General features: G+C 71.0%; 42 protein-coding genes and 4 tRNA genes (1 of these 46 only partly in view). 27 read left to right on the top strand and 19 right to left on the bottom strand.

Annotation, left to right across the window (positions count from 1 at the left end; genetic code table 11):
• Positions 1 to 57: 57 nt before the first annotated feature.
• The 8 genes from OV090_RS17240 to OV090_RS17205 form a co-directional block, all read right to left on the bottom strand.
• The gene (locus tag OV090_RS17240; RefSeq protein WP_267704785.1) at positions 58 to 603 is read right to left on the bottom strand and encodes a gamma-glutamylcyclotransferase; all 546 of its coding nucleotides are present in this window, start codon (positions 601 to 603) and stop codon (positions 58 to 60) included.
• A gap of 47 nt (positions 604 to 650) precedes the next feature.
• Positions 651 to 2,144, bottom strand: a complete 1,494-nt coding sequence (locus tag OV090_RS17235; RefSeq protein WP_267704784.1) for an amidase family protein — start codon at positions 2,142 to 2,144, stop codon at positions 651 to 653.
• A gap of 154 nt (positions 2,145 to 2,298) precedes the next feature.
• Complete coding sequence (locus tag OV090_RS17230) at positions 2,299 to 3,282, bottom strand: hypothetical protein (RefSeq protein WP_267704783.1); 984 nt, start codon at positions 3,280 to 3,282, stop codon at positions 2,299 to 2,301.
• Between the two features lie 154 nt (positions 3,283 to 3,436).
• On the bottom strand, positions 3,437 to 4,564 hold the full coding sequence (locus OV090_RS17225; protein ID WP_267704782.1) for a hypothetical protein: 1,128 nt from the start codon (positions 4,562 to 4,564) through the stop codon (positions 3,437 to 3,439).
• A gap of 217 nt (positions 4,565 to 4,781) precedes the next feature.
• Positions 4,782 to 6,386 (bottom strand): lamin tail domain-containing protein, encoded by a 1,605-nt coding sequence (locus OV090_RS17220; RefSeq protein ID WP_267704781.1) that lies wholly within the window; start codon positions 6,384 to 6,386, stop codon positions 4,782 to 4,784.
• A gap of 219 nt (positions 6,387 to 6,605) precedes the next feature.
• The gene (locus OV090_RS17215) at positions 6,606 to 8,318 is read right to left on the bottom strand and encodes an IgGFc-binding protein (RefSeq protein WP_267704780.1); all 1,713 of its coding nucleotides are present in this window, start codon (positions 8,316 to 8,318) and stop codon (positions 6,606 to 6,608) included.
• A gap of 113 nt (positions 8,319 to 8,431) precedes the next feature.
• Entirely contained in the window at positions 8,432 to 10,150 is a 1,719-nt protein-coding gene (locus OV090_RS17210; RefSeq protein WP_267704779.1) for an IgGFc-binding protein, read from the bottom strand.
• Between the two features lie 48 nt (positions 10,151 to 10,198).
• On the bottom strand, positions 10,199 to 11,557 hold the full coding sequence (locus tag OV090_RS17205) for a hypothetical protein (protein WP_267704778.1): 1,359 nt from the start codon (positions 11,555 to 11,557) through the stop codon (positions 10,199 to 10,201).
• A gap of 288 nt (positions 11,558 to 11,845) precedes the next feature.
• Here OV090_RS17205 and OV090_RS17200 point away from each other — a divergent pair, with 288 nt between their 5' ends.
• Together OV090_RS17200 and OV090_RS17195 are read left to right on the top strand one after the other, a co-directional pair.
• Entirely contained in the window at positions 11,846 to 12,355 is a 510-nt protein-coding gene (locus tag OV090_RS17200) for a hypothetical protein (protein ID WP_267704777.1), read from the top strand.
• A gap of 165 nt (positions 12,356 to 12,520) precedes the next feature.
• Entirely contained in the window at positions 12,521 to 14,251 is a 1,731-nt protein-coding gene (locus OV090_RS17195) for an OmpA family protein (protein ID WP_267704776.1), read from the top strand.
• 251 nt (positions 14,252 to 14,502) lie between these two features.
• On the opposite strand, the gene OV090_RS17190 is transcribed toward OV090_RS17195, so the two are convergent.
• Positions 14,503 to 14,865, bottom strand: a complete 363-nt coding sequence (locus OV090_RS17190; protein WP_267704775.1) for a cupin domain-containing protein — start codon at positions 14,863 to 14,865, stop codon at positions 14,503 to 14,505.
• A 112-nt stretch (positions 14,866 to 14,977) separates the two neighbouring features.
• Between OV090_RS17190 and OV090_RS17185 the strand changes: the two genes are divergently transcribed.
• The gene (locus tag OV090_RS17185; RefSeq protein ID WP_267704774.1) at positions 14,978 to 15,850 is read left to right on the top strand and encodes a CAP domain-containing protein; all 873 of its coding nucleotides are present in this window, start codon (positions 14,978 to 14,980) and stop codon (positions 15,848 to 15,850) included.
• 65 nt (positions 15,851 to 15,915) lie between these two features.
• Positions 15,916 to 18,177, top strand: coding sequence for a response regulator (locus OV090_RS17180; RefSeq protein WP_267704773.1), 2,262 nt, complete (start codon positions 15,916 to 15,918; stop codon positions 18,175 to 18,177).
• 69 nt (positions 18,178 to 18,246) lie between these two features.
• On the opposite strand, the gene OV090_RS50715 is transcribed toward OV090_RS17180, so the two are convergent.
• Positions 18,247 to 20,019, bottom strand: coding sequence for a hypothetical protein (locus OV090_RS50715; RefSeq protein ID WP_267704772.1), 1,773 nt, complete (start codon positions 20,017 to 20,019; stop codon positions 18,247 to 18,249).
• A gap of 492 nt (positions 20,020 to 20,511) precedes the next feature.
• On the opposite strand from OV090_RS50715, the gene OV090_RS17170 reads away from it, so the two are divergent.
• From OV090_RS17170 to OV090_RS17155, 4 genes are all read left to right on the top strand, one after another.
• Positions 20,512 to 20,582 (top strand) — tRNA-Cys (locus OV090_RS17170).
• A 21-nt stretch (positions 20,583 to 20,603) separates the two neighbouring features.
• Positions 20,604 to 20,674, top strand: a tRNA-Cys gene (locus OV090_RS17165).
• A 21-nt stretch (positions 20,675 to 20,695) separates the two neighbouring features.
• Positions 20,696 to 20,766 (top strand) — tRNA-Cys (locus tag OV090_RS17160).
• 19 nt (positions 20,767 to 20,785) lie between these two features.
• Positions 20,786 to 20,856, top strand: a tRNA-Cys gene (locus OV090_RS17155).
• A 368-nt stretch (positions 20,857 to 21,224) separates the two neighbouring features.
• Here the strand turns inward: OV090_RS17155 and OV090_RS17150 are convergent.
• The 3 genes from OV090_RS17150 to OV090_RS17140 all read right to left on the bottom strand — a co-directional run bounded on the left by OV090_RS17150 (position 21,225) and on the right by OV090_RS17140 (position 27,831).
• Positions 21,225 to 24,266 (bottom strand): serine/threonine-protein kinase, encoded by a 3,042-nt coding sequence (locus tag OV090_RS17150; protein ID WP_267704771.1) that lies wholly within the window; start codon positions 24,264 to 24,266, stop codon positions 21,225 to 21,227.
• Positions 24,267 to 24,440: 174 nt separating this feature from the next.
• The gene (locus OV090_RS17145) at positions 24,441 to 25,727 is read right to left on the bottom strand and encodes a dicarboxylate/amino acid:cation symporter (protein ID WP_267704770.1); all 1,287 of its coding nucleotides are present in this window, start codon (positions 25,725 to 25,727) and stop codon (positions 24,441 to 24,443) included.
• 124 nt (positions 25,728 to 25,851) lie between these two features.
• Positions 25,852 to 27,831, bottom strand: a complete 1,980-nt coding sequence (locus OV090_RS17140) for an IgGFc-binding protein (protein WP_267704769.1) — start codon at positions 27,829 to 27,831, stop codon at positions 25,852 to 25,854.
• 137 nt (positions 27,832 to 27,968) lie between these two features.
• On the opposite strand from OV090_RS17140, the gene OV090_RS17135 reads away from it, so the two are divergent.
• The 7 genes from OV090_RS17135 (at position 27,969) to OV090_RS17105 (ending at position 34,140) form a co-directional block, all read left to right on the top strand.
• Positions 27,969 to 28,685, top strand: coding sequence for a hypothetical protein (locus OV090_RS17135; protein ID WP_267704768.1), 717 nt, complete (start codon positions 27,969 to 27,971; stop codon positions 28,683 to 28,685).
• Positions 28,686 to 28,741: 56 nt separating this feature from the next.
• The gene (locus OV090_RS17130; protein ID WP_267704767.1) at positions 28,742 to 29,530 is read left to right on the top strand and encodes a VOC family protein; all 789 of its coding nucleotides are present in this window, start codon (positions 28,742 to 28,744) and stop codon (positions 29,528 to 29,530) included.
• Between the two features lie 45 nt (positions 29,531 to 29,575).
• On the top strand, positions 29,576 to 30,295 hold the full coding sequence (locus OV090_RS17125; protein WP_267704766.1) for an ABC transporter ATP-binding protein: 720 nt from the start codon (positions 29,576 to 29,578) through the stop codon (positions 30,293 to 30,295).
• A complete protein-coding gene (locus tag OV090_RS50710) occupies positions 30,292 to 31,668 on the top strand; it encodes an FtsX-like permease family protein (RefSeq protein ID WP_267704765.1) in 1,377 nt (458 codons plus the stop codon). The genes OV090_RS17125 and OV090_RS50710 overlap by 4 nt, the downstream gene beginning before the upstream one ends.
• Before the next feature lie 128 nt (positions 31,669 to 31,796).
• On the top strand, positions 31,797 to 32,807 hold the full coding sequence (locus OV090_RS17115) for a hypothetical protein (RefSeq protein ID WP_267704764.1): 1,011 nt from the start codon (positions 31,797 to 31,799) through the stop codon (positions 32,805 to 32,807).
• A gap of 108 nt (positions 32,808 to 32,915) precedes the next feature.
• Positions 32,916 to 33,893 carry a hypothetical protein gene (locus OV090_RS17110; protein ID WP_267704763.1) on the top strand — a complete coding sequence of 326 codons (978 nt, stop codon included), beginning with the start codon at positions 32,916 to 32,918 and terminating at the stop codon, positions 33,891 to 33,893.
• 1 nt (position 33,894) lies between these two features.
• Entirely contained in the window at positions 33,895 to 34,140 is a 246-nt protein-coding gene (locus tag OV090_RS17105) for a hypothetical protein (RefSeq protein ID WP_267704762.1), read from the top strand.
• A gap of 149 nt (positions 34,141 to 34,289) precedes the next feature.
• On the opposite strand, the gene OV090_RS17100 is transcribed toward OV090_RS17105, so the two are convergent.
• Entirely contained in the window at positions 34,290 to 35,831 is a 1,542-nt protein-coding gene (locus OV090_RS17100) for a glycerol-3-phosphate dehydrogenase/oxidase (RefSeq protein WP_267704761.1), read from the bottom strand.
• Positions 35,832 to 36,035: 204 nt separating this feature from the next.
• Here OV090_RS17100 and OV090_RS17095 point away from each other — a divergent pair, with 204 nt between their 5' ends.
• The 7 genes from OV090_RS17095 to OV090_RS17065 all read left to right on the top strand — a co-directional run bounded on the left by OV090_RS17095 (position 36,036) and on the right by OV090_RS17065 (position 45,687).
• The gene (locus OV090_RS17095) at positions 36,036 to 37,613 is read left to right on the top strand and encodes an FHA domain-containing protein (protein WP_267704760.1); all 1,578 of its coding nucleotides are present in this window, start codon (positions 36,036 to 36,038) and stop codon (positions 37,611 to 37,613) included.
• A 207-nt stretch (positions 37,614 to 37,820) separates the two neighbouring features.
• A complete protein-coding gene (locus OV090_RS17090) occupies positions 37,821 to 40,118 on the top strand; it encodes a transketolase C-terminal domain-containing protein (protein ID WP_267704759.1) in 2,298 nt (765 codons plus the stop codon).
• Positions 40,118 to 40,972, top strand: coding sequence for an MBL fold metallo-hydrolase (locus tag OV090_RS17085; RefSeq protein WP_267704758.1), 855 nt, complete (start codon positions 40,118 to 40,120; stop codon positions 40,970 to 40,972). Before OV090_RS17090 ends, OV090_RS17085 begins: the two co-directional genes overlap by 1 nt.
• A gap of 24 nt (positions 40,973 to 40,996) precedes the next feature.
• Positions 40,997 to 42,283 (top strand): FAD-dependent oxidoreductase, encoded by a 1,287-nt coding sequence (locus OV090_RS17080; RefSeq protein WP_267704757.1) that lies wholly within the window; start codon positions 40,997 to 40,999, stop codon positions 42,281 to 42,283.
• A gap of 131 nt (positions 42,284 to 42,414) precedes the next feature.
• Positions 42,415 to 43,197 carry a hypothetical protein gene (locus tag OV090_RS17075; protein WP_267704756.1) on the top strand — a complete coding sequence of 261 codons (783 nt, stop codon included), beginning with the start codon at positions 42,415 to 42,417 and terminating at the stop codon, positions 43,195 to 43,197.
• A gap of 394 nt (positions 43,198 to 43,591) precedes the next feature.
• Positions 43,592 to 44,767, top strand: a complete 1,176-nt coding sequence (locus tag OV090_RS17070) for an alpha/beta fold hydrolase (protein WP_267704755.1) — start codon at positions 43,592 to 43,594, stop codon at positions 44,765 to 44,767.
• A 122-nt stretch (positions 44,768 to 44,889) separates the two neighbouring features.
• Positions 44,890 to 45,687 (top strand): hypothetical protein, encoded by a 798-nt coding sequence (locus OV090_RS17065; protein ID WP_267704754.1) that lies wholly within the window; start codon positions 44,890 to 44,892, stop codon positions 45,685 to 45,687.
• An 84-nt stretch (positions 45,688 to 45,771) separates the two neighbouring features.
• Here the strand turns inward: OV090_RS17065 and OV090_RS17060 are convergent, their stop codons facing one another.
• The 4 genes from OV090_RS17060 to OV090_RS17045 form a co-directional block, all read right to left on the bottom strand.
• Entirely contained in the window at positions 45,772 to 47,085 is a 1,314-nt protein-coding gene (locus OV090_RS17060) for a TldD/PmbA family protein (RefSeq protein WP_267704753.1), read from the bottom strand.
• Complete coding sequence (locus OV090_RS17055; RefSeq protein WP_267704752.1) at positions 47,078 to 48,631, bottom strand: metallopeptidase TldD-related protein; 1,554 nt, start codon at positions 48,629 to 48,631, stop codon at positions 47,078 to 47,080. Before OV090_RS17055 ends, OV090_RS17060 begins: the two co-directional genes overlap by 8 nt.
• A 90-nt stretch (positions 48,632 to 48,721) precedes the next feature.
• Positions 48,722 to 50,338, bottom strand: a complete 1,617-nt coding sequence (locus OV090_RS50705) for a DNA polymerase (RefSeq protein WP_267704751.1) — start codon at positions 50,336 to 50,338, stop codon at positions 48,722 to 48,724.
• Positions 50,339 to 50,731: 393 nt separating this feature from the next.
• On the bottom strand, positions 50,732 to 51,760 hold the full coding sequence (locus tag OV090_RS17045; RefSeq protein ID WP_267704750.1) for a protocatechuate 3,4-dioxygenase: 1,029 nt from the start codon (positions 51,758 to 51,760) through the stop codon (positions 50,732 to 50,734).
• A 144-nt stretch (positions 51,761 to 51,904) separates the two neighbouring features.
• Here OV090_RS17045 and OV090_RS17040 point away from each other — a divergent pair, with 144 nt between their 5' ends.
• The 5 genes from OV090_RS17040 to OV090_RS17020 all read left to right on the top strand — a co-directional run bounded on the left by OV090_RS17040 (position 51,905) and on the right by OV090_RS17020 (position 57,444).
• Positions 51,905 to 52,576, top strand: coding sequence for a response regulator transcription factor (locus tag OV090_RS17040; protein ID WP_267704749.1), 672 nt, complete (start codon positions 51,905 to 51,907; stop codon positions 52,574 to 52,576).
• A complete protein-coding gene (locus tag OV090_RS17035) occupies positions 52,573 to 54,120 on the top strand; it encodes a HAMP domain-containing sensor histidine kinase (RefSeq protein WP_267704748.1) in 1,548 nt (515 codons plus the stop codon). The genes OV090_RS17040 and OV090_RS17035 overlap by 4 nt, the downstream gene beginning before the upstream one ends.
• Before the next feature lie 171 nt (positions 54,121 to 54,291).
• Entirely contained in the window at positions 54,292 to 55,701 is a 1,410-nt protein-coding gene (locus tag OV090_RS17030) for a KamA family radical SAM protein (RefSeq protein ID WP_267704747.1), read from the top strand.
• Positions 55,702 to 56,159: 458 nt separating this feature from the next.
• Positions 56,160 to 56,477, top strand: a complete 318-nt coding sequence (locus OV090_RS17025) for a hypothetical protein (RefSeq protein ID WP_267704746.1) — start codon at positions 56,160 to 56,162, stop codon at positions 56,475 to 56,477.
• A 331-nt stretch (positions 56,478 to 56,808) separates the two neighbouring features.
• Positions 56,809 to 57,444: an RNA polymerase sigma factor gene (locus OV090_RS17020; RefSeq protein ID WP_267704745.1), complete on the top strand. Its 636-nt coding sequence runs from the start codon at positions 56,809 to 56,811 to the stop codon at positions 57,442 to 57,444.
• 37 nt (positions 57,445 to 57,481) lie between these two features.
• On the opposite strand, the gene OV090_RS17015 is transcribed toward OV090_RS17020, so the two are convergent.
• Positions 57,482 to 57,671, bottom strand: partial view of a serine/threonine-protein kinase gene (locus OV090_RS17015; RefSeq protein ID WP_267704744.1) — the final stretch only. The gene runs 3,488 nt beyond the window's last position; the window shows 190 of its 3,678 coding nt (coding positions 3,489-3,678); its start codon lies beyond the right edge, outside the window — the gene reads right to left on this strand; it ends in the stop codon at positions 57,482 to 57,484.

Raw genomic sequence — 57,671 nt, 5'->3', positions numbered from 1 at the left:
CGACCTGCATGTTTTAAAGGACATGACCGATCGGACACGTTGGTGCGCGGAGCCGTTTCAGAGCTCTTCGTGGCCGTGGACCTCGCGCTCGAGGTCGAAGACGTGGGGGTCGTCGACGGCGAGCTCGCGCAGGGCGGCGGCGAGGCGGACCAGGTACTCGCGGTTCATCCCGCTGGGGCCGCGGCTGCGGGCAATTTGCAGGGCGATCGCGGCGACCGAGGCCGGGCCGAGCCAGTTGGGGTTGTCGGGCGCGGCGACGTAGGTGAGGGCATGGACTTCGCGCGGCGCCTCGCCCAGCACCTGCACCGGCAGCTCGAGGCGCGTGTAGCCGCCCTGCTCGCGGACGTCGAGGGTGTGCAGCACTGCGGCGACGTCGGGCGGCGCGACGCGGTAGGCGACCCCGCCGCAGAAGGCCGCGGCGCTGGGGATGAGGGTGACGACCCGACCGGGCGCCTCGGGGACGCCGCGGTGGTCGGTCGAGCCCTGGTAGAAGCGGCGCTCGTAGCCGGCGGCGCGGGCCGGCAGCCGCTCGGCGTAGGGGATCGCCGGCCGCCAGATCAGCGAGCCGTAGCCGAACAACCACAGGGATGTCTGATCGGTCATGTCGCAGAGGTCAGGTTCTCGAGGACAGTTTATTTTATCGAGGCGGGTCAGGCGGCGAGGCGCGGAGGGCGGCGGCCGGCCCACGGGCGGGCGCGCTCGAGCTCGCCGGCGAGGCGGAACAGGGTCGCCTCGTCGCCCCAGCGGCCGACGAATTGGACGCCGATCGGCAGGCCCTCTGGGCTCCAGTGCAGCGGCACCGACATGGCCGGTTGACCGGTGACATTGAACACGGGGGTCCACGGCAGGTAGGCGTAGACCTGGTCGGCGCTGGGGTCGTGGGCCATGAGGTGGCGCAGCAGGCCGCCGGCGCGGGCGCGGCCCAGCAGCTTCATCATCGAGGCGGACAGGCCCTGCGGGCCGAGGGTGCCGAGCGGCGCCGGCGGCTGGGCCAGGGTCGGCGTGACGAGCACGTCGTAGTCGGCGAAGAACGGCCCGATCTTCAGCGCCGCCTGCTGCAGCTGGCGCTTGGCGGTCACGAAGTCGGCGGCCGGGAGGGCGCGACCGATCTGGCTCAAGGTCCAGGTCACGAACTCGAACTCGCTCGCCCGCGGGCGGCGTCCGGTCAGGCGCGCGGCCTCGTCGATGTCGGCCGCGACCTCGCCGCAGAGGATGGCGAAGAAGGCGCGCGAGAAGGCCGGGCCGTCGACCTCGGGCGCGGCCTCGTCGACCTGGTGGCCGAGGTCCTGCAACAGAGCGGCGGCGGAGGTGAGGGCCGCGACGCATTCGGGGTGGACCTGGCCGCCGAGCATCGGCCGGGTGGTGACTGCGATCCGCAGCTTGCCCGGCGGGGTCGAGACCTCGGCCAGGTAGGCGCGCGCCGGCGGGGGCGGGTAGTACGCAGCGCCCTGTTCCGGAGAACATGTCGCATCGAGCAGGGCGGCGCTGTCGCGGACCGAGCGGGTCAGGGCGTGGAGGGCGGCGAAGCCCTGCCAGGCCTCGGCGCGCTCGGGGCCGAGCGGGGTGCGGCCGCGCGTGGGCTTGAGGCCGAACAGGCCGCAGCAGGAGGCGGGGATCCGGATCGAGCCGCCGCCGTCGCTGCCGCTGGCGAGGGGGACGATGCGCGCGGCCACGGCGGCGCCCGAGCCGCCGCTGCTGCCGCCGGCCGAGCGCGACAGGTCCCACGGGTTTTTGCACGGGCCGTGGGCCAGGGTCTCGACCGTCGGCACGATGCCGAACTCCGAGGTCGCCGACTTCGCCACCGGGATCAGCCCCGCCGCCCGGTAGCGGCGCACGATCTCCGAGTCGGCGGTCGACACGTGGCCGCGCAAGAACCGGCTGCCCGACTGCAGCGGCGCGCCCTCGGCCCCCGACACCAGGTCCTTGAGCAGCGTCGGCACGCCGCGGAACGGTCCTTCGGGCAATGTCCCTCGGGCCAGGTCGCGGGCGCGCTCGTACATCGGCGCAACCACTGCGCCGAGCGGGACGCCGTCGGCCTCGCAGCGGCGGATGGCCTCGTCGACCAGCTCGAGCGGCGAGACCTCGCCCGCGCGCACGAGGGCGGCGAGGGCGAGGCCGTCGAGGTCTTCGTACCCGGCGATCATGCGCCGAGCATAGCGGGGTTCAGGGGGCGTTGGCAGCGCCGGGGGTCGGGGTGCTGAGGTCAGCCCAAAGGGCCGTTCGGAGTGGGAGACGCGCCCGGAATTGGCACCGAGTCCCGCTCGGCAAAAGGCGAGATGCCGCGAAAGCTTGCATTGATTACGGTGCCCCCGAGTGCTGGAACTCCAAAACTAATTCTGCATCGCCCTCGAGCGCCGCGGTGGGAGGAAAATATATTGTCAACATGTTGCGGCCCGCTGCCAACGTGCCTTCGTGAGGAGCACTCTGTTCGGCGACGAGTATTTCGAACGGAATCGCTGGACAGCTCTGAATGGAAGCGGCTAACAGGCCTGGGGCTGTAGCATCTGTCCCGTTGACCGTGAGGCGATAGTATCCGCTGACTTCTACATCGATCACGTAGTGTTTGATGAAGCCGAAAGAATCGGGGACGGAGCCGGGCCCTGCAAAATGGGGATCGCCACACTCTCCATGGACCGTCGTCCGGAGCACACCTTCTCCGGTCCACTCGAGGACCTCCGCGTCCGAGCCCTCAAGGCATGGCCATGGCACAAATTGACCGGTGACAGCGAGAGAGCTCATGTCCAGGAGACCGTCGAGGAGGTCTTCGTGAAACACATTCTGATAGGCTGCTTCAAACTCTTGTGGACTCGAGTCTCTGTCCAAGGCAGCATAAAATTCTTTGTACAACGATATGCCATGGCGCTCGATGATCGACCCCACGAAATGCATGCAGAGTACGTATTCTGCGGGTGAGTGAGGTTTCCCTGTCGAAGATAGCAACTGCATGAATCGGTCCGTGAAATCGGTCACGAAGGCCTCTGTGGACCTACCGGTGCCAAAGAACTCGGCCAGCCCTTCCCGGAGAATGGGATGGCCCCCCCCAAGGCCGGAAAAGTCGACCGCGTGAACGATTTCATGCATGTTCTCAAAATCGTCGACGAAGATTCCCTGCTGAAATCCTGTGAAGCACCCCCGGCGCGGGTCAGAGCAACCCCAGCGTTCTGCCGACCAGAATTGCTCAGGGACCCAGGTATATCGAATTTTCGACGACGGTGGGGAGATCTCCAGAGTACTGGAGATCTCCTCGATGAAAGCGTCCCACTGACGCAGGCGCTCATTCATGCATAGCGTGGACGTGTCGGCCCATGTTCCGTATGCAATGTAATCGCTGCTTGCGACAACCTTCGGGAGGACTACTTCTTGCTCTGTGCATGAACAGAGGGCAAGTAGCAAGACGACCGGGGCTCGCATGCAGCTGATCTCCGGCTCATCGAAGCTATTCTTCGACGAAGACCCCCATGATCTCCAAATCACCGAGAATACTTTCACCAGTGGTGCCGAGGGTGAGAGTGCCGAAAGCACCAAAGGCACCGAAGACGTGGCCAGAGATCGAATAGTCGAAGTCGTAACTGCCGTTCTCGCCGTAGGAATTGGTCGCCCCGCTGACAGTCGCGGTAACACGGAACGTGAGCGAGTGGGGGGGGAAGATCAGATCGTCACTGTCAGGGAGATTGATGCCAAGCGTCGGGCGAACCAAGCTAATCGAGAAATCGTTGATCGTCTTAATCAAAGTGGACGTACCATCGAGGCTCAGGACGATGGTGAACGGCGAGGTTGCTTCGAGATCGTACTGCGCCAGGTAGAAGGGGCAAGCGTCGGCGCCGCAAGAGGTCCGACTGTATGCCGCTTCTCCAACGAGCAACTTGGGAATTGGCGTCGTCTGTCCCGCTCCGAGGAATTCCAATCCCGAACCACCAGCGGGATCTGTGATCATGATAATGTCTGCGCTCGAGCGCGCGTCCTCCGTGCTGAGCGACATCGTCATGCCGTCAACCTCCGGGGGATCGAGGTAATCGAGGCAGTCATCCCACAAGTCGCACGGCAAGTCCTCGGCGTCGGTAGCAGCAGCAGAGCCGAGGACATCCTCGATGTGGTCGAAATTGAGCAGGAGGGACGGAGCTGAGCATTGTTGGTACTCACATTCTTGTCCGACCAGTCCGGTGACCTTGACATCTGACCAATTCCCATTTTCGCAAACATGTCCTGTCAGCTGTCGAGAATTTCTAATGCACCTCTCCGTGCACATCGACTTCACCACATCTCTCCACCCATCGGTGGGATCGGCGGGGTCGACCAATTCGCAACCTTGGACATCACCGCAGATGTCTTCGTTGAAATGACCCTTCCAACAGTTGTCAGTGTCATTCTCGCAGGTGAAGTGGTAGATGCCCTCAGGCTTGTCCGAGAATTGGCATGGATCAGTGTCACTCTCTGCAGGTTCATCGTCGGTGCTTCCCATCTTGACGTCGTCTCCGCAAGCGGCGAGCAACCAATTCGTCAAGGCCAGGGCGGATACGGTGAGTCCACGGATGAGAGAGACGGCGAGATGATTCGTGCTACGCATGAGGTTTCCTTGAGGGCACAGCCATTACGATGGCCAGCATTCAAGACGATATTCTATGCAGACGTCTTCGTCAAGACGCAAAGAGACTGGGGCGAATCCCGAGTGAGCTCGGCTTCGCACCGAGCCCCTCGGGGAACGCCTCTATAGGCAATCAGACGAGCCTTTCCAGAATAATCTGGACAGACGAGTCCGCGCTACGCGTAGACTACATGAGCTCTCACGGCACGTTGGCAGCGCCGGGGGTCGGGGACTTCGACAGCTTCCAGTCGGTGGCGGCGTTATTGGTGTCGTTGCCGTTGGGCAGGCGCGACAGCGAGGCCTCCACGTCGTTCACGTCGGCGACGTTCATCGGCAGGACGGTGCCCTCGACCAGGCTGACGGCGCCGACCATCTGGATGGTGACGGTCGTGATCGCGCCCTCGTAGGACAGCGCGTCGATCAGGGTGCCGTTGCCGACGTTGACCAGGGCGAGGCCGTCGGGCGCGCCGTTCTGGATCTGGTCGGTCTTGCCGGGGGTGTTGACCTTGAGGACGCCCGGCGGGACGACGAAGGCCGCGGGCGCGACGACGAGGTACTGGCCGGGGTTGATGGTGCCGGCGGCGTCGAGCTTGATCGTGGCGTAGGGGACGTTGCCGTTGCCGTTGACGAGCACCAGCGAGTGGTTGGCGAGGCTGATCGGCGCCGCGGTGGTGTTGAGGATCTCGACGAACTCCTTGTCGGTGTCGGCGTCGACGGCGTCGTAGTCGACCTCGTTGATCATGAGGCCGGGCATCGGGCACGCGCCGCAGTCGGGGCCGCCGCAGTCGATGCCGGTCTCCTGGCCGTTCTGGATGCCGTCCTGGCACGAGATGCCGACGCAGGCGTTGTTGACGCACTGGTTGTCGGCGCAGTCGTCGTTGGTCTCGCAGGCGAGGCCGTCGCCGCACGGATCGCAGTCGGGGCCGCCGCAGTCGACGTCGGTCTCGCCGGCGTTCTTGGTGTTGTCCTCGCAGGTGGCGGGCGAGCACACGCTGTTCTCGCACACGCCGCTCTCGCAGTCGTTGCCGCTGTTGCAGGTGTCGCCGTCGAGGCACTTGTCGCAAGTGAGGCCGCCGCAGTCGACGTCGGACTCCTCGCCGTTGACGACCTGGTCCTCGCAGGTGGCGGCGACGCAGACCTCGTCGGTGCAGACCTTGGAGAGGCAGTCGTCGGCCACGGCGCAGGTCAGGTCGTCGGCGCAGGCGGGACACTCGGAGCCGCCGCAGTCGACGTCGGTCTCCTCGTTGTTCTGCAGGCCGTCGAGGCAGCCCACGGGCGGCAGGCCGCAGACGCCCTCGTTGCAGAAGCCGCTGGCGCAGTCGGTGTCCTCGACGCAGACGCCGCCGTCCTGGCAGGGCGAGCAGGTCGGGCCGCCGCAGTCGATGTCGGTCTCGCCGCCGTTCAACTCGCCGTCGGCGCAGGGGTCCGGAGCCTCGGTGGTCGAGGTCGTCTCGGTCGTGCCCTCGGTGGTGGTGTCGGTGGTGGTGTCGGTGGTGGTATCGGTGGTCGAGGTCGTCGACGTGTCGGTGGTCGCCGTCGTCTCGGTCGTATCGGTGGTGGAGGTCGTCGTCGACGTCGACGTCACCGCCTCGGTGGTGGTCGGCTCGAGGGTCGTGGAGTCGGTCGTGCCCTCGGTGGTCGAGGTGGTCGGCGGCTGGGTGGTCGGACCGACGGTGGTGGTGTCGTCGGTGGTCGACGTGCTGGTCGACGTGTCGGTATTACTGTCAGTGTCGGCCGGGGCCGGATTGCTGCACGCAGGCAGGACGAGGAGCGCGAATCCAAGACGATACGAGAGCTTCGACATGCGCGGGAGGGTAGCGGAAAGCCGCGCGCGGCGGCACGGCCCCGACGGCGCGACGAGGCGAGCTTTCTCCGCCTCACAGCCCCGCAAGGTCGAGCCCGTGGGGTCACGCGGACGATCGACCGTCGTGGCCCCAGGCAAGAGGTCCGTCGCAAGTCCGTGACGACGGCGACGGCGAGCGCCCGGGCCCGCTGCGGGGCCCGCTGCGGGGCCCGCTGCAGTTCATGGCACGAACAGCTTCTCGAGCCGCATCCCGCCGGGATAGGCGTAGGCCGAGGTCTCTTTGCCGGGGCCGGCGGGGTTGTAGCCGACCACGTCGATGCCGAACGGCTCGGCCGAGTCCGCCACGTAGGTGGCCGCCTCGCCGCCGCTCGCCAGCGGGACGTCGGCGATCTGGTAATTGTCGGCGCCCTCGAAGTTGGCCAGCTTCCAGCCGCCCACGACCTGGCCGTCGATCGTGACATCGGCGCCGCCGGTGCGACGAATGACCTGGACGAAGTTGGCCTCGTAGTCGGCGCCCGTGACGAACACGTAGCGCTCGCGCCACTGCTCGGCGGCGATCATCTGCACCATCGCGGGGTCGCCGATTCCGCCCGCGGCCTGGTTGCCGGCCAGGTATTGCACCGGGAGGATCGGCGCCTCGTTGAGGCCGACGAACAGGAGGGTGACGCCGAAGTCGGCCTCGAACTCGCGGAAATCGCCGCGCTCGGCGATCGTCTCGAACTCGATGTCGCCGGGGTGGGCGGTGCTGTAGATGGCGATCGTGACGTCGTCGTCACCGGCGTAGACGCGCCAGTACTGCTTCTCGCTGCCGGAGCGCGGCGGCGAGGGCGGGGCGACGTAGGTGCTGCCCCAGTACTCGAGCGGGATCATCTGCTCCTGGAGGTGGTTGCACCACCCCGAGCCGAACGGGACGTAGGCGCAGTTGGTCGCGCCCATGACCCAGATGTTCTTGTCGGCGCTGACGAGGGTGCCCGACACGTCGTGGTGGACGTAGTCGGTGTCGCCCGGCGGCGAGGAGGCGGCGACCTGCAGCACGTCGAAGCGCCGCATCGTCTTGGTGCCGGTGCCGCCCGGCTCGACCGGGTCGAACTGGCCGCCGAGGCCGGCGGTGCGCCGGCGCGGCTTCCAGGTGACGGTGGTGTCGTCCTCGAGGGCGATGACGGTGAAGTAGCTGGGGCGGCCGTTGACGGTGTCGGGCTCGTCGGCGTCGACGAACGCCGGCCACGAGGCGACCACGTAGTCCTTGCGCAGCCAGCGGACCGGCAGCAGCATCGACGCGTCGTTGCTGGCCTCGTTGGCGAGCGGCGAGTGCAAGTAGGCGGCCACCGGGCGGTCGCTGACGAGGCGGAACACGCCGCCGTTGCGGAAGTTGGTGAAGGCGAGCGGGTCGACGGTGATGTCGAACACGTGCGACTCGCCGGGCGCGAGGATCACGGGGTCGAGGACCGCCTGCTCAATGAATTCGTTGGCCGGGGTGAACCAGAGCTGGACCGCGGCGAGCTCGACCGGGTCGGTGTTGCCGACGATCAGCGCGTCGGTGTCGTCGGGGCCGTTGAAGCTGGCCATGCGGATGGCCAGGAACTCGCAGCCGATCGAGGTCGGGTCGTCGTCGCTGTCGCACGGGCCGGCGCAGGCCGCCGAGTCGATGTCCTCGACGCACTCGTGGGCGCACGCGGCGGACTCCCACGCGGCGCCGGTGTCCTTGCAGGTCTGCAGCACGTTCGGCTGCTCGGGGTCGCAGCGCGTCTGCCCGGGCAGGCACAGCGGCACGAAGCCGGTCGTCGGGTCGGGCGTCGCGGTGGTCGTGGTCGCCGGCTCGCCGGTGGCCGGCGCGGTCGTGCCGGCGCTGTCGGTGTCGGCGGGCAGCAGGTCAGGGCAGGCCGCGAGCAGCACGAGCGCGCCGAGGCACGCGGGACGGAGGCGCTGAGACATGGGATAATCCAATCATAAGAATGAGACCTGGCCCGAGGACCAGGTGCAAAGGGCCAGGCGCAAAAAGACGGGGCGAAGAGACGACAGCCGCGGCCGGCGGGCCGCGGCCCGGCTCAGGGGACGTTGAGCTTCTTCAGGTTCATGCCGCCGGGGTAGGCGTAGGCGGAGCTCGGGATGCCGGGCTGGTAGCCGAGGACGACGATGTTGAAGGGATCGGTCGACTCGGCGACGTAGCTGCGGGCCTCGGCGCCGTCCATCAGCTGGTAGTCGGCGACCTCCCACTGGTTGTCGGCGCCGGTGCCGTTGATCAGGTACCAGCCGGTGACCGTCTGGCCGTTGATCGTGACGTCGGCGGAGCCCTTCTTGCGCATCACCTGGGCGTAGTTGAGCTCGTAGCCGATGCCGGTGACGACGACGTAGCGGTTCAGCCACTGCTCGACGGCGATCATCTGGTACATCGCAGGGTCGCCGATGTTGTCGGCCGCCTTGCCGCCGGTCAGGTACTGCACCGGCAAGATCGGCCCGGTCGCGGTGAAGATCAGGCTGGCGTCGTGCGGGACCTCGATCTCCTTCCAGTCGCCGCGCTTGACCAGGGTGAGCGGCGGGATCTTCACGCCCGCGTCGTTGGACTCGATGGTGACCGTGACGCCGTCCTTGCCGGCGTAGATCCGCCAGTAGTGCTTCTCCATCGCGCGCGACGGCGAGTGCGGACCGACGTACTTCTTGCCCCAGTACTCGAGCGGGATCATCTGCTCCTGCAAGTGGTTGCAGTAGCCGACGTCGAACGGCACGAAGGCGCACTCGGTCGCGCCCATGACCCAGATCGGCTTGTCGGCGGTGACGACCGTGCCCGACAGGTCGTGGGTGATCATGTCCATGTTGGTGGCCGACGACGAGCCGATCTGCAGCACGTCGAAGCGGTTGAGGGTGATCGTGCCCTTCTCGCCGGCCGGGACCGCGGGGATGAGGACGCCCTGGGCGGCGGTGTCGCGCGGGGCGACCCACTCGACGGTGGTGTCGTCATCGACGGCGATGACGTTGAAGTAGCTCGGGCGGCCGTTGACCTCGTCCGGCTTCATCGGGTCGGCGAAGCCGGGGTACGAGGCGATGACGTAGTCCTGGCGCAGGGTCTTCGTCGGCAGCAGCATCGACGAGTCGTTGCTTGCGGTGTTGGCGAGCGCCGAGTGGAGGTAGGCGGTGACCGGGACGTCGCTCTCGACGCGGAACACGCCGCCGGTGCGGAAGGCGGTGTAGCCCTTGAGCGTCTCGTTGACGACGTCGAAGATGTGCGACTCGCCGGGCCCGAGCAGCACCGGCTCGAACAGCGGCTCCTCGGTGAAGCTGTTGTTCGGCGTGAACCAGAGCTGGATCTCGGCGGTGCGCGTCGTGTCGGTGTTGCCGACGATGAGGACGTCCTTGTCGGTGTCCGCGAAGTTGAAGCTGTTCATGCGGATGGCGAGGAACTCGCACCCGACCGAGGTCTGGTTGCTGAGCTTCTCGCACGGGCCGACGCACGAGGCGACGCCCTCGCCCTCCTCGACGCACTCCTCCAGCCCGAGGCAGGGCAGCGAGTCCCACGCGAGGCCGGTGTCCTTGCACTCCTGGACCATGCCCGGGTTTTGCGGGTCGCAGCGCTGGGTGCCCGGGTAGCACTCGAGCATGAAGCCGGTGGTGGTGAGGTCCGGGTTGGTGGTCGGCGGCGGGCCGTCGGTGGTCGTCGTCGTCGTGTCGCCTTCGGCGCTGGCGGTCGTGTTGCCCAGGAGGCCCGGGCAGCCGGTCAGAAGGAGCGGGACGAGGACCGCGGCGAGGGGGGCTTTGTGGAGGTGTCGCATCGCTTACGTTCAGGGGGAGGAGAAGACAAGCACACCGCGCGCGGCGGGTCAGCCGCCCTCGGCGGCGAGCACCAGGAAGTCGAGCAGGATGTCGATCTTCTTGTCGGTGACGACGAGGCCGGTGGCGTCGAAGACGATGTTCTGGCCGTCGACCGCGAGCTCGTTGTAGTTGACGGTGATGCCGATCTGGTCGGCCAGGCTGCTCTTGAAGTGGTCGACGAGGCCCTTGTTCTCCTCGACCAGGTCCTGGTTGTTCTCGTAGAGCTCGCCGACGCCCTGGCCGCCCTCGAGCACGCGCAGCTCGTCGGTCGGGGTGACGGTGATGCGGTCCTGGATGCCGTCCGAGTCCTCGAGGCCGAGGCGCAGCACGCTGACGGCGTTGGCGTAGCCGCAGTAGTCGCCCTTGGTGCGCCACACGCGGAAGGTGACGTCGAGGTCGTTGGCGCCGAGGGCGTTCTTGCCGAGGCCGGTGAGCGTGATGCCCTGCGCGCCGTCGGGGTCGGGCTCGCCCTCGTCGTCGTAGCGGCGCGGGATGACGCCCTCGGCGAGCATCCGCTCGGCCATGCCGAGCAGCAGGCCGGGGTGCATCTGCACCGCCATCATCGCGTCGCCGTCGAGCGCCTGGCCGACCTCGAGCGCGACGGCCTTGGGCAGGTCGAGGTTGGTCTGCATGCCCAGCGAGATGACGCCGGCCTCGGGGAAGATGGCGAACTGCTTGGCCGCGACCTTGACCGAGTTGGTGCCGATCGACCACGGCTCGAACTTCATCAGCTGGACCGGCTCGGACTGCTCGCGGATGAGCTCGGTCATCTTGATCTCGAGCGCCTTCTCGAACTCGGGGTACTCGGCGGTGATGAAGCCCATCGCCGACATGGTGAGGTCGAGGATCGTCAGCTGGTCGTAGGCGGCCACCAGCGCGCTGGTGTCGCCCGCGAGCTGCTCGAGCCGCAGCGGGATGCTGATCTTCGACTTGCCGGTGCCGGCGAGCTGCGAGGTGCCGCCGTCGGTGACGGCCTGGACCGCGAAGTCGACGGCGAAGATGACGCAGCGGCTGCACTTGTCGAGCTCGCTGGTCAGCTCGACCTCGGTCTTCTTGGGGACGATCTGCAGGTTGAGGCCGAACAGGGTGAGGTTGCCGCCGGCCACCGGGTTGGTGTCGCTGGTGATGCCCTTGAGCAGCTCGGCGATGCCGTTCTCGGAGATCACGAGCGCCATCGGGAAGCTGGCCTTCTCCGGGATCGCGTCGAGCAGGACGCCCTCGCGCGCGACGGTGGCCTCGAAGCCGCCCTGGTGATCGCTGCAGTCGAGCTCTTGCTGCTCCCCGCGCACGCACGACTCGAGGTCGCAGGCGGCGCACATGGCGAGGACGTAAGCGAGGCCGGTGGAGGCGAAGCGTCGATGGCTCATGGCAGAAGTTCCTTAAGGCAGGCGGGCTCGGGAGGCGAGTTTTGCCCGTGCGCGTGGGGGGAGGCGGTGCGTGCAGGCGTCGGCGCAGCGGGCGTATGGCCCCAGGAGGCCCTGGGCTCCTCGATTTTGGCACCTTTTCGCCGCGAGTGACAAGCGAGGCGAGTCCGCGCGCATTCGCAGTCTACGGCCGAGGCCCATGACATTGGTGTCAGATCGGGTGTGGTCCGGCCAACACAGGCCGCACAGGAACATTTGGTCGCCATGGCCGCCGCTGGTATGGTGCCGGAGATGACCCGGGCGCACCCCCCCCTGCACCTCTCGGTTCGGGCCCTCGCGTGGGCTGCGGCCGCGGCGCTCGCCGGAGCGGCCTGCAACTCGGACGACCGCGAGCAGTTCCCCGGCTCGACGTCGGGGACGACCGAGGTCGACCCGACGGTGGTGCCGGAGTTCACCACGGCCGAGCCGATGGAGACGACGATGGTGCCGGAGCCGCCGCCGTCGCCGAAGAGCTGCCGCGACGCGATCGGGTGCGCCCTCCAGTGCGCGATCATGATTCCCGATCCGACGCCGCCCGAGTACCCGTGGCAGGAGTGCTTCTTCACCAACTGCCTCGAAGAGATCAACTACGTCGAGTGGCTCAAGCTGTTCGACCTGACCGAGTGCGTGGTCGAGGCGTGCTCGGCGACCCCGGCGTGCATGGACGGCACCGACGAGTGCAACGGCTGCTACATCCAGAAGCTGGGCGGCACCAACCCGCCGCCGCCCGAGTGCGTGGACCAGGCGAACGCGTGCAAGTAGGGCCTCGCATGCGCCCGCGTCCCGCACGCCTCCGGCAGCGCCCGCCGGCCGCTCGCTCGCGGGCTCGTAGGACCTGGTCCTCGGGACAGGTCGCCGAACTCCGCCTCCTGGCCCCTTTTCCCCCGCTTTTCCTGTAACCTGGTCGCTCACCTCCTCGGCCGCCGCATGACCCTGAATTCCAAGCCTCGCACCGCTGCTCTGATCCCCGCCGGCGTGCTGCTCTTCGCGGCCGCGGCCTCGCCGGAGGCCTTCGCGGCCGCTCAGGACCCTGCAGCGCCGAAGACCGAGGCGGCGCCGGCGACCGAGGCGGCGCCCTCCGCCGAGGCGAGCGCACCGCCGGCCGAGGCGAGCGCACCGCCGGCCGAGACGACCCCGGCGGCCCCCGCGAGCGCGGGTGCGCAGGCCAGCGCGGGCGCGGGCAAGGCCGAGGTGAAGGCGGACGCATCTGTCCCGAAGGCCAGGAAGTCCGGTCGACGGGAGGCGCCCGACGGCGTGATCCTCGACGAGAAGACGGGGAAGGTCAAAGACACCCGCAAGTGGATCCACCGCTACTCGCCGGAGCGCCACCTGTTCGAGCTCGGGATCTTCGGCGGCCTCAACTTGCCGCCCGACGACCACGACCTCTACAAGCCGGTGCCCGGCCGGCCCGACGAGCACAAGGCGCTGTGGCGCCTGGGCCCGGCGGTCGGCGCCCGCATCGGTTACTTCCCGCTGCGGATCTTCGGCATCGAGGCCGAGTTCTCGGCGACGCCGACGTTCGTGCGCAACGTCCACAACAGCCCGGCGTTCGTGTACGGCCTGCGCGGCAGCGCGGTGCTGCAGCTGCCGTACCGCGTCACGCCGTTCCTGCTCGGCGGCTACGGCATGCTCGGCATCAGCTCGCCCGGCAACGGCCTCGGCAGCGACGTCGACCCGGCCGGCCACTGGGGCGGCGGCCTCAAGATCTTCATCTCGCGCATGGCGGCGTTCCGCGTCGACGCGCGCCACATCATCTCGGCCAAGGCGGCCAAGCCGATGCCGGCGTTCACCAGCCACGCGCAGGTCACCGTGGGCTTCAGCCTGGTGCTCGGGCGCGTGCGCCCGCAGCCGGCCGCGAAGGACCTCGACTGGGACAAGGACGGCGTCCAAAACGACGTCGACAAGTGCCCCAAGCTGGCCGGCGACCCGCCCGACGGCTGCCCGTCGATCGACTCCGACAACGACACCTTCCTCGACAAGGTCGACAAGTGCCCGTTCGAGGCCGGCGTGGCGCCCGACGGCTGCCCGCCGCCCGACACCGACAAGGACGGCATCATCGACGCCGACGACCAGTGCCCGACCGAGCCGTGGCCCGAGGCCCCCGGCTGCCCGCCGCCGCCCGACGCCGACGGCGACAAGATCGTCGACAAGGACGACAAGTGCCCGATGCACCCGGAGTCGTACAACGGCTTCGAGGACAGCGACGGCTGCCCGGACAAGCTGCCCGAGAAGGCCAAGGAGTGGGACAAGCGCCCGCTCGAGGGCATCAACTTCGAGACCCGCTCCGACAAGATCAAGAAGGGCTCGGAGAAGACGCTCGACGTGGCGGTCGGGGTGCTCAAGGAGTTCCCCAGCCTCAAGATCGAGATCCAGGGCCACACCGACGACGTCGGCGGCCGGGACTTCAACCTCGAGCTGTCGCAGCGCCGCGCCGACTCGGTCAAGCGCTACCTCGTCGAGCACGGCATCGAAGAGTCGCGCGTCAAGACGACCGGCTTCGGCCCCGACAAGCCGATCGACCCGGCCAAGACGTCCAAGGCCCGCGCCAAGAACCGCCGCATCGAGTTCAAGGTGCTCATCGACCGGCCCGAGGGCGCTTCCTCGAGCGACGACGGCGACGCCCCGACCGCGGCCCCGACCACGGGCGGCGGCAAGTAGCGGGCCTGTCCCGCGGGCCAGGTCCCGCGGGGCCGGGCGCTCTCCGGGCGCCCGGCGCATCTGGCCGCCACGAGCGGACCTCGCTGCGCCGGCGCGCTCGGCGTGACTCGCTCCCGAGCGCACGTGCGTCGGCTCAGGAGCCCACCCGGCGCCTCTGCCGGGCGCCCTCATGCCCTGAGAGACCTGCCTTCAAGGGCATGCTCGATCGGACATGTCGTTGACGACATGCCTGTTCGGGCATGTCCCGACGGTCACGGGTCGCGGTGGACCGTCGCCGGCGAGAAGGCCGGCAGGCACACGGCGATGTACTCGGCGCCCTCGTCGCCGGGCGCGCTGTAGCGGACGTGCTCGCCGCCGCGGACCAGGACGGCCTGGCCGGCGCCGACGTCGAGCGCGCCGCCGTCGTGCTCGACCCGCAGGGTGCCGCGCAGGACCAGCGAGTACTCGTCGAATTCGGGCCGCTGGCCGCGCTCTCGCCAGCCCGCGGGCGAGCGCATGTGGGCGATGCTGACGGCGGTGGCGTGGGTGTTGACGCGGCCGACGTACTCGTCGATGAGCTTGGGCGGTTCGCCGTCGGCGACGACGCGCGTGGGCTGGGCGATCAGCTTGGGCATGGGGGGAGGTTAGCCGGAGGCCCGCGCGCCGGATGTCGTCCGCAGGCCCCAGACACGCGTCGCGGATGACGAGGGCTTGAGGCGAGCGCGACGCGGAGGCTAAGGTCGGACCATGCTCAGTTCGCTTCGCGTCTCGGCGGTGGTGCTCGCGGTGCTGTTCGCCGGTTGTTACTCGGGGATCGGCGCCGACGAGACCGCGCCGATCTCCGGCTCGACCGACGGCGGCGGCGGCGGCACGCAGATCGGCGAGAGCGGCGGCGACAGCGACGGCGGGAGCGGCGGGTCGATGTCGGGCACGCAGACCGATCCCGGCACGACCACGGACGAAGACGCCACCACCTCGCCCGCCGTGACCACCGGCGGAGGGCCCGCCACCGACACCACGCCGACCACCGGGCCGGATGTGACCACCGGTCCAGATCCGGGCACCGGCACCACGAACGATCCCTCCGCCGGCACCACCGATCCCGGTACCACCTCGACGTCCACCACCGGCGAGCCTGCGAACCCCGACGTCCCCGATGGCGTGCCCTACTGCGAGCCGGCCAAGGGCTGGGATCCGGCCTGGAAGCAGCTGGAGGAGGACGTCCTGGTGCTGGTCAATCAAAGGCGGGCGGAGGGCGCGAACTGCGGCGCGGAGGGCACGTTCGGGCCCGCGGGCCCGTTGACGATGGATCCGGCCCTGCGGTGCGCGGCGCGCATGCACTCCAAGGACATGAACGACCGCGCCTTCTTCGACCACACCAACCCGGACGGCGAGCCGCCGTGGGACCGGATGGGCAAGGCGGGTTACGGCAACTACAGCAACGCCGGCGAGAACATCGCCGGCGGGTCGCCCGACGCCGCCGGAACGATGGACCAGTGGATGAACAGCGCCGGCCACTGCGCGAACATCATGAACCCCGACTTCGAGCACATCGGTGTCGGGTACTACCCCGGCGGTGAATGGGGCCACCTGTGGACGCAGGTGTTCGGGGCGAAATAGCCCGCGCGTAGCATTTTTGCCGCGCGTCCGGCTACCATGTGCCCCGTCCGGGCATGCCGAACCTCGTGAGCGCGAGCTTTTCCCGCCTCCTCGATCTCTCGAGCGATTGGCTGGCCATCCTCGGCCCCGCCGGCGAGCTGCAGGTGGCCAACGTCGGTCTCCGGCAATTGTTCGGCGGTCCGCCGCTCGGCATGTTGTTCGTCGAGCTGCTGCGCCCGGTCGACCAGCCGGCGTGGATCGACGCCTGGCGCCGGGCGTGCGCGGGCGAGATGGCCCGCGTGGTCTGTCGCCCGCGGGCCGGCGAGCTGGCTGTCGCTTGGACCATGGTCCAAGAGCCAGGTTGCGAAGAGGTGTGCGTGGTCGGGCGCCCGGCCGAGGACCCGCGCGCGCTGCAGGGCGAGGTGCTGCGCAGCGTGGTCGCCAACGTGCCGATCGTGCTGTTCGCCACCGACGCCCGCGGGGCGCTGCTGCTGCTCGAGGGGCGCGGGCTGCAGGCGCTGGGGCTGGAGCCGCGCGGCTACCTCGGCGAGCCGGTGTACGAGGTGTTCGCCGGCCTGCCGGCGCTGCTCGACGGGGTGCGGCGGGCGCTCAAGGGCCTGAGCCTGCGCGGGGTGTTCGAGTTCACCGACCGCCACTTCGAGACGTGGACGGCGCCGTTCCACGACGCGCACGGGACCCAGCTGGGGGCGATCGGGGTGGCGACCGACATCAGCGAGAGCGTGCGCTCGGAGCGGCGGCTGCGTGAGCTGAACGAGAAGCTCGAGGTGGCCCGCGACGAGGCGATCGAGGCCAGCCGGGCCAAGAGCGCCTTCCTGGCCAACATGAGCCACGAGCTGCGGACGCCGCTCAACGCGATCATCGGCTACTCGGAGATCGTGCTCGAGGAGCTGCGCGGGCATCGCGACCAGGTCGGGGTCGACGTGCAGAAGATCCACGGCGCCGGCAACCACCTGCTCGGGATCATCAGCGACATCCTCGACCTGTCGAAGATCGAGGCCGGCCGCATGGAGCTGCACATCGAGACGTTCTCGGTGCAGAGCATGCTGAACGACGTGTGCAACACGGCGCAGCGGCTGATGGCGCAGAACGGCAACGCGTTCGACCTGCACCTCGCCGAGGAGCTCGGCGACATGACTGCCGACCTGACCAAGGTGCGGCAGGTGCTGTTCAACCTGCTCAGCAACGCGGCCAAGTTCACCGAGAACGGGCGCATCGCGCTCGAGGTGCGGCGCCTGCCGAGCGCCGCGGCCGAGGCCGGCGAGCCGCGCGACCGCAGCCAGGACTGGTTCGAGTTCGTGGTCGCCGACAACGGCATCGGCATGTCGGCCGAGCAGACGAACCGGCTGTTCCAGACGTTTTATCAGGGCGACTCGTCGACCACCCGCAAGTACGGCGGCACCGGCCTCGGCCTGGCGATCAGCCGCCGGTTCTGCCAGATGATGGCCGGCGAGATCGGGGTCGAGAGCATCCCGGGCACGGGCTCGACCTTCCGCGTGCGCCTGCCGGCGCGGGTGATCGGCTCGAGCCTGCCGGCGGAGGAGGGCTCGCGCGAGCCGAGCCTTCCGCTCGGGCCGCGCAACGAGTCGGCGCCGCAGGCGATGCTCGTCATCGACGACGACCCCAACGTCTACGACCTGATGGAGCGGATCTTGAGCCGCGAGGGGCTCGAGGTCTACGGCGCGGCGACCGGCAAGGAGGGCCTGGCGCTGGCCAAGCGGCTCAAGCCGGTAGTGATCGCGCTCGACATCATGATGCCCGGGATGGACGGCTGGGCGGTGCTGCAGGCGATCCGCGCCGACCCGGACCTGAAGGGCACGGCGGTGGTGGTGGTCAGCATGCTCGACGAGAAGCCGCTCGGCCTGGCGCTCGGGGCCGACGACTACTTGACCAAGCCGCTGCGTCGCGAGCAGCTGGTGGCCAGCATCCAGCGCCTGGTGCCGGTGCGCGACGGCTACATCCTGGTGGTCGAGGACGACGAGGGCCTGCGCGAGCTGCTGCAGCGCACCCTGCTCGAGGAGGGCTGGTCGGTGCGCGTGGCCAGCACCGGGCCGCAGGCGCTCGAGATGATCGAGAAGAGCCGCCCGGGCCTGATCTTGCTCGACCTGAAGATCCCCGAGCTCGACGGCTACGAGGTGCTGCAGCGGATCCGCAGCCGCCCCGAGTTCGTGCGGGTGCCGGTCGCGGTGATGACGGCCCAGGAGCTGGCCCGCGACGACTGGGAGCGCCTCGGCGGCCGCGTCGAGCAGGTCATTCAGAAGGGGATGTACTCGCGCAACCGCCTGATGCGGGAGATCCGCCGCCTCGCGGCGCACTTCGTCCGGCGCTGAGATGGCGCGAGGGACATGCTCTGAAGAGCATGTCTTGACGAGCATGCCCGGGCGGGCATGTCCGGGAGGTCAGGCGCCCGACAGCTCGCGAGCGCAGGCGGCGCGGCGCTCGGGCGTGAGGCCGGGGGCGAGCTCGAGCTGCTGCAGCGGGATCTCCTTGTCGCCCTCGGGCTTGAAGCGGATGATCCGCTCGCGCTTGCCGTCGCGCACGCGCAGCACGTAGGGGACGGTCGAGTCGCCCGGTTTGCCGTCGCGCTCGAGGATCTTCATGCCGTCGCGCAGGCCGGCGCGCCAGGCGGCCGAGCCCTTGCGCAGGCCGGCGACGTGGCCGGCGGCGGCGGTGGCGTCGACGTCCCAGCCGCGCTCGAAGTTGCGGCGGACGCTGTCGACGACGCGGACGCACGGGCCGAACACGTCGGCCGGCATGCGGATCGCGGTGCCCTGGTCGACGAAGCGCTCGAGGTCGGCGGCGATGTCGGGGCCGCCGAGCTCGCGATAGACCGGCGGGAACACGCTGGCGGCGTCGGGGGCGAACTTGACGGGCGAGGCCTGGACCTTGGCGCGCATGGCCTGGAGGACATCGTCGAGGTCGCGCGCGCCGGCGGTGGCCTGGCGCAGCCGCTGCTCCCAGATCGCGGCGAGCAGGGGGCCGCGGCGGTAGGGCAGGCGGCTCACTGCGTGGTCGTTCCAGTAGTCGGCGACGATGCGCGCGTTGGGCTCGTCGCGCACGGGCGAGGTCCAGTACTCGACGAGCGCCTCGTTCCAGGCGGTGACGAAGTCCTCGGGGCTGTAGATGCCGGCGCGCAGGAGGAGGCGCCAGGTGTAGAACTCGGTGAAGCCCTCGGCGAACCACTTGCCGGCGCCCTCGGCGGTGCCTTCGGCCTGGCCGCCGAGCTGGCGCGCGTTCCAGGTGTGGAAGTACTCGTGGGCGAGGAGGTGGCGCAGGTCGGCGATCGCCGCGTTCTCGGCGACCGAGAGGGTGAAGGCGTCGGAGCGACCGGTGCCGCCGTAGGTCATGCTGCCTTCGATCCGCTTCTGCGGCGCGAGGGTGATCAGGAACGGGGCGTCCTTGTCGCCCCAGAACTCGCGCTGGGAGGCGATGACGGCCAGGGAGAGGTCGAAGAAGGCGTCGTGGCCGAAGTCGTAGTCGCCGAGGATCGCGACGCGCACCTGGCCGTCGGCGCGGGTGCGCAGGCCGGGGCCGCCGATGACGACGCTCTCGACGACGTCGCCGACGACGCCGGGGCGCGCGCCGGCGAGGTGCTCGAGGTCGCTGGCGAAGTGGAAGCCCGCCGGGGCGTCGCGCCACACGAAGGTCGCGGGGTCGTCCTCGCGGCCCTCGGGGAAGGCGAACAGGGCCTCGCCGAACACGTCGAACCAGGTGGGACGGATGATCGGCAGGAACGGCTGGCCGTCCTGCGCGTGCGGGTCGTGGTCGAAGCCGGAGACGACGCGGTAGCGGACGACCAGCGGGGCGTTCGGGGCGGCGGCGAGCTGACGAATGGACGGGTCGTCGTCGGGGCTGACGGTGGCGCCCTCGACCGTGAAGTCGCGCATGAGGGTCCACAGCTCGCGGGCGGTGCCCCAGTGGTCGGGCAGCTTGAGGCGCGTGAGGCCGTCGGCGTCGCCGCGCAGGCGCAGCTCGACCTGCAAGGCGACGAGGGCGTCCTTCTCGAACACGGGCGAGAGGGCGTAGGCGACGGGCTCGGGCGTCGAGGCGGGCGCGTCTGCGGGCTGCGGCTCGGGGACCGGGGTCGGGGCGGGACGCGGGGCGCTGCAGGCCGCGGCGAAGACGAGAGCGAGATGCGAGAGGGGAGCGAGCGGGAGCGAGCGGCGAGGCACGGGCGCGCACAGTAACGGGGGGGCGCGGGCGACTCAAGCGGCGGCGGGCGCGGGTGGTGCCGGCTGGCTGCAATGGTGAATCTTCAGAGTGCGCCGCGCGAGGCTGCGGCGAAAAAATGCGTCGATCGGGAATCGTAGGAGTTGACGCGCGGGCGAGTCGGTGGTATCCCATTCGCATCATGGCCCCCGCCGCCAACATCGCACCGTCGCCGCGCGCGCGCTTCCAGCCGCGACTGGCGACGTCGTTGTGTTGTTGTCGGCCCTGAGGCGGCGGCTCGGTCCGAGCTGCAGGCACAATTTGCCCTGAAACGGGGGAATCGGCCCACGGGCCGGGGGAGTCAGGCGTGGACGGCGAGTCCGCGGTCGGCACCGCCCGCGTCGACTCGGTGCATTCGCTTGCGAATGTCCATGCCGGTGACCGATCCGTGGTCGCATGATTGATGCCGACGATTCGTCGCGGCAATGCATGCGTCATTGCTGATTCCAGCTTCAGGTCCCGTGTCCGAGTGGCCAGGTGCCCGCCTGCAAAGCGGGTCAGTCGGGTTCGAATCCCGACGGGACCTTTGATTGAGGGAGAGAAGAGCGGTCTCGTGTCCGAGTGGCCAGGTGCCCGCCTGCAAAGCGGGTCAGTCGGGTTCGAATCCCGACGGGACCTTTGATTGAGGGAGAGAAGAGCGGTCTCGTGTCCGAGTGGCCAGGTGCCCGCCTGCAAAGCGGGTCAGTCGGGTTCGAATCCCGACGGGACCTTTGATTGAGGGAGAAGAGCGGTCTCGTGTCCGAGTGGCCAGGTGCCCGCCTGCAAAGCGGGTTAGTCGGGTTCGAATCCCGACGGGACCTTCATGGTGGTGGCGGTCGAGAGAGCGGCAGTCGAGGCGGCGAGATCGCTCAAGGCGGCCGGAGCCGTAGCGGCCGCGACGAGCGAATGGATGCGCGCCAAGATGTCCTCGGAGACCTGATGCATGAGACATGTCTCAAGGATAACGTAATCGCTGGCCACGCCGATGCGACAGGCTCGCTTCACGCCGACGCGCCGCTGGGGCGCGACAGGTTCCGCCTCAGGCGGTCGTCCTCGCTCGGCCGCGAACGATCACGCTGGCGTGACGGGCCATCGCTTCGCGCAGAGGCCTTGCCCTCGCGCCGCAAAAACGACCTCGCCGCCCGCGCTGAAAGCAGCGGGCGGCGAAGTCGAGGCGGCGTGACCGCGCTCAGAGGGTGATGCCGTTGCCGGCGCAGGCGCTGTAGACCGCGCTGCGGCGGGCGCCGGTGAGTTGGTCGGCGGCCGACTTGGCGTTGTCGGCGTTGCCGGCCTTGCAGGCGGACACGCCCATGAGCTCGATGGCCTCTTGCGTGCGCGTGAGGGAGTTGGCCTGCTTGGCGAGGCTGTAGGCGAGCGGGTGGTTGCCCTGCTGCGCGGCCTGGCGGGCGCGGTCGAGGGTGTCCTTGGCCTTGGTCGCGGGGTCCTCGGCGGCGGGCTTGGGCGCGGGCGCAGGCGTGGGGTTCGTGGCCGCAGGCGTGGGCGCGGGCCCGGGGAGCGAGGTGCCGGCCTCGGCGGCCTTCCTGTAGGCCTCTTCCTGGGCCTTCTTGGCCTCCATGTGCTTGCGGACCTGATCGAACAGATCCTCCTCTTCCTCCTCGGGCTCGGCGGCCTTGGCCCGCTTCTTCTTCTTCTTCTTCGGCTCCTCGGTCTCGACGTCGGCCGGCGGGGGCTCGGGGTCGGCCGGCGGCGCGACGATCGGGACCGGATCGGGCGGCGGCGGCTCGACCTTGGTCGGAGTCGGCGGGGGCTCGGCCTTGACCGGCGGCTCGGGCTTGGGCTCGGCCTTGACCTGCGGCGGGGTGACTGCGCGGTTGCCCTGCGGCGCCAGCTCGGGCTCGGTCTGGATGTACGCGGCTGCGCCCGCGGCGAGGGCGGCGCCGAGGCCGATGATCGCTACCCACGGGGTCTTGCGCTTGGGCAGCTCGGCGATGATCGAGTCGGTCGGCCGCAGCTCGGCGCTCGAGGTCAGGCGCTCGCCCGACTGCGACTGCCGCAGCGCAGCGGCCCGCAACGCCTCCGGATGGACGTCGGCGGCCGCGACCCGGCGGGCGCTCATCGAGGCGGTCGGCGGGGGCTCGTCTGGCTGAGAGGACAGGGCCGAAGGGACAGCCACGATCTCGGCGGCCGGAGCCCGCGCGCGACCCGAGTCGGCGGGTGCGGGGGCGCGGACCGAGTCGGCGGGCGCCGGGGCGCGCAGCGAGTCGGCGGGGGCGCGCATCGAGTCGTGGAGGACGGAGGCCCGCATCGACTCGCTCGCGGTGGCGCGAGCCGAGTCGCCGGGGGCCGGGATCCGGACGATCTCGGCGGGACGCGGAGCCTCGGCGGGCCTGTCCGAAGGAGCAGGTGGAGGCGGCACCGCGGTGACCACCGCCGGGGCCGGCTCCGGCGCAGGAGCAGGCGGAGGCGGCGGCTCGGCGGCGACGGGCGCGGGAGGGACGGGCGCGGCAGCGACGGGCGCAGGAGTGACGGGCGCGGCAGCGACGGGCGCGGGAGTGACGGGCGCAGCAGCGACGGGCGCGGGAGTGACGGGCGCGGCAGCAGGAGTGACTGCGGCGGCGACGGGCTCGGCAGCGACGGGCGCGGGCGTGACGGGCGCAGCAGGAGTGGGCTCGGCAGCTGCGGGCGCGGGCGTGACGGGCGCAGCAGCGACGGGCGCAGGAGCGGCCGGGGCAGGAGTGACGGGCTCGGCAGCGACGGGCGCAGCAGCGGCCGGCTCAGGAGCGGCAGGCGCAGCGGCGGCCGGAGGCGGAGGCGGCGGCGTGGGCTCGGGGGCAGCGCCGAAGGGCGGGGGCGGGGGCAGAGGCGCGGGTGCCTCTGCGGGCGTGGGAGGCGTGGGCTCGGCGGCTTTCTCGGCTGTCCCTTCGGACATGGCCGGAGAGGCAGGCGCAGCGGCGACCGGCTCGGACGGCTTTCGCTGCGAGGGGATCAGCGTCGGCACCGCGATCGACGGCGGACGCCGCGGGCCGACGGGCGGAGGCGGAGCGATCGAGGTCGGCGGGGGCGGGGGCGGAGCGGGGGGCGTGGCGGGGGCGTCGATCAGCCCGCGCATCACCACCGACGGGGCGATCTTCGCCGGCGCGGTGCTGGGGAGCGGGTGCGCCTCCTCGACTGCGGCCCCGGCGGCGGCGGCCGAGCTGACCGGAGGGACAGGTGCGGACAGGTTGTCCGAAGAGACAGGTAGCGTCGAGGCCAGCGGCTTGGGCGGGGCCTGCGGGGGCGGGGGCGGCGTGGGGGCCGGAGCCGGCTCGGCGGGCGCGGCGGCGACGGCAGCGGCCACCGCCGGCGCACCGGCCTCGTCGGCGGGGATCGCCGACAGCGCGGCGACGAAGGCCTCCATGCTCGGGTGGCGATCGGCGGGCGACTTGGCCAGCGCCTTGAGCACGACCTCCTCGACCGCGGCCGGGATCTCGGCGTCGGGCGCGGCCTGCCGCAGCGGCATCGGAGTGGCGTGCAGGTGCTGCGCGACCAGGCGGATCGGGTTGGTGTCGTTGAACGGCACCTTCCCGGTCAGCAGCTCGTAGGCGATGATGCCGAACGAGTAGACGTCGGTGCGGATGTCGATCGGCTCGCCGCAGCCCTGCTCGGGCGCGGCGTAGCGGGCCATCTGCGCCCCGACCTCGCCGGCGCCGGGGCCGAGGTTGGCGGCGATGTGCTCGAACACCGCCGTGCTCACGATCTTGATCGCCTCGTTCTTCGGCCGGTTGCGGACCGCGTAGCAGTGCTGCGCCTGCAGCGTGCCGAGGACGATGCCCCGCTCGTGCAGCGCCTGCAGGAGCTGGCTCAGGCGGATGAAGAGGTGGCGGGCGCGAGACCACGGCAGCCGACCGCCTCGCTCGAGCATCGCCGACAGGTGGTCGCCGTCGAGGAAGTCGGTGACGATGAACAGCTCGCCCTCGAGGGTCATGCCGACGTCGAAGGCATCGACGAGGTTGACCAACGCATCAGGCTGCTGCTGCTGGATCTTGACGTTGCGGTCGATGCGAGCGCGGATCCGCGAGACCAATGCAGGGTTCTGCGCGAGGCTCGGGACGAGGATTCGCACCGCCACCGGGCGGTTCATCAAGAGGTCGTCGGCGCGGTAGACCGCGCCGGTCGAACCCTGACCGATGGATTGGGTGATCCGGTAGCGGTTGGCCAGCAGCACGCCGAGAAGCGCAGAACGAGGCTTCCACGCGGCGACATCGCCAGCCTGCTCGAGAAGGGGCGCCATGGAGCACTAACATACCGAGTTCTGTGGGCCCCGACGACTGGGCCTTGCACTCGACCTCGCGGTTTCGGTGTGCGATCGAGCGCGCGCGCCTCGCGGCGGCGCGGCTCCGGGCCGACCCGAGCCGCGCGAGGGGTGGGGGACAAGGGCCGCACCCACGCCGGGTGCGAGGCAGGCTCACCTGTCTGCAGGAACAGCTTTCTTGAGGTGGTCGGGGCTCCACAGGCCTTCGCTGCGGGCGACGAAGGCGGCGGCGACGTGGTCGCCGAGGACGTTCACGGCGGTGCGCGCCATGTCGAGGATCCGATCGATGCCGATGATGACGGCGATCCCTTCGCCCGGGACGCCGAACATGGTCAGCATGCCGACCAGCAAGGGGATCGATCCGCCGGGGACGGCGGCGGCGCCGACCGAGGTGAGCACCGCCATGGCGATGACGACGGCCATCTGGCCGAGGCTGAGCGTCACCCCGAACACCTGGCACAGGAAGATCACCGTGATGCCCTCGAACAGGGCGGTGCCGTTCATGCACATGGTGGCGCCGAGCGGATAGACGAAGCCGCAGATCCGCGGCGGTATGCCGAGGTTTTGCTGGCCGACGAGGAGGTTGGTCGGCAGGGTGGCGCTGCTCGAGGAGGTCGAGAACGCGGTGACCAGGGCGGCGCGGATCCTGGAGAAGAAGATCCGCGGGCTGACGCCGACGAGGCCGCGGATCACGAGGCCCATGGTGCCGACGGCGTGCAGCGCGAGGGCGAACAGGACCAGACCGACGTACACGCCGAGCGGCGCGAGCAGGGCGAAGCCGAACAGGGCGGTGACGCCGAAGATCAGGCCGGCCACGCCGTACGGCGCGATCTTCATGGCCATGTCGACGATCGCCGAGATGACGTCGGCGAGCGCCTCGAGGAAGCCGATCATCGTCTTCTGCCGGTCCTCGCGGATCAGGGTGATGCCGGCGCCGAACATCAGGCCGAAGAAGATCACGCCGAGCATGTCGCCGTCGACGGCCGACTTGAGCGGGTTGCGGGTGACGATGCCGACGAAGGTCTCGACGCCGAAGGCAGTGGGGGCGGGCGGCGGGCCGCTGGTGCGCGCGTACTGGGCGACGAGCTCGTCGCGCACGGCCGGCGAGACGTAGGCGCCGGGGTCGACGACGCTGACGAGGAAGAGGCCGAGAGCGGAGGCGAGCGCGGTGGTGATCAAGAAGAAGGCGAGGGTCTTGATGCCCATGCGCCCGGCGCGGCGGATGTCGCCGACGCCGGCGACGCCGAGGGCGATCGAGGCGAACACCAGCGGCATCACCACCATCGACAACATGCGCAGGAAGACCTGCCCGAGCGGTCCGGCGACGTATTTCAGCGCGAACTGGACGACGGCATGGTCGGCGCCGAGGCCGAGGTTGGCGCCGAGGCCGAGGGCCGCACCGACCGCGAGGCCGAGCAAGATCCGGGTGTGCAGCGGCATGTGGGGCGCATGGTAGGACATGCAGACCCATCCGCGCGCATGGAGGCGCGATTCGTCGCGGCCGGCGGCGGCGAATCCGCCGCCGAGCGGGCGTGCGCGGGCCGGAGGCGGCCCCGCCGAGAGCTCAGCCCGGCGCGATCTCCTTCAGCGCCATGCCGCCCGGGTAGGCGTACGAGGCGCCCTGGGCCTCGCCGACGACGATGACGCCGAAGGTGGTGGTCTTGGCCGAGGCGGTGTTGGTGCCCGGCTGGCACTCGGCCTCGCCGGGGTTGATGTTGACGGTGGCGGTGACGTACTGGGTGCCGGCGATCTGCTCCCAGTGGTCCTCGGGCACGAGGCCGCCGAGGCAGCCGAGCTCGACGTTGTTGTTCATCGCCTTGCGGACGAGGCGGACGTTGTCGTTGGCGTACGAGCTGTCGACCAGGAACACGTAGTCGCCGAGCCACTGCTCGGTCGGGACCATGAGGACCATCGAAGGATCGCCGGGGTTGCCGTTGACGGGCACGCCGGGGGCCTCGGAGCCGTACATGTAGCCGGCCACGAGGATCGGGTTGTTGGACTGGATGCGGAAGTCGCCGCTGGCGTTGAATTGGATGAAGCCGCCGGCGGGGATGGTCTGGGTGGCCTCGGCCAGGCCCTCGGGCTTGGGCGTGAAGGTGACCGTGGCGCCGGTCTCGCGCGCGAGCACCCGCCAGTACATGTCCTCGGTGCCGCGGGCCGGGCTGCGCAGGCCGATGTACTCGACGCCCCACGTCTCGACGGGGAAGATCTGCTCCTCGAGGTGGTCGCAGAAGCTGACCTGCTTGTTCGGCACCTGGCCGCACGAGTGGCCGCCGAACACCGCGATCGGCTTGTCGGCGACGATCTCCGAGCCGGTGGTGTCGCCGGCGTTGGTCTGCAGCTGGATGTAGTCGTAGCGGTCGAGGGTGATCTCGGTGGGGATGCCCTTGAGCATCGGCGGCATGCCGTTCTGGCCGCCGACGACGTTGACCGTCGGCTTGAGGGAGACCGTGGTGCCGTCGGCGGTGGCGACCACGACCAGCGAGGAGCCGCTGCCGAGGCCCTCGCCCCACGCGAGGTGGAAGTAGCGGGTGCCGAGCGCGTGGGTCGGGAGCAGCAGCGAGGCGTCGGTGGTGAAGGCGAGCGCGCCGCCGAGCGGGTTGAACTGGGTGGCGACGATCGGCAGGTCGGAGACGACGCGGAAGGCCCGGCCGAGGGCGATGCCGGAGCCGGTGAAGCCGGCGTCGCCGGGGTAGTAGCCGGTCTGGTTGTTGCTGCTGCCCGACAGCAGGAAGGTCCGGACCTGGCGCGGGGCGATCACGCCGGTCAGCAGCTTCTGCTCGGCGTCTTGCTTGTTGCCGTCGAAGATCTCGACGTTGACCGACTCGGTGGCGCTCGGGTTGGAGACGGCGACCGCGTAGACGAAGGCGTCGCGCGGCGGGACGTTGGCCATGTCGACCGCCCAGAACTCGCAGCCGAGGCTCGACTGCCGCTTGGCCACCACGGCGCACGCGGGCTGGCAGGAGCCCATGTCGGGGTCGCACAGCTCGTCGCCGTCGCACGGCTCGGGCGGGTCGAAGCCGGTGCCGTGGTCGTTGCAGGTCTGGCGGGTGTTCTGGTCGGTGCAGGTCTGCTCGCCGGGGGTGCAGATCACGGCGCTGCAGGTCGCGGACGCCTCGTCACAGGCCTGGTCTTCGGGACATGTGACTCGCTCGGGCGTCAGGCAGCCGCAGGTCTCGATCGTCATCGCGTCGACGCAGGTCGGCGGGGCGGCGCAGTCGCACGGCTGGCACGATGTCGCGCCGTCCTGGCAGCCGAAGCCGTCGGGGCACGCGTCGGGGACCCAGAGGCCGCCGATGCAGATCTGGTGCTGCTCGCCGTCGCACCGCTCGCCGGCGCCGTCGCACGTCGGCGAGGCGGTGGTCGGCTCGCTGGTCGGGCCGGCGGTGCTCGTGGTGGTCGAGGGGCCGGTGGTCTCGATCGAGGTGGTGGTGGTCGCGGTGGTGGCCGTCGACTCGCTCTCGGTCTCGGCCGGGGTGTACGGTCCCGGACATCCGGCCAGGGCGAGGGCCAGGGTCGGACAGGCGAGCCGGGGTAAGGTCATGGTTCGATGGTGCCGCGGTCGCCACGGCCCGACAAGATCCAGGCGGACGCCAGGGTCCGCGCCTGCGCCCGGGATCGGCCCGAGCCCTCGTATGTCCTTGTGGACAGGCCCACCGGCGGCCGGCTAAATTGGCGGAGGTGGCGGCCGGCGGGCGAGGACGACGTTGCGCGGCGGGGCTCCTGCTGGCGGCCTGCGAGGTCGCGGCGCCCAGCGACGACATCTTGCCGCCCGACGAGGCGGGGCCCGAGCTCTCACCTTGTGTGCCGACGGAGGCTGCGTTTTTCCGCGCGGCGCTCGAGCCGATGCCGGGCGAGCCGAGCGCCGAGCTGAGGTGCGAGGTGCAGGCGGCGAGCGGGGACCCGGGGTCTCGCGTCCTCGAGCTCATGTGCGACGGGGAGGCGGCGCGGCTGTTCGTCGAGGCCGACCCGGCGCCGGCCGGCGATGGTTTCGCGGCGGGGCAGGTGCTGAAGATCCGCTCGATCGTCGCGCCGGGCGAGGCGGCGAACGACCCGGACGTGTGGCTGCGGGTCGAGGACGCGGGCGGGGCGCTGCTGCTGGCGGCGGTCGTCGGCGCGCGCGTCGATCCGCCGGAGGGCGGCGGGTGGGCCGCGCCGTTCGCGTGGCGCGAGGCGGCCGGCACGTGCATGGTCGAAGAGACAGCTTGTGGGGAATCCCGCCGCGCCGCGCTGGACCTGCAGCTCTCGGGCGGCGCGCCGCTCCGCCTGTACGATGGGACATCTTCGGCGGCCGGGGACGAAGGGGCGTTTATGGCCTACGTCGAGGCGGCCCGGGCGAACCTGCCGGGGTCCGGATGTCCCCGGGAGTTCGTGTTCGGACTCATCGCGGCGCGCTGACGTCGCGGCTCGAAAACGCTTGGGCGGATCCGAGCCGGTTTGGTAGGTTGCCTGAGGTGACGGTCGTCGATCGCTACAAGCACGGGAGCTTCTGCTGGGCCGAGCTCGGCAGTCCGGAGCCGGCGGTGACGACGCGGTTCTACAGCGGGCTGTTCGACCTCGGGATCCACCACGGCAAGGGCTACACGATCCTCACCAAGCGCGGGCGCGACGTGGTCGCGATCCACCGCATGCGGGCCGACGAGGAGGCGCGCGGCGAGGTGCCGCGGTGGGTGCCGTTCGTCAACGTCGACTCGATCGACCGTGCGGTGGCGCGGGTCGAGCCGCGCGGCGGGCAGGTGATCGTGCCGCCGCGGGAGGTGTACGACTCGGGCCGCTTGGCGGTGCTGGCGGACCCGAGCGGGGCGCGGCTGGCGTTGTGGCAGGCGGTGAACCACGCCGGCGCCGGGCTCATCGACGAGCCGGCGACGATGTGCTGGTGGGAGCTCAACACGCGCGACGCGGACGAGGCCGGTGTCTTCTACAGCGACGTCATCGGCTGGCGGCGGGCCGAGCGGGCGGTGGAGTCGACGCACTACACCGACTTCTTCGTCGGCGAGCGCAAGGTCGGCGGGATGCTGCAGATGACCGAGGCGTGGGGCTCGATGGCGTCGCACTGGATGACGTACTTCCGGGTCGAGGACTGCGACGAGGGCGCGGCCCTCGCGGCGCGGCTCGGCGGCGCGATTGTGGTCGCCCCGAGCGACATCCCGCCGGTCGGCCGCTTCGCGGTGCTGAGCGACCCACACGGGGGAATCTTCTCGATCGTCGCCTACGGGCAGGCCCGCCGCGAGCCCACGCCCTGAGCGGGGGTTGACCGCGATCGCCCGCAGCGAGTAGCGTCCACCGCGATGATCCGCGCCCGCGGCATCCGCAAGAGCTACCGCCTCGCCGGCGCACGGTCGGGCGAACTGCCGGTGCTCCGCGGCGTCGACTTCGACGTGGCCGACGGCGAGTTCGCGGCGGTGATCGGCCGCTCGGGCAGCGGCAAGAGCACGCTGCTGGCGCTGCTCGGCGGGCTCGACAGCGACTACTCCGGCGAGCTCAAGGTCGCGGGCAAGGAGCTGCGCACGCTGTCGGACGCCGAGCTCAGCGCCTACCGCAACGCGACCATCGGCTTCGTGTTCCAGGCCTTCCACCTGCTCGACCACCTGAGCTGCGAGGACAACGTGGCCCTGCCGGGGCTGTTCCGCGCCAGCGGCAAGGAGAGCAAGGAGGCGCGGCTGGCCCGCGCGCGCGAGCTGATGGAGACCGTCGGCATCGCCGACAAGATCGGCACCCGGCCGGGCACGCTGTCGGGCGGGCAGAAGCAGCGGCTGGCGATCGCGCGGGCGCTCTACCACAAGCCGCAGCTGCTCATCTGCGACGAGCCGACCGGCAACCTCGACAGCGCCTCGGCGGGCGCCATCATCGCGCTGTTCCGCAGGCTGCGCGACGAGTCGGGGGTGACGCTGATGATCGTGACGCACGATCCGACGATCGCCGCGGCGGCCGACCGGGTGATCGAGATCAAGGACGGCGTGGTCGATCTGGCGCCGAACCCCGGCGGCGGCGAGGAGGTGCGCGCGTGAGCAGCATCGGTGCGATCGTCCGCGGCAACCTGCGCAACAACGCGGTCCACTTCGCGCTGGCGTCGGTCGGCGTGATCGTCGGCATCGCCGCGTTCGCGTTCTTCCTGGCCCTCGGCGCCGGCGTGCGCGAGGTCGTGCTCGGCAAGATCTTCCCGCTCGACCAGCTCGAGGTGATAGCGAAGTCGATGTCGCTCGACGTCGGCCCGGTCAGCCTCGGGCTCGCCAGCGACGTGCTCGACGAGGCGGCGGCGCAGCAGCTGCGCGGGGTCGCGGGCGTGCGCGGGGTCTACCCGAAGATGAAGCTGACGGCCCCGGCGATCGGGCTCGGCGGCAAGGAGATCATCGGCAACGACATCCGCACCGAGCTCATCATCGACGGCGTCGACCCGGCGCTGGTGCAGGGCGACTTCTCCGGGGCGGATCAGTTCCGCGAGGTGCCCGAGCCGGCGGCCGCGCCGACGGCCTGCACCGACGACTCGGCGTGCGGGAAGGACATGTACTGCGGCAAGCCCTACCGCGGCGGTCCGGGCAAGGTGTGCCGCGACTACGTGCCGGTGATCGCCTCGCCGCACATGCTCGAGATCTACAACGGCTCGCTGCGCCGGGCCTACAACCTGCCGCGGCTCAACCCGGACTACCTCGTCGGCGTGTCGCTCGAGATGCGGGTCGGGGCGTCGATGGTGCAGGCGGCCGAGAAGGACGAGCTGCTGTTCGAGCGGCTCAAGCTGGTCGGCTTCTCCGACAAGGCGGTGCCGCTGGGGGTGACGCTGCCGCTGTCGCAGGTGGCGCGCTACAACGTCCACTTCGGCTCGCCCGAGGCGGCGACCCGCTACCACTCGATCATCATCAAGATCGAGAGCAAGGACCAGGTCGCCACGGTCGCCAAGGCGATCGAGGAGCTCGGCTTCGAGGTCACCGACGGCGGGGCCGAGCAGGCGGGCTTCCTCATCAGCGTGTTCGTGCTGGTGTTCAGCCTGCTGTCGACGATCATCGTCGGCATCGCCGCGGTCAACATCATGCACGTGTTCTTCATGCTGGTGTACGAGCGCCAGCGGGAGATCGGGATCATGCGCGCGGTCGGGGCCCGTCGCTCGGACATCCAGCGCATCATCCTCGGCGAGGCGGCGTGCGTCGGCCTGCTCGCGGGGGCGATCGGCGTCTGCCTGGCGTACGCGGCCAGCCGCGTGTTCGACTACGTCTCGGCGCAGCACCTGCCCGACTTCCCGTACAAGCCCGAGACCTACTTCGCGTTCAGCGTCGACCTCGTGGCGCTCGCGCTCGGCTTCGCCGCGGGGTTCTGCGTCCTCGGGGCGTGGCTGCCCGCCCGCAGGGCCGCGCGCATGGACCCGGCGGCGGTCCTCACCGGCCGATGAGTGGCGCGCCGCGGCGTGGCGTCTCGCCACAGCCCGGCGGCGCGATTTCACGCGCAGCGGCAAGCGCCCGCGATCGCTGGTGAAAACCGCCCGCGGCGGGTGGAACGCTCTCCGCTAGAGGGGCCGGCATGACTCGCCTCGCCCCGCTGTTCGCCCTGTCCGCGGCCCTGTCCACCGGCTGTTTCTTCACCCACGAGGACACGCCCTTCGTCGAGGCTGACGACGTACGGCTCGACCTGCCGGAGTCGATCGCGGCGCGCGAGGGCGGCCAGGTCCGCGGAGCCCTGCACATCGGCGTCGACTACACGGCCGGGCAGGTCAACCGCTGGGTGACGGTGCTGGTCGAGCACTGCGCGCGCGTGATCGCCTACCTCGACGACGTGCAGCCGACCGAGCGCGACGGCAACACCCGCATCTACGGACCGTACGCCGACAACGACGGCCGCGACCTGGCGTGGCTGGTCCGCGTCGAGACGCTCGAGGACGGCGCGAACTACCAGATCTACGTCGGCAGCCGCGACGCGAAGGCGCAGGACGAGATGGCGCTGCTGATGGCGGGCGACCTGCACAAGGACGACAGCAAGCGCAGCGGCGGCTTCAAGATGGACTTCGACGTGGTCGAGAAGTACCCGGAGATGAAGGGCCCCGACGCCGACATGAGCGTGATCGGCGGGTTCGTGGAGGTCACCTTCGAGCGCGACGTCGAGACCGAGGAGAAGCGCATCGACCTCGACTTCAAGGCGGTCAGCTTCGAGTACCTCGGCTACCTCGACGACGACGTGTTCTACAGCGACGACAAGTACAGCTACACCCGCGATGCGAAGGGCGGCGGGACCTTCGACTTGACGCTGTACGGCGAGTGGGACGACTACGGCTGGAGCGGGCCGGAGCAGGAGAAGGCGAGCGTGCAGGCGGCCTGGGACGGCGAGGGCAACGGCCGGGCGCGCGGCAGCATCCTCGAGGTCGACGGCGTCGGCGATTTGAAGCACGGCGACTTGTTTCTCGACGAGTGCCAGGGTAGCGACGGCTTCCTCACGTGGCGTTCGCTGAACGAGCCCTATGCGCTCGAAGCGCCCGGCTACGGCTTCGGCGACCCGAAGAGCTGCGTCATTTCGGAGAGCGCGCTCGACGGGCTCTGAGCGAGTGCGCCCGTGGCCCGGCCGGAGTCGGCGAGGACGGCGAATTCTCGCCGATCTCGCGGCCCGGCCTGGTCCTTTTGAAGGACGCAGTATACTGCCTCCACAGGTATGAGCGCGACGCGTCTCAAGAGTCTCGGCAAGCTGGCCGTCCTCATCGGCCTGCCCGTCGCCTTCGTCGTCGGCCTGTTCGGCGCCGGCGTCTACGTCGGCCACGGGCACCGGACGACGATCCTCTCGATCGAGCGCGACTGGCTCGGCCTCGACGTGACGGTCCCCGGCGAACCGAGCAAGCCCACGTCGGACACGACGAAGCCGGAACCTCCGAAGCCGGAGCCGCCGAAGCCGGAGCCGCCGAAGCCGGAGCCGACGACCACGCCCGAGCCCGCGAAGCCGGAGCCGACGACCACGCCCGAGCCGACGCCGAAGCCGGTCGAGACGCCGCCGAAGCCGGTCGAGACGCCGCCGCCGCCCGCGGCCGGCCTCCCGGTCGCGGTCGCCGAGCCGGCGCCGCTGCCCCCCGAGCTGCAGGCCCGCCTCGGCGAGCCGCTCAAGCTGCGCGTCAAGGTGGTGGTCGACGAGGAGGTGTTCGACCGCCGCAGCGACTGGATCGACTACGCCGAGCGCCACGTCCGCTGGGCCTCTCAGGTGCTGCTGCGCGAGCTCGGGGTCGAGCTCGAGCTGCGCGGGGTGGTCGCCTGGCCGACCGCCTGGTCTTCGGGACAGGTTGCCTTCGCCGACCTCGAGCGGGTCGGCAACGACGGCGCCGACCTGGTGCTCGGCCTCGGCGGCCGCAGCATCCGCACGCCCGTGCAGGCCGGCCCGACCACCGCCAAGCACCACGCGACCGCCGCGATCGCGTTCAGCTCAGACCCGACGTCGCCCGCGCCGCACCTCCGCAGCCTGCTGCGCGCGGTCACCCAGGCGATGGGCAGCGACCCTGTCGCCGTCGACGCCGACCCGATCGGATTCTCGGCCGAGGAGCGGCGGATCTTGCTCGAGCGCAAGCACCTGCCCTTCACCGCCGAAGTCGTCGAGGACGCCCCCCCGCAGCCGGCCGACGAGGCCGCGCCCGAAGGAGAGAACTGAGATGGCCGCCCCCGCCCGCGCCCCCCAGAACAGCCCCAAGCGGCAGGACCCCCCGGGCAACCAGCCCGCCAAGCGCGAGGAAGAAGAGGCGCCGCCGTCCCGCGTGGCGTGGTTCATCGGCTGGGTCGGCGTGCCGAGCCTCGTGTTCGGCGGGATCTTCGGCGGCGGCGTGCTGGTCGGCGCCCACTACCCCGACGGCTGGATCGCCTGGGCAGTCACCGGCCTCGCCGGCCTGCTCGGCGGCTGAGCTGGCGCGTCGCAATGGCGCGCGCCGTGAGCGGCGAGCCCGACCGCACAGGCGAGCGCTGATCGATCGGGGGACATGCTCGCAGGAGCATGTCCCTTTGCGCATGCTTTAAAGAGCATGTCCAAGGGGACAGGTTCGTCGGGACAGCCTCAGCAGGGGCCGAGGGTCCGGCCGGTCTCGACGACCATGGCCTCGCGGTAGCGCTGCAGCTCGGCCTCGATGTCCGCGGCGCTGCCGCCCCGGGCCTCGACGAGGCGGGTGGCGACCTCGCGGGCGACGCTGGCGCCGAGGCCCTCGTCGGTGAGGGCGAGGGGGATCCGCCTGCGCAGGATGTCTTCGAGGTGGACGGCACCCTCGTGGCTGATGGCGTGCTCGACCTCCGCCCAGCAGTACGGCAGGTCGTGGATGATGCGGGCGCCGAGCCGCGGGTCGGCCTGGACCTGCGCGTACAGCTGCCGCGCGAGCGGGCCGTGGCGTTGAGCGAGATCGCCCAGGCGAGGGTCGTGCAGCTCCTCGGCCGAGAGCGGCATGCCGGCCACCAGCGGGTAACGGTGGGTCTGGCAGCGGCCGATCCCGGCCGGGAGCTGGCCGCGTTGCCGCAAGCGGCGGACGACGCGGTCGACGGTCTCCTCGGCCATCGAGCGGTAGGTCGTCAGCTTGCCGCCGACCACGGCGATCACGCCCTCCGCGGTCTCGAGGATCCGGTGGCTGCGGGAGATCTCGGCCGTCGGGTCGCCGGAAGCGGCATGCTCGTCACGCACCAGCGGCCGCACGCCGGACCAGGCGCTGACGATGCGGCTCTGGCCGAGGTCCGCGCGCGGCAAGACCTTGCCGATCAGGGCGAACAGCTCGTCGGTGTCGGCCCCGGTGACGCCGGCGGCGGCCGGGTCGCCCTCGTAGGCGGTGTCGGTCGTGCCGAGGTAGGTCCGCGGACCCCAGGGCACGACGAACAAGATCCGGCGCTCCTGCTGCGCCTGGACGACGAGGGGCTGGCGGATCGGGATGTCGGCCGAGCGCAGGACGAGGTGGATGCCGCGCGAGAGGGCGAGCAAGTGGGCGCCGGCGACGCCGAGCAGCCGCTCCGACGTCCACGGCCCGGCGGCGACGACGACGCTGCGCGCGCGCACGCGGAGGCCCTCTTCGAGTTCGACGACCTGGACTTCGCCCTCGCGGCGGATCGCCACCACCGGCGCGTAGGTGAGGACCTGCGCGCCGTGGCGGCGGGCGTCCTGCAGCGTGGCGAGGGTGAGGCGGGCGTCGTCGGTGACCGCGTCCTCGTAGGTGACCGCGCCGCGGAGGCCCTCTTCGCGGAGCAGCGGCTCGAGCGCGCGGGCGGCGGCGGGGCGCAGCACGCGGTGGCCGTGGCTGCGGTAGAGGCTGAGGGCGTCGTAGAGCGACAGGCCGATCCGCAGTTTCCACAGCGGCAGGCGGTCGCCGCGGTAGGCCGGGAACAGGAAGCGCGCCGGTTGAACGATGTGCCCGGCGATCTTGTAGAGCAGCCGCCGCTCGCGCAGCGCCTCGTAGACGAGGCCGAGTTCGCCTTGCTCGAGGTAGCGGACGCCGCCGTGGATCAGGCGGCTCGAGCGCGAGGAGGTCCCGAAGGCCAGGTCACGCGCCTCGACGACGAGGACCCGCAGACCGCGGAGGGCGGCGTCGCGGGCGACCCCGGCGCCGGCGATCCCGGCCCCCACGACCACGAGGTCCCACGCGGGCTCGGCTCGGCCGCGCCCATCGGCGTCGGCTTGCCGCAAGCGGTCCCGAAGCGAGCGGATCTCGGACGGGCCCCACGGCGGGGGCGACTCTTGTACGGGCAGGATATCGGCGCGATGGTTGCGCCGCACGGCGGGCATTTGTGACACTCTGCCCAAGCCTACCGCGACCCCCCGGAGACCTCGATGGCCTCGTACACGCTCCACATCCAGTACGTCGACCGCCCAGCGGAGACCCGGACGATCTCCCAGCCCAAAGTCCTCATCGGCCGAGACGCCGGTGACATCGTCCTCCACGACACCCAGGTCTCGGGCCGCCACGCGGAGATCCTCTGGGACGGAGCGACCCTCCGCTTTACCGACCTCGGCTCCACCAACGGCAGCTTCCTACTCCAGGGCCAGCGCGTCGCCAACCTCGAGCTGACCCCGGGCATCGCCCTCCGCGTCGGCAACTCGCTCATCACCGTGCAGAGCATCGATGGGCTCGGCTCGAGCGGCGCCGGCAAGGGTCGCACCGTGATCGCCGCGCCGGGCATGGTCCCCGGCTTCCCCGCGCCGATGAAGCCGGCGGTGGCGCGCCCGCCCGGCCCGGTGATGCCGGCCCCGCCCGCGCCCGCCGGCGCGCCCCAGCCGGGGAATTTCGCCTTTGCGCCGACCGCGCAACACCAGGGGCCGCTGCTCCGGCCCGGGCCGGGGGGTCCCGCGCCGGGCGCTCCGGGTGGCTTCGCGGCCGCCCCGCCGCAGCCCGCGCCGTTCCCCGGCGGCGCGCCCGCGCCGTTCCCGGCCGCTGCGCCCGCGCCGTTCCCTGCGCCCACCCCGCCGGGAGGTTTCCCGGCCCAGCCGGCCACCGGAGGCTTCGGCGTGCCGCCCCAGCCGGGCGCCTTCGGGTCCCCGCCGCAGTCCGCGATCGCCACCCCGCCGCCGCAGGCAGTGTCGACGCCGATCTCCCAGCCGATGGCCGCGCCGCCGATGCCCGCGGGGCCGCCGGTGCTCGTGCCCGAGTCCGCGGTGCCCGACACGCCGCCGATGGGTGAGCCCGCGGCTGCGGCCGTCGGCCCGGCGGGCGACGACCTCGTCTCGCAGGTCAAGTTCATCCTCGGCGAGGGCTGGAAGGTGTTCCATCCCGTGGCCGCGCCCGCGGTCGCGACCGTCGGCGCGGTGCTGATCCCGATCGGCCTGCTCGCGCAGCTCGGCCTCCTGATCCTCCCGCTCAGCATCGCCGCCCTGCTGGCGACCTTGCTGTCGCTGGTGCAGCTCGCGGCGATGGTCATCCTCATGCCCGCGCTCGGCCGCTTCATGCTGAGCAGCTACCTCGGCCAGCCGATCTCGATCCAGGCGGCCGTGCAGGAGACGATCGCCAAGGTCGCCGACGTCGCCGTCAACTGTTTCGTCCCTGGCATCGTGCTCGGCGTGTTCGCGGCGCCGATTTACTACGTCGAGGACAAGAAGCTCGTCCCGGTGATCAAGCGCAACTTCGAACTGCTCAAGAAGGAGCTGGTGCCGATCCTCGCCGCGGTGTTCGGCGCTTCCCTGGCTGTCGGCATCGCCATGGCGATCGTCGGCGTGATCCTCGGGCTGTTGCCGCTCGGCGGCATCTTGAACAGCATCCTCGTCAACGGCGTGACCGCATTCGTGTTCGCGTTCTTCTCGGCGCTGAGCGTGTGGCTGTACTTCTGGGTCCGGCGCAAGCACGAGGGCGGCGACCCCGAGAGCGAGGCGCGCGCGCGCCTCGGTGCGGCCGCGGGCGTCCTCCCGAGCGCGTGAGCCTGCGCGTCGCCGGCGTGGCGGCGAGCTGAAGTGGCACCTGGCCTTTCCGCCAGGTGCCACTTCGTCTTCGCGCCCTCGTTCGCTCGTCGCGCGTGACGCATGCGCCACGTCACGCGGTTCGTTCGCGCCCGCTGCGCTGCGACTTGGCGCTCGTCTGCGGTCGGTTTACCCCAGCGCCGATCTCGCCTAGGCTTTGCCTCGCGCATGGACATGCCGACGCCCAGCAAGACCCTCCGCTTCGATCTCCGCGACCTGCCGCGGTTCCCGAGCCTGACCCCGGAGCTGCTGCGGCTGGCCTATCAGGAGATGCTGCTCGCTCGCTGCCACGTCGAGCGGGTGGTCCAGGAGTGCGCCAAGGGCACCATCAAGTTCGCCATCTGGGGCTCGGGCGAGGAGCTTCACGGGGCGGCGGAGGCGCTCGCGTTCGCCGACGTCGTCAACCCGGAGGCGTTCGGCATCTGCGCCCACTACCGCTCGGCTGGCCTTTTGGCCATGTGGTCGCGGCTGCGCGGCTACCCGGACTTCCACCTCGACCACATGCGCCAGCAGCTGTGCAAGTCGACCGACCCGTGGACGGGCGGGCGGCTGATGACGGCGCACTTCAACGACCTGCGCTTCAACACCTTGCCGGTGCAGAGCGCGCTCGGCATGCAGTTCGGCAAGGCCGTCGGCTACGCCCAGGGCCTGCGGCGCAAGGGCCACGACGACGGCCTGGTGGTCGCGGTCGTCGGCGACGGCACCACCGCCGAGAGCGACATGCACGAGGGCATGACGGGCGCCTCGATCTTGCGCTTGCCGGTCCTGCTGACGGTCACCGACAACAACGTCGCCATCAGCGTGCGGCCCGAGGACGGCCGCGGGATCCGCAGCTTCGAGCACTACGCCGCCGCCTTCGGCTTCGCCTACTTCGAGTGCGACGGCAACGACTTCCTCGGCTGCTACGAGACCGCCCGCGCGGCCGCGGAGTACTGCAAGGAGCAGCAGGCGCCGGCGCTGATGTGGGTCAAGAACCTGTCGCGCCTCAACAACCACAGCTCCGCGGCCGACTTCACGTTCGAGTTCGACAGCTACGACCCGCTGATCGACTTCGGCGAGGCGCTGGTGCAGGCGGGCGTGCTGGCGCCGCACGAGGTCCTGCGCCGCAACGCGGTCACCGAGGGCAAGGACTACTTCCGCCGCCACGACTGGGGCACCCTGGCCAAGGCGGCCGACGACTACGTGGTCGAGACGATGGCGATCTGCGCCACCGAGCCGGAGCCGAGCTACGAGTCTGTCCTCACGGACATCCGCGGCCCGTTCCCGGCCGTCGAGGAGGCGCCGCCGGAGAACCGGCCCACCGCGATCTCGATCAACGGCGCGATCCGCTCGGCGCTGCAGGCGATCCTCAAGGCCAACCCGATGTCGTGGGTGTACGGCCAGGACGTCGGCAAGAAGGGCGGCGTGATGGTGGCCACCAAGGGCCTCTACGAGCGCTTCCCCGACCAGATCCGCGACGCGCCGATCAACGAGCCGCTGATCCTCGGCACCGCGTTCGGGTTCGCCCTGCACAAGGGCGCCACCGCGATCCCGGAGATCCAGTTCTCCGACTACTCGCTCAACACGCTGCACTGGCTGGTGCTGCTCGGCAACCAGCGCTGGCAGTCGGCGGGCACGGTCGACGTCAACGTCATCTTGCGCCTGCCGGTCGAGCCGCTGCACGGCGGGTCGGTCTACCACTCGATGTGCATGGAGGGCTTCTACGCCTCGATCCCCGGCATCACGATCGTCGCGCCGACGACCTCGCGGGACATGTACGGCCTGCTGCGCAGCGCGGCCGAGTACCCGGGGCCGGTGCTGGTGTTCGAGTCGAAGGGCCTCTACCGCATGACCCTGGGCGACGCGTTCCCCGGCGAGCCGACCGACCCCAAGGAGATCGCGGCGCTCAAGCGCAGCATCGGCTTCGGCGGCCACATCCCCGACCTGCCCGACGACTTCCGCGTGCCGCTCGGCAAGGCCGCGCTGCGCCGCCCGGGCAAGGACATCACCGTCGTCACCTGGGGCCGCTGCACCCTGTTCTGCAACGAGGCGGTGCAGAAGCTCGCGGCCGAGGGCGTCGACGTCGAGCTCCTCGACCTGCGCACCATCGTGCCGTACGACAGCGAGGCCGTGCTGGCCAGCGTGCGCAAGACCGGCCGCCTGCTGGTCGTCCACGAGGACCGCGTGTTCGCCAGCCTGGGCCGTGAGATCCAGGGCGCGGTGCAGGAGGCGATGGCCGGCGAGAACGTGATCACCCGCGTGCTCGGCCAGGACCCCAGCCCCGGCATCCCGTCGCCGATCGAGATCGAGGAGCAGATCGTGGTCAGCCCCGAGAAGGTCCACGCGGCTGTCCTCGAGGTCATGTCGATCCGCCGGGCCAAGGCGGCCGCCGACACGGCCGCGCCCGCCCGGCCGGCGCGCGGCAGCGCCGACGTGTTCGCGCGCCCGCAGATCTTGTGGACGCCGAGCCGTAACTCGGTCACCTGATGCACGAAGCGGCGGTCCTCGACGAGCTCAAGGTCGGCGGTCTCACCCTGCGCGGGATCACCCGCGGCGGGATCGAGACCTGTCTCATGGTACCTGAACTCGGGGTCATGTTCGACGTCGGCATGTGCCCGCCCGGCGCGCTCAAGTACGACACGATCCTGGTCTCGCACGGGCACGCCGACCACCTCGGCGGCGTCGGCTACCTGGTGTCGCAGCGCCAGCTGATGCGCGCGCCGCCGCCGGCGATCCACGTGCCGCAGGAGGTCCACGCGCCGCTGACGGCGATCCTCCGCGGCTGGGCCGAGATCGAGGGCTTCGACCTGCAGTGGCAGCTGCACGGGCACGCGCCCGGCGACCGCTTCCCGCTCGGGGGCGGGCTGGCCCGCGGGTGCGCGGCGCACTGCCTGCGCACGACCCACCGGGTGCCCTCGCTCGGGTGGATCGTCGAGCGCACCACCAGCCGCCTGAAGCCGGAGTACGTCGGCCTGCCGGGGCCGGAGATCGCGGCGCTGCGGAGGAGCGGCGTCGACGTGCTCGACGCCCACACCGAGCCGCTGATCTGCGTCAGCGGCGACACCCAGATCGAGTTCTTCCAGCAGCACGAGCTGGTGCGCCGCTGCCGGGTGCTGGTCCACGAGGTCACGAGCTGGACCGACGAGCGCGACGTGGAGCAGACGCGCCGGTGGGGCCACACGCACCTCGACGAGCTGGTCGCCGAGTCGGAGCGGTTCACCGGCGAGGCGCTGGTGCTGGTCCACCGCAGCATGCGCCACAGCCGGGCCGAGGCCGAGCGGCTGGCGCGCGAGCGCTTCCCCGCGGGCGTGCGCGACCGCGTGTTCGTGTTCGGCAACTGAATTCAGGGACAGGGAGCAAGGGACATGGCCGAAGGGACACATGATGACGGCGCCGCCGACGTCCTGATCCTCGGGGCCAGCTTCGCGGGCATCGAGCTGGTCCACAAGCTGCGCCGCAGCGCGCGCGGGCGGGGCCTGAAGATCACCGTGGTCGACCGCCAGGCCGAGCACCCGTACATCCCGCTGGTGCAGGAGCGGCTGGTCGGGCGGCTCGACCCGGCGACGTCGGTGCTGCCGACGCGGCGCAGCGTCGAGCAGAAGGCCGCCGCGCGCTACGTGGTCGGCGACGTCGTCGAGCTCGACCCCGACCGCAAGGAGGTCGTGCTGGCCTCGGGCGAGCGGCTGCGCGGGCGCTTCATCGTCGTCGCGCTCGGCTCGGTGCTGGCGCCGCCGGCCGGCATCGAGGGCGCGGAGCGGTTCGTCGACTACAAGTTCGAGGGCGAGTTCGCCAGCGCGGCCGAGCGCCTGGCGGCCCTGCTGGGCCCGGGCGGCGAGTCGACCCGGCGGGTGAGCAGCGGCGACGGCCCTTACCGCGAGGGCGAGGCCAGCGGACCGGCCGGCGAGCGCCCGACGATCGTCGTCGCCGGCGGCGGGATCTCCGGCGTCGAGCTCGCCGGCGACCTCGGCCGCCTCGCGCGCGTCAGGCCGGCCGGCTGGCGCGCGCCGAAGGTCACCCTGATCCACTCGGGCCCGCGCCTGCTGCCGCACCTGTGCGAGCGCGCGGGTCGCAAGGCCGAGCAACACCTGCGGGCCCAGGGCGTCGAGCTGCGGCTGAACACCCGGCTGACGCGTCTGGCCGCCGGGACAGCTGGGGTGCGCCCGGTCGGGCCCGGCGGGGATGCGCTAGATGTCCCTTGCGACATGGCCTTTTGGTCCGGTGGTGTGCGGCCGGCGCCCGTGCTGGCCCGGCTGCCGCTGCCGCGCACCGCTGCCGGCTGGCTGGCGGTGGGGCCGACCCTGCAGTGCTTCGCCACGCCGAAGCCGACCCGGCCGGACATCTTCGCCATCGGCGACGCGGCGCGGGTGCAGAGCGCCGCCGGCGAGTGGCCGACGATGCAGCGGGCGATCGAGTGCCTGTGGCAGGCCTGGCTCACCGCGGACAACCTGACGCGGCTGGCCCGCGAGGCGCCCGAGTACCCGCACGGGGTGCCGCCGCTGCGGCCGCACACGCTGCGCGAGGATTTTCCGCATGGCGTCAGCATCGGCGACAAGTCGCTGGTCGTGTACGGCCGGCTGGTGGTCGACCTCGCGGCGGTGAACATCTGGTTCCGCCGGTTCTTGATGCACCAATACATCCGCCGCTACCGCTGAGGGGGGTAGCGACATGCTCCTCGGGGCATGTCCGAACGACCATATCGTCACGGCGGGAGAGCGCCGCCGATCCGCGTCCGACGCGGAAGGCGAGGTTCGGTGGTACGGTCGCCGGGATGGAGAGAGCGCCCGTGAGCGCGGAGATTCGCGCGGCGGCCGGCTGGCTGAGCCTCGTGCTGGCGTGCGCGCGCGCAGGTGAGCCTGCGCGCACCGAGGCGCCGCCGACCGAGGCGCGGCTGGAGAGGACGACGGAGAGCGTCGAGCCGGTCGGCGTCGACCCGTCGATGCTGGTCAGCGCCGAGCTCGCCCCGGGCGACGCCGAGGCGAAGTGCCACGCGCCGTCCTACCTCGAGCGCTGCCTGCAGGCGCGCGCGCATCCGCAGGTGCGCTTCACCTGGTCCCTCGTGTTCGACGAGTACTGGACGGACGAGCGCGGCGATCAGGTCGCGTACACCGAGGCCGAGAAGCTGGCGCGGCGGCAGCGGGTGATGGACCGCTTGCAGGCCGACGGGGCGCGGGAGATCCACACCTACTCCTGGCTATGGAGCGTGCTGGTGGTGGCGACCCATCCGCAAGTGCGCGGGGCGATGGCGCTGCCGGAGGTCAGCATGGTCGAGGTGAGCTGCGCCGACGACGACCGCGAGTTCTGCGACTGCAGGCGCCTGCGGGTCGAACAGTGCCGGGCGCACGCGTTCTGCGGCGAGATCCATGGGTATCCGAACTGCCGTGAGCCTCTGACCCTCGCGGGCTGCACGCGCGCCGAGCTGTGCACCGACTCGATGAGCCGCGCTCGCGACCCGCGCGGCGTGATGTGGCAGTTCCGCAGCGGCTGCTACCCTGACCAGCCGGGCTGGGAGCCGCTCGGCTCGGCGATCGATAGGGTCACGGGCGAGCCGCGTTGCCCGGGCGGCTGAGCGCGGTGCCGCGTGACATGTCCTTGGGCATCATGAAGGTGCCCATCCACGTGAACAGGCATGTGCGGCCATGTCCTTCGGGTCATGTCACGCCGAACTGCATGTCCTCGGACACGAGGGGGCGATGGAGGCCAGCGCGGACCGGGTGGCCCGCGCACGGCGATTCGCAGGGGAGACCGGCGAATCTACGCAAAACTGCGATCAAGAGGCGTCGAGACCTCGCGCGTGCCGACAATCGCGAAAAGTGGCGGATGGCGCGGCGCGAACGACGAATGCGGTGTCGCCCGGAGGCCGCGGCGCGGCGTCACGAACCGGCGCTCTACCGGGGTTTTACGGCCCTTTCGTGAGCGTTGCACGATTGCTCGCAATCAGCGGCGCCGCTAGACGTGGCCACATGCAGCGGTCTGCCCTCTTTCTCCTTGTCTTCACAATCGCGTGCAACGGCGGCGGGACGTCGTCGGGCACGGACGGCGACACCGGCTCTTCCACCGGAACAGGCACCGGCGCCAGCACCGGCAGCACCACCGGGGACGACCCGACGACGAGCACCTCGACGTCGACGGGGACGAGCAGTGCCTCGACCACGACGAGCGAAGGACCGACCAGCGAGGGCGGGCCGACCTCGACCACGACGAGCACGACCGGCGTCGACACGACCGGCGTCGACACGACCGAGGGCACCACCGACGAGCCGGGCGACGCGATCTACGATCCGGCCGAGGACGGACCGTGGCAGTTCGAGGAGCTCACGGGCGAGATCGACGTCGACGGCGCGGCGATCGGGGTGACCGCTTACTATCCGACCGGTGGGCCCGAGGCCGGCCCCTATCCGGTGGTGACGCTCGCGCACGGCTTCAACCTGCCGCCGACGCAGTACACGAGCTACGCCACCCGCCTCGCCTCGCACGGCTACGTCGTCCTCAACGTCGACCACGCCGGCTACATCTTCGGCACCGTCGACCACGTCGCCAACGCCAAGCAGGTGCTCGCCGCGCTCGACTGGGCGGCAGAGCATCCTGTCCTCGGGGACATCTCCGACGTGAACAACGTCGGCGCCACCGGTCACTCCCTGGGCGGCAAGATCTCCGTGCTCGCCGCCATGTACGACGCCCGCGTCAAGGCCTCCCTCACCCTCGACCCGGTCGACGGCGCCAACATGTGCCCGAACATGCAGGCGTGCCCCGACGCCAGCGCGATGCTGCCGATCGCCATCCCGCTCGGCTTCCTCGGCGAGACCCTCGACACCGCCGGCTTCATGGCCTGCGCGCCGGCGGCCGAGAATTTCACGACGTTCTACGCCGAGGCCAGCGCCCCTGCGCTGCAGGTCACGATCAACGGCGCCAATCACATGAGCTTCCTCGACGACGTGGCGTCGTGCGGGATCACCTGCTCGTTCTGCCAGCAGCCCACGCTCGACAACGCCGTCGTCAACGAGCTCGCGCGCGCCTACGTGGTCGCCTACTACGGGCGATGGCTGCGCGACGAGCCCGGCTACGACACCTATCTGACCGGGGCCGAGGCGCAGCAGCGCTACGTCGACATGGGACTGGTGACGATCGCGGAGAAGTGACCTGCCTGCGAGCCGAGCCGTGCCCCTGCGGGCATGTCCGGGACGATCGCGTCGGGGCGATGGGGAGCGCCGCCGATCCGCGTCCGACGCGGGCCGCGGGGTCCGGTGGTACGGTCGTCGGGATGGGGAGAGCGCTCGTGAGGCCGGAGGTGCGCGCGGCGGTCGGCTGGCTGGGCCTCGCGCTGGCGTGCGCGCGCACGGGCGAGCCCCCGCGCACCGAGGCGCCGCCGACCGGGGCGCCGTCGGAGGGAAAGACGGAGATCGTCGAGCCGGTCGGCGTCGATCCGTCGCTGCTGGTCAGCGCCGAGCTCGCGCCGGGCGACGTCGAGGAGAAGTGCCACGCGCCCCACTACCTCGCGCGTTGCCTGCAGGCGCGCGCGCACCCGCAGGTGCGCTTCGCATGGACCCTCGTGCTCGACGAGTACCGGACGGACGAGCGCGGCGACCAGGTCGAGTACACCGAGGCCGAGAAGCTGGCGCGGCGGGAGCGGGTGATGGTCCGCCTGCGGGCCCACGGGGCGGGGGAGATCTACATCGACTCCTCGCTGTGGAGCGTGCGGGTGGTGGCGACCCATCCGCAGGTGCGCGAGGCGATGGGGCTGCCGCACGTTCGCATGGTCTCGGTGAGCTGCGCCGAGGACGACCGCGAGTTCTGCGACTGCGGGCGCCTGCGGGTCGATCAGTGCCCGGCGCACGCGTTCTGCAGCGACGTGATCGGGCGGCCGAATTGCCACGGGCCCCTGACGCTGGCCGGCTGCACGCGCTTCGAGACGTGCACCGACTCGATGGGCCGAGCCCGCGACCCGCGCGGCGTGCTGTGGCAGTTCCACAGCGGCTGCTACCCCGACCAGCCGGGCTGGAAGCCGTACGGCTCCGCGATCGACATGACCACCGGCGAGCCGCGCTGTCCGGGCGGCTGAGCGCGCGCTGGAATAGATGTCCTCCAGGACATGACGAAAGGGACCTGTCCAGCCGGACAGGCCCCTTCGCACATGCGCTTCGGGTCAGGTCCCGCTGAACTGCACGTCCTCGAACACGAGGGTGGGGGCGCGCAGGCTCGAGTACGGGTAGGGGTCGTCGCCGAGGAGGGCGAGCTTGGCGAACAGGGCGGCGAGGTTGCCGGTGACGTTCATCTCGCCGATCGGGGCGCCGATCTTGCCGCCCTTGATCTGGTGGCCGCGGAGGCCGAGCGAGAAGTCGCCGGTGGTCGCGTCGCTGTTGCCGCCGAGCCAGGAGGTGACGTAGATGCCGTCCTGGACGTCGGCGATGAGGGCCGCCAGCGACTTGTTGCCGAGGGCGAGCACGCGGTTGCTGGCCGAGCCGGTGGTCGGGGCCATGCCGAGCTTTTTGCCGTAATAGGTGTCGACGTAGTAGTTGCGGACCACGCCGGCCTCGATCAGCGGCATGCGCTTGGCCGAGATGCCCTCGCCGTCGAAGTGGCGCGAGCTCAGGCCGCGCGGCACCAGCGGGTCGTCGGTGATCGTCAGCTTGTCGCCGAACACCTTCTGGCCCTGCTTGCCGGCCAGGTAGGAGCGACCCTGCTGGATCGACGCGGCCGACAGCGGCGACAGGGCGCGCGAGATCAGCGACACCGCGGCCTCGGGGTCGACCACCATCGTCGTGCGCACCGTCGGGCCCTTGGTGCTGCCGAGGCGGTCGATGGTCCGCTTCAGCGCCAGCGCGGCCACGGCCGCCGGCTCGGGCAGGCCGGCGAGGAAGCGGCCGACGGCGTGGGCCGAGCCCTCGGGGCGCTTGTCCTCGCCCTCGCGCACCGTCGCGGTGCAGGAGTAGCCGACGTAGCTGCCGTCCCAGGTGCCGTCGAAGCCGTTGCTGCTGGCGGCGGCGCCCTGCGACTCGCCGCTGAACAGGTTGCTCTCGGCCGAGATGACGCGCGAGTCGCTGTGGGCCTTGGCGTCCATCTCGGCGCACCAGGCCTCGCGCTGCTCGCGGGTCAGCTTGGCGACGGACGGGTCGACGCGCTCGAGGTCGGCTGTGGGGCGGCCCTTGAACAGCGCGGGGTCGGGGATCACGCGGAAGGGGTCGGGCTGCAGCACGCGGGTGAGCGCGACCGCCTCCTTGATGAAGCCGGCCAGGCGGTCGGGGCGGAGGTCGGTGGTGCTGTGCGACGAGTAGCGGCCGTCGACGTAGAGGCTGATGCCGAGGCCGCGGGAGGTGCTCTCCTCGACCTTCTCGACCTTGCCGTCGCGGTAGACGAGGGACACCGAGCGGTCGCGCGAGACGGCGGCCCAGGCGTCCTGGGCACCTGCCTTCTTGGCCAGGTCGATGGCGGTGCGGGCGCTTTGGATCAGGTCAGACATTCTCGCCTCCGACGGTCATCTTCGAGACCAGGGTGGTGGGCAGGCCCTGCGACACCGGCACGCTCTGGCCGTCCTTGCCGCAGGTCCAGCCCCCGAAGTCGAGCTTGCAGTCGTTGGCCACCATGGTGACGTTGCGCAGCGCCTCGGGGCCGTTGCCGATGATGTTGATGTCCTTGATCGGGGCGGTGATCTTGCCGTCCTCGATGAGCCAGCCGTTCTTGATGTAGAAGGTGAAGTCGCCGGCGCCGATCTGGACCTGACCGTTGGTGAAGGTCTCGGCGATGATGCCCTTCTTGACCGAGGCGATGATCTCCTCGCGCGTGTGCGGGCCGTTCTCCATGTACGTGCTGCGCATGCGCGGCATCGGCGAGTGGCGGAACGACTCGCGCCGGCCCGAGCCGGTCGCCTTCACCTTGTAGTGCTTGGCGCTGATGCTGTCGTGCAGGTACGACGCCATCACGCCGTGGTCGACGAGGACGGTCTTCTCGACCGGGTTGCCCTCGTCGTCGACGTTGAGCGCGCCGCGCTCGCCCGCCTGGGTCGCGTCGTCGACGATCGTGACGAAGTCCGGCGCGACCTTCTTGCCGATCATGCTGGCGTAGATGCTGGTGTTCTTGCGGTTGAAGTCGGCCTCCATGCCGTGGCCGATGGCCTCGTGCAGGAGGATGCCGCTGGCGCCTGCCGCCAGCACCACCGGCATCTCGCCGGCCGGCGGGCGCTTGGCGTCGAACAGCACCATCGTGCGCGACACGGCCTCCTTGGCCAGGAACTCGAGGCGCTCGTCGGTGTACCAGTCGAAGCCGTGGCGCCCGGCCAGGTTGGCGCTGTTGCTCTGGGTGACGTCGCCCTTCTTGGCGGTCAGCATGCACCACAGGCGCGTCATCGGTCGCACGTCGGTGTGGACGTTGCCGTGCATGTCGGCGATGAGGACCAACTCCTCGCCGTCGGCCCAGCTGACCGTGACCTTGTGGATCGACGGGTCGGCCTTGCGCGCGAGCGCGGCCAGGTGCTCGATGCGCGGCAGCTTCTGCACCGTCTGCACCTCGGCCCACGGCTGGCTCAGCGTGTAGAAGTTGGTCGACCGCGAGCGCTGCTTGAACTCGACCGGAGCGTGCGCCGCGCCGCTGTGGGCGATGCCCGCCGCCGTGCGCGCCGCCGCCAGCATCGCCTCGAGGGACAGGTCCTCGGTGAACGCGTAGCCGGTCTGGTCGCCGACCACCACCCGCAGGCCGACGCCCTGGTCGATCGACGAGCTTGCGCGGCTGATGATGCCGTCCTCCATCGTGATCGAGTTGTCGCGGCTGTACTGGAAGTAGAGGTCGGCAGCGTCGGCGCCGCGCGCGGTCAGTTCGGTCATGACGCGCGCGATCGTGGGCTTGTCGACGGAGAACCACCCGAGGTGGTCGGCGAGGGGGGCTTGTTCACCGGGGATCATGGTGGTGCTCCCGGCCTTTGTGGTCCCTCGGCAGCCGCCGAGCAAGCCCGGGAGCCCGAGGCCGAGGGTAGAGACGGCCGCGAACGAGCGGCGAGATAGGGTCTGAGACATGAAGGGCTCCGCGTGGTGCTGGCGTGCTTGGAAACGAGAAATGGGCGTGAGGTTTCGCCGCGATACAAGGATGTGGCCGGTCGGCAGGAATCACTCGCCCCAGTGCCGCGCGACCCGGCTGTCGACGACGATCGGCACCGAAGTCACGACCTCGGCCATGGCCTCCTGCATGACCCGCTGGACCAGCGCCCGGGCCGCCTCGCCGTGCTCTTCGGGGACCTCGGCCAGGTACTCGTCGTGGACGCAGAGGATCCCCCGGCCGCCGAGCTCGGCGAGCGCCGGATGCAAGGCGACCATGGCCTTCTTGAAGCCCTCGGCGGCGGTGCCCTGCACGGGGATGTTGAGGGCGGCGTTGAAGCTGAACTTGCCGGCGAGGAAGCGCTTGCGCCGGCCGAGCGCGGTGCGGACGGTCAGGTCTTCGCGGGCGCTGCGGGGCTGCAGGGCCGAGACCTTGCGGTGCCAGGCGGCGACGCCGGGGAAGGTGGCGAAGAAGGCCTCGCGGGCGCGCTCGGCGGCGGCGAGGTCGAGGGTGAGGCCGTAGCTGGCCTCGGCGTACTCCTGGAAGCGGCGCGCGCCCATGCCGAACAGGAAGCCGAAGTTGACGGCCTTGGCGAGCTTGCGCTCGTGGGCGGTGACCTCGGCCTCGGGCTTGCGCGCGAGGGTCGCCGCGGTCGCGCGGTGCGGGTCGCGGCCGGCGTGGAACACCTCCCGCATGGCCGCGCACGGCGCCAGGTGGGCCGCCACGCGTAGCTCGATCTGCGCGTAGTCGGCGATCACCAGCACGTTGCCAGGCTCGGCGCGGAAGCACGAGCGCAGGCCCGGGGCGGTGTGCTCCGAGGGCACCTGCTGCAGGTTGGGCTGGCTGCAGGCGAACCGGCCCGAGTCGGTCGCCAGCGGGTGCAGGTGCGGGCGCATGCGGCCGTCGTCGCCGAGGTGCTCGCGCGGCCAGTGGGCGTAGGTCGAGACCAGCTTCTCGAGCTGGGCCTTGCGCTCCGGCGCCTCGGTGACCTGCAGCTCGGCGCGCCAGCCGTCGGCGATGGTGTTCCAGCGCGGGCCGTCGACGCTGACGCCGGCGGCCTCCATGGCGACCACCGCGGGCAGCAGCTTGCACTCGAGCTCGTAGGCCCGCGACATGCCGCGGGCCCGCAGCTCGGGGGTGAGGACGCGCAGCAGCGGGGGCGCGGCGGCGGCGGCGGCGGCGACGACCTCGAGTCGCGACCAGGCCGGAAGGACCTGTCCCGAGAGCCATTCGCCGGGCAGGCCGGCGCCGAGGTGGCGGCGAGCCAGCGCGGCGATCTCGAGCTCGTCGTGACGGGCGACGACGCCCTCGGCCAGCAGGGTGGCCGCGGTGCGCGTGCAGCCGACCCGCGCGACCGGCAGGCCGAGGCCGGCGAGGGCGGTGAGGTGGAAGTGGGCGTCGGGGAAGACGACGTAGGGCGCGTGCGGGCCGGCGAGCACCGGCACGAGCTGCAGCAGGTCGGACGGCGAGAAGCAGTTGCAGTGGACGACGAAGGTGCGGCCCTCGGCCGCGAGGGCGAGCAGGTCGACGCGGACGCGCCGCGGGTCGCTGGCGGACTCGCGCGGCGCGTCGGGGTGCGGCGCGGCGAGGACGACCGCGACGCCGAGCACGGGGCTGCCGGCGAGCGAGTCGACTGCGCGGCGCAGACCCGCGGCGTCGAGCACGTCCTCGCTGGCGTTCGCAGTCACGGCCCGCCAGTGTAGCGCGAGCGCGCCCGCGCTTCGACGGCGGGCCGGTGCGGCAGCGAGGACGAGAGGCTGGGCCGGTCGGCGATCGCGCGACGCGGGCGGCGAGCCCGGTGAGGACGCGAGTTTGGTGGGCGGAGTTCGTGAGGTCGCAGAGGGCCGGACTGCGGACGAAGCGAGGACGCGATCTCGCAGCGCTCGAAGTTCTTGGGCCCGGATGGTTCAGAGATCTCGGAGCGAGAGCGAGGTCGTGTCGGAGCGTGAGGACCGAGCGAGGTCCGCGAGGTCGGAGGGCTTACACAAGTCTCGGCGCGAGAACCTCGAGAGCGCGAGGTCCCGTCGCTAGTTCGGAGGAGCGCGGAGTGACTGCGCCCGCGTCACTCCGCGGCGCGGAGCTCAGGGCATCGGCGGGGGCATCATGCCGCCGCCGCCCATGCCGCCGCCCTGGGTCTGGCACGACTGCTGGTCGAGCGACGCGCGGATGGCGATGACCTTCGACGCCAGCATGGCGCCGTCGGGCATGCGAGCGACGGTGAGGAGGTAGTTGGTCTTGTCGTCCTCGCCGCCGATGATGTTGTCGGTCTCGTTGGTGGTGTCGGGCTGGCCGAACTCGCTGTAATCGGCGTGGCCGGCGAAGATCTCGGCGTTGAGGTCGTCGCCGAAGAACAGCTGCGAGGTCGCGTGCAGCGCGTCGTCGATGTACACGCGGAAGTGGATGTGGACCGCGCGGCCGCCATACCAGCCGGGGAAGCAGGTATCGAAGTCGACGCGGCCGTCGCTGCCGGTCGTCTGCGTGCCGCGGAAGTAGAGGTGGTTCTCCGCTTCGGGGTCGTCGCCGTAGCAGAACGCCCCGCTCGGCGTCACGCCCGAGTACACGCCCGTGCGCTGGGTGTGCCAGATCTCCACCTTCGCGTTCGCCAGCGGCTCGCACGTGTCCGCGGCCACCACGAGCAGCGCGAGGCGGACCGGCAGGCCCGCCCAGCCCTCGCTCACGTCCTGGCGCTCGATCGTGTCGGCGGTGCAGGGGCCCGCGGTGGTCTCGCACATCAGGACGCACTCCGTGACGCCGTCGGCGAACGGGTCGGGGTAGCAGTGCTTCATCGTCATCGCCGCGGTGCCGCCGGTGGCCCACGCGGTCGCGTTGCCGCACGCGGCGCCGGTGGTATCGCCCGTGGTGGCGTCGCCGGTGGTGCTGGCGTCGCCGGTGGTCGGACTCGTCGACGTCGGGCCGGTGGTCGAGTCGGTGCCGCCGGTGGTGCTGCTGGTGTCGCCGTCGGTGGTGCCCGTGGTGGTGCCGGTGGTGGTGTCGGTGTCGCCGCCGTTCGAGTCGCCGCAAGCGACCAGGACCGCCGCTGCGGCGCCGCCGAGGGCGCCGAGCGCGAATTCGCGCCGTGTCGGACGTCGAAGAATGGAATGCGCTGTCATGGTGTTCGCTCCCTCGTCTGGAACCGTAGGCGACGGATCTTAAGCAAATGTTGCAGCTCGTGGGTGAACACCAACTGAAGTCGTGCAGGCGGCTCACGTGGCGCGGCGTTGCGCGGGGCGGGCGGATCGAGAATCACTGAAGGCGTGGCGGAGCGCGTGCTGGTCATCGAGGACGACCGCGAGCTGGGGCGGCAGATCGTGCTGCACCTGCGCCGCGCCGGCTACGAGCCGACGTGGTGGACGGAGGGGCGGGCGATCGCCCCCGAGGACGCGGCCGGGCTGGCGCTGGTGATCCTCGATCTGATGCTGCCCGGCACGCACGGGCTCGACATCCTCCGCGACCTGCGAGCGCGCGCCGACGTGCCGGTGCTGGTGCTGAGCGCCCGCGCCGACACGATGGACAAGGTCGGCGCGCTCAAGCTCGGGGCCGACGACTACATGACCAAGCCGTTCTGGCCGGAGGAGCTGGTCGAGCGGGTGCGGGCGCGGCTGCGCCGGCCGGCGCTGCAGCGCGACGACACGCTGACGGTCGGGGCGCTGACGATCGACCGGGCGCGGCGGGTGGTGCAGGTGCGCGGGCGGGCGGTCGAATTGACGCGGGTGGAATTCGACTTCCTGGCGGCGCTGGCCCGCCGTCCGGGGGCAGCGCTGACCCGCGCGTGGCTGGCCGAGCACGTGCTGGGCCCCGACCGCGAGGGCAGCGAGCGCACGCTCGACGTGCACGCGTCGCGCCTGCGCAAGAAGCTGGCGCCGGAGGAGTGCATCGAGACGGTGTGGGGCATCGGCTATCGCCTGCGCACGGAGCCGGCGCCGTGAACCTGCGGCTGCGCCTGGCGCTGACGACGATCGCGGTGACCATCCCGATGGTCGTCGTGCTGGTGCTGTTCGACGCGGTGGCCCGCCATCGCGCGGCCGAGGAGGCGCTGGTCGGCTACACGCTGACGCGCATGCAGGAGCCCGGCGGACGCGATCGCTGCGAAGCAGATCCCGCGCACTGGGGCGGAGAGCTGCCGCCGGGGCGCGGGCCTCCGCAGCGGGAGGGGCGAGAGCCGGGCGAGGCGAGTGACTTGCGAGAGCGCCAGGGCGAGGGGCGCGAGCGGGGCGAGCCGCGGGGGCGTCCGCCGCCGCTGGACGACGGGCGGCCGCGGGGGCGGCCGGCGGTGCTGTTCGCGTACGACGCGGCGCTGCGGTCGGCCAACCCGGCGGCGCCGGCTCTCGGCGAGCCGCTGGTGGCGGCGATCGCGACTTCGGAGGTTGCGACCTGGCCGCGCTCGTGGGTGCGGTCGTGGGTGAGCGCGGAGGTCGAGGTGCTGGTGCGCATGCCGTGGGACTCGGGGCCGTGCGCGCGGGTGCTGGCGCAGGGCAGCACGGTGCCCGGCTGGCTCGGTGCGGTGCTGCCGCCGACGCGGATCTGGCTGACGCCGCTGGTGGCGCTGTTCGCCGCGGTGCTGCTGGCGATGGGCCCGATCGTCGGACGGATCCGCCGCCTCACCGAGGCTGTGCGGCGCTCGGCGTCGGCCGGCTACGCGAGCGCGGTGCCGATCGACGGCGACGACGAGGTCGGCCAGCTCGCGCGCGCCTTCGAGGCGGCGGGCCGCGAGGTGCGGGCGCAGCTGGCCGCGAAGGACCGCCGCGAGGCGGCGCTGCGCGAGTTCCTGGCCAACACCACGCACGACGTGATGATCCCGCTGACGGTGTTGCAGGGGCACCTGAGCGAGCTGATCGAGGGCGCGAGCGCGGGTGCGGCGGTCGATCGCGGGGCGCTGGTGGCGGCGATGGGGGAGGCGCACTACATCGCCGCGATCGTGCACAACCTGGCGGTCATGGCGAAGATCGACGCCGACGCGCCGCGGCTGCACCGCGAGCCGGTGGCGATGGGCGTGCTGGTGGAACGAGTGCTGGCGCGTCACCGGCCGATCGCGCGGCGGCTGCAGGTCGAGCTCGACGGCGCGGTGCCCGAGTCGCCGCTGCACGTCGACGCCGATGTCACATTGCTCGAGCAGGCGGTCAGCAACGTGGTCTACAACGCGATCCGCCACAACCGCGCGGGCGGGCACGTGGCGGTGCTGCTCGAAGGTATCGCCGGCGACAGGTTCCGTTTGCGGGTGGTCGACGACGGCCCCGGCGTGCCCGCGGACGAGCTGGCGCAGCTCGTCGAACGCGGGTTTCGCAGCGACGCCGCGCGCACGCGGGCGCCCGACGGACAGGGGCTCGGGCTGCACATCGCGGCCCGCGTCGCCGCGCTGCACGGCCTCGAGCTGGTGTTCGACAGTCCGCCGGGCGGCGGGCTGCAGGTCGATTTTATCGGTCCTCGCGTATGCGCAGAGGTTGCTGATTCCACGCAGGAGGCGCACTTGTGAGCTAGATCCCGGCGTGTGCGCCGTTGCGCTTGTGGACAGGTGTGCGGGCCCCTCGCGCGTGGCGAAGCTCGCAGCGAAGGCCGCGAGTTGGGCGCGATTGCGGCGAAGATCCGCGCCTCTGTGCCCCCGAGCAGGGTTTTCGACTACACCTTGACCGCTATGGAGAGCAGCGTGACGAGCCCGATCAAATTGCCCGTGGTGACGACCACGGCGGCCACCGGCGGCGAGCCGGTGCCGGCACTCAAACCGCCGGTGGACCCGGCCACGCTCGTCCACCGGACGCTACTCGGCGGCGATTTTTGGCGCAAGATCCCCGCGTATCGCGACATCGACGAGGCCACTTTCCTCGACCACAAGTGGCAGGCCAAGCACACCATCACGCGGCCCGACAAGCTGCTCGAGGCGGTGCAGGAGCTGGCCTCGCCGGAGTTCATCGCCGACGTGCGCGACGGGTTCCACCGCTCGCCGATGAGCCTGCGGGTGTCGCCGTATCTGCTGAGCCTCGTCGACTGGTCGAATCCGGTGGCTGACCCGCTGCGGCGGCAGTTCATTCCGATGGGCTCGCGCCTCCTGCCCGACCACCCCAAGCTCGACCTCGACTCGCTGCACGAGCAGGCCGACGCGCCGGTGGCGGGGCTGACCCACCGCTACCCCGACAAGGCGCTGTTCCTGGCGCTCGACACCTGCCCGGTGTACTGCCGGTTCTGTACGCGCAGCTACGCGGTCGGCATCGACACCGACCAGGTCGAGAAGGTGCACCTGCGGCCGACGCAGGACCGCTGGGAGCGGGCCTTCGCGTACGTGGCGTCGCGGCCGGAGCTCGAGGACATCGTCATCAGCGGCGGCGACGCGTACAACCTGCGGGCCGAGCACATCGAGGCGATCGGCAACCGCTTGCTGGACATGCCCAACATCCGGCGCATGCGCTTCGCCACCAAGGGTCCGGCTGTGATGCCGCAGAAGATCCTCACCGACGACGCGTGGTTCTCGGCGCTGGTCGGCGTGGTCGAGCGCGGGCGCAAGCTGCACAAAGAGGTGGTGCTGCACACGCACTTCAACCACCCGTCCGAGCTGACCGAGATCACCCAGCGGGCGATGAACCGGCTGTTCGCGGCCGGCGTGTTCGTGCGCAACCAGTCGGTGCTGCAGCGCGGCGTCAACGACACGCCCGAGGCGATGCGCCTGCTCATCAAGCGCATGAGCTACCTGAACGTCCACGCGTACTACGTGTACGTGCACGATCTGGTGAAGGGCGTCGAGGACCTGCGCACCACCGTCGACACCGCGATCGAGCTCGAGAAGCAGGTCCGCGGCCTGACGGCCGGCTTCAACACGCCGACCTTCGTGGTCGACGCGCCCGGCGGCGGCGGCAAGCGCGACTGCCACTCGTTCGAGCACTACAACCGCGAGACGGGCATCAGCGTGTACCGCAGCCCCAACGTCAACGCGGAGGCGCACTACCTGTACTTCGACCCGATCCACCTGTTGCCCGAGGCCGGTCAGAAGCGCTGGGCCGACCCCGCCGAGCACGACGTGATGGTGCGCGACGCGATCGCGGCGGCGCGTGACCGCCGGCGCTGAGCCGGCGCCGTGAGGCATGCCGCGGGTACGTACGCGGCCTGCCGGCGAGCGAGGTCGGCGAGGACGCGCCGTGTCGAGGAAGCGCGGCGGCGCGGCCTCGACGCGGGCGGTGCGTGCGTCGGGGAAGCGCGAAGGCGCGGCGTAGAGGAAGCGCGGCGCGGCCTCGACGAGGAGGCCGTACGTGCGTCGGGGGAACGCGAAAGGGCGGAGCCGACGGGGACGTGATGCGTGCGTCGGGGAAGCGCGACAGCGCGGAAGCCACGCGAGCTGGGCGTCAGTGATGCGCGGCGGCGTGGCCGCGACGAGGACGCGTCGGTGATGCGCAGCGGCGCGGCCGCGACGAGGACGCGGTGCGTGCGTCAGGGAAGCGCGTCGCGGCCTGGCCGACGCGACGTCCTGCGAGCTGTGCGTCGGTGATGCGCAGGGGCGTGGGACGCTGCGAGCGCTGTGCGGCGGGGATGGGCAGCGCCAGGCGCCTCGCGCTGCGCGATGGCGCGGGACGGGTCGCGGCGCGCGAGGCGAGCGCGGCGCGCTGCGACAGGACGTCGCACGTCGCGAACGCGGTCCTCTGCAGGCGCGCGGGGCGGTGGGGGATTTTCGCAGACGCGGCCGACGGGCGTCGCTCAGGTCGTCTCGGGATCGCCCGGAACTTCGCGGAAGAGGCGGTCACGCAGGCGGTGCTGGATCTGGCGGGCGCGTACGCCAGAAAAGTGATTCGCGTGACGACGGAAGAGCTGGCGCATCGGGTCGACCTCGGAGGGGGGGGAGGTCCGTGACGACAGCTCCGGTGCAGACACCTCGCGCGGAGGTGTGGCGTCTGCAAGGGTGCGCGTGGGCTTGGTCGGGGACATGGGGGGCCGTCCAGTCGTTGCCTTAGTAGTGATGGCCAGACCCTGATTGATCTGTCTTTCTGAAAATAATCGCGTTCACGCGCTGTAACGGCGCGGACATCTGCAGTCCAGCGAGCTCTAGCGGGGTTCCCGCGTGACCGTTCTGCCATGGCCTTACGGCCATGTCGATGGTTTGCACAGGGGGCTTTTGCGGGCCTGCGCCTGCAGGTTCCTCGGATGTGGCACGCGGGTCGACGACGCGGCTACGATGCGTGCAGTGGACGACGAACGCGAGCTGCTGCGGCGGTGGCGAGAAGGGGACCTCGCGGCCGGCAACGCGTTGTTCGAGCACCACTTCGACGGCCTGTACCGCTTCTTCGCCGGCAAGGTGTCGCGCGACGTCGAAGACCTGATCCAGCAGACGATGCTCGCCTGCGTCGAGGGGCGCGACCGGATCGCCGGCGAGTCGACGACCAGCGTTCGCGCGTACCTCTTCGGCACCGCGCGCAACGTGCTGTACGCGCACTACCGCAAGCACCTGCACGAGCGCTTCGACGCGGTCCACACCTCGCTCGAGGACCTCGGACCGAGCCCGAGCCGGCTGGTCGACGAGGCGGTGGCGGCCCGGCTCCTGGCCGCGGCGCTGCGCCGTCTGCCCCTCGACCTGCAGATCTTGCTCGAGCTCCACTACTGGGAGCACATGAGCCACAGCGAGCTGTCGGCGGCGCTCGGGGTGACGCTGGGCTCGGTCAAGGGCAAGCTCCAGGGCGCCAAGGCGCAGCTGCGCCGGCACATGGCCGACCTCGCGGCCGGCGACGCGCTCGCCGAGCTGCCGGCGGTCGATCTCGACCTCGACCGGTGGGTCGCCGCGCTGCCGAGCTCGGCGTGGGAAGTGCAAGAGGACAGGTCGTAAAGGACAGGTGCTCGCGAGCATGTCCATGTAGACATGTTCACTGGGACAGGACGTAGAGGGCAGGGGCGACGGTCGCGGCCCAGCGGCTCGGGTCGCGCACGCCGCAGCGGACGAGGGCCAACTCGGCGGCCGCGGGGGCGCGGCCGAGCTGGCGGTCGTGGCCGTGGCGGACGGCGGCGGCGAGAGCCGGCATGTTGCCGCCGGTGAAGCGGTCGGCGGCGCGCTGC

The sequence above is a fragment of the Nannocystis sp. RBIL2 genome, assembly GCF_026626745.1.
Classification (GTDB): Bacteria; Myxococcota_A; Polyangia; order Nannocystales; family Nannocystaceae; genus Nannocystis.
The sequence above is the reverse complement of the archived record's forward strand: the minus strand, read 5'-3'. Positions and strand labels throughout refer to the sequence as shown.

What these genes read in the sequence shown, in the direction of transcription:
- OV090_RS17240 (WP_267704785.1), bottom strand. Translation starts at nt 603, where the DNA reads ATGACCGATCAGACATCCCTGTGGTTGTTCGGCTACGGCTCGCTGATC.
- OV090_RS17235 (WP_267704784.1), bottom strand. Translation starts at nt 2,144, where the DNA reads ATGATCGCCGGGTACGAAGACCTCGACGGCCTCGCCCTCGCCGCCCTC.
- OV090_RS17230 (WP_267704783.1), bottom strand. Translation starts at nt 3,282, where the DNA reads ATGAATGAGCGCCTGCGTCAGTGGGACGCTTTCATCGAGGAGATCTCC.
- OV090_RS17225 (WP_267704782.1), bottom strand. Translation starts at nt 4,564, where the DNA reads ATGCGTAGCACGAATCATCTCGCCGTCTCTCTCATCCGTGGACTCACC.
- OV090_RS17220 (WP_267704781.1), bottom strand. Translation starts at nt 6,386, where the DNA reads ATGTCGAAGCTCTCGTATCGTCTTGGATTCGCGCTCCTCGTCCTGCCT.
- OV090_RS17215 (WP_267704780.1), bottom strand. Translation starts at nt 8,318, where the DNA reads ATGTCTCAGCGCCTCCGTCCCGCGTGCCTCGGCGCGCTCGTGCTGCTC.
- OV090_RS17210 (WP_267704779.1), bottom strand. Translation starts at nt 10,150, where the DNA reads ATGCGACACCTCCACAAAGCCCCCCTCGCCGCGGTCCTCGTCCCGCTC.
- OV090_RS17205 (WP_267704778.1), bottom strand. Translation starts at nt 11,557, where the DNA reads ATGAGCCATCGACGCTTCGCCTCCACCGGCCTCGCTTACGTCCTCGCC.
- OV090_RS17200 (WP_267704777.1), top strand. Translation starts at nt 11,846, where the DNA reads ATGACCCGGGCGCACCCCCCCCTGCACCTCTCGGTTCGGGCCCTCGCG.
- OV090_RS17195 (WP_267704776.1), top strand. Translation starts at nt 12,521, where the DNA reads ATGACCCTGAATTCCAAGCCTCGCACCGCTGCTCTGATCCCCGCCGGC.
- OV090_RS17190 (WP_267704775.1), bottom strand. Translation starts at nt 14,865, where the DNA reads ATGCCCAAGCTGATCGCCCAGCCCACGCGCGTCGTCGCCGACGGCGAA.
- OV090_RS17185 (WP_267704774.1), top strand. Translation starts at nt 14,978, where the DNA reads ATGCTCAGTTCGCTTCGCGTCTCGGCGGTGGTGCTCGCGGTGCTGTTC.
- OV090_RS17150 (WP_267704771.1), bottom strand. Translation starts at nt 24,266, where the DNA reads ATGGCGCCCCTTCTCGAGCAGGCTGGCGATGTCGCCGCGTGGAAGCCT.
- OV090_RS17145 (WP_267704770.1), bottom strand. Translation starts at nt 25,727, where the DNA reads ATGCCGCTGCACACCCGGATCTTGCTCGGCCTCGCGGTCGGTGCGGCC.
- OV090_RS17140 (WP_267704769.1), bottom strand. Translation starts at nt 27,831, where the DNA reads ATGACCTTACCCCGGCTCGCCTGTCCGACCCTGGCCCTCGCCCTGGCC.
- OV090_RS17125 (WP_267704766.1), top strand. Translation starts at nt 29,576, where the DNA reads ATGATCCGCGCCCGCGGCATCCGCAAGAGCTACCGCCTCGCCGGCGCA.
- OV090_RS17115 (WP_267704764.1), top strand. Translation starts at nt 31,797, where the DNA reads ATGACTCGCCTCGCCCCGCTGTTCGCCCTGTCCGCGGCCCTGTCCACC.
- OV090_RS17110 (WP_267704763.1), top strand. Translation starts at nt 32,916, where the DNA reads ATGAGCGCGACGCGTCTCAAGAGTCTCGGCAAGCTGGCCGTCCTCATC.
- OV090_RS17105 (WP_267704762.1), top strand. Translation starts at nt 33,895, where the DNA reads ATGGCCGCCCCCGCCCGCGCCCCCCAGAACAGCCCCAAGCGGCAGGAC.
- OV090_RS17095 (WP_267704760.1), top strand. Translation starts at nt 36,036, where the DNA reads ATGGCCTCGTACACGCTCCACATCCAGTACGTCGACCGCCCAGCGGAG.
- OV090_RS17090 (WP_267704759.1), top strand. Translation starts at nt 37,821, where the DNA reads ATGGACATGCCGACGCCCAGCAAGACCCTCCGCTTCGATCTCCGCGAC.
- OV090_RS17085 (WP_267704758.1), top strand. Translation starts at nt 40,118, where the DNA reads ATGCACGAAGCGGCGGTCCTCGACGAGCTCAAGGTCGGCGGTCTCACC.
- OV090_RS17080 (WP_267704757.1), top strand. Translation starts at nt 40,997, where the DNA reads ATGGCCGAAGGGACACATGATGACGGCGCCGCCGACGTCCTGATCCTC.
- OV090_RS17070 (WP_267704755.1), top strand. Translation starts at nt 43,592, where the DNA reads ATGCAGCGGTCTGCCCTCTTTCTCCTTGTCTTCACAATCGCGTGCAAC.
- OV090_RS17065 (WP_267704754.1), top strand. Translation starts at nt 44,890, where the DNA reads ATGGGGAGAGCGCTCGTGAGGCCGGAGGTGCGCGCGGCGGTCGGCTGG.
- OV090_RS17060 (WP_267704753.1), bottom strand. Translation starts at nt 47,085, where the DNA reads ATGTCTGACCTGATCCAAAGCGCCCGCACCGCCATCGACCTGGCCAAG.
- OV090_RS17055 (WP_267704752.1), bottom strand. Translation starts at nt 48,631, where the DNA reads ATGTCTCAGACCCTATCTCGCCGCTCGTTCGCGGCCGTCTCTACCCTC.
- OV090_RS17045 (WP_267704750.1), bottom strand. Translation starts at nt 51,760, where the DNA reads ATGACAGCGCATTCCATTCTTCGACGTCCGACACGGCGCGAATTCGCG.
- OV090_RS17025 (WP_267704746.1), top strand. Translation starts at nt 56,160, where the DNA reads ATGGGCAGCGCCAGGCGCCTCGCGCTGCGCGATGGCGCGGGACGGGTC.